The organism is Alcanivorax sp. DSM 26293 (genome assembly GCF_900107995.1).
In the GTDB taxonomy this organism is placed as follows: Bacteria; Pseudomonadota; Gammaproteobacteria; order Pseudomonadales; family Alcanivoracaceae; genus Alcanivorax.
Window position 1 is genome coordinate 1 of sequence record NZ_FNUM01000008.1, and the last position, 57,671, is coordinate 57,671.

Below are 57,671 nucleotides of genomic sequence, written 5' to 3' on the forward strand. Positions count from 1 at the left end.
ATCCCTGCGAAACGGCGCATGGACTCGATCTCATACAAGGCATCTTCCATCGCCGGATCACTCAGGTTGTAGATGATCTGCATGACATGAATGCGAAGCATGCTCGATAGCGCATACGGCGGCCGGCCAGTGCTGCCAGAGGCGTAATAAACAGCAATCGTAGACTCCAGCGCCTTCCAGGGTAGAAGCTGATCCAACTTCTCAAGGAACACTTCCCGCCGGGTCTTGCGCTTCTTGTGTTCGTATTCGGCTTCGGCAAAGGTCAGCTGGCTCATGGCATTCCCGGCAAGTGGCTGATAGAAAGTCCTGATTATGGCAAAGTCGGGGAGTTTTTCAGAGGTTCCTTAGAGGAAGAAAGCACAGCAATAAAAAAAACCAATAATCCTTGATCCCGGTTGTCATTTACCCACCTTTTGAGAAAAATATAGGTACAATATTTGAAATATCTTATACCCACGACCTTTAAGCCAGTATCGTTATTTGCTCGGCCATAATCTAGCGCCCTGAAGACTAAGAGGCCACTCGCAAAAATTTTGCCCACTCTTGCTCGACCAACTAGGATAAACCCCATTACTTTCAATTTGCGCTTGAATTTCATTTGCAACACGAATATAACAATCCAGCCTATCGAATGTTGCTTCAGCCTCTAAGCTACTCCCTGCAGATAGCACTTGCCATACCGAGCCTTTCTCTCCCGGCTGATCTATTTCAACATCCTTTATTTCATCATAACTACGACCATGAGCCAGATTATCACGCAGTAAAAAACACTCTTTTATTTTCTGGTAGACAGATGTCCCAAGAAAGCCTGGCATATTAGCCTTATCGAAAACCGTCTTATGCCGCTCCCTCTTACCACCCAATTTTCTCTCTGTATTCTTCCAATCTCGAACCAATATATCACCATAATGATTAAGCATTGCCTCAACCGCAAATGCGCAAAAAACGATTCCCACAATACAATAATGCTTACGGGAGGACTCTTCGCTTGTAGCGTCTGCCATGGCATGGCTGAATTCAGCTACCTTAAAGCAAAGATGAGAAGTCCGGCTATCGAAATACACAGGCACTTTCGACAAAATTTATACCCCTTACAAAAATTAGCGCCACAATAAACCGAATTAAAATTTTCGGTTTTTCATTGAATGCAATTTAAAAAATTCAACTCCTATTCATCTTGCCCGCCTACCTCCGATAATCAAACCGCCCTTCCGCCAAAAACACCTTCACCTGTTCAATCACGTGCCCATTACGCATCATGAACGGATGCGTCACCGGCAACACCAGATGATCCTGCATGCCTTCCACTTTCGTCCTTTCCACGGTGACCTTGCCGTCATTGGGGCCGGGTAATTGGGTGGAGAGCAGAAAGTTGATGGTGTCGCTACCGGCGATGACGCCCAGGGGGAAGTCCACCGGGCCGAGCTGGTTGGGGACGCTATCGGGGCCGGTACCCATCTGGCTGCCAGCGGGGCCGTTGAACCACTGGAACGGGGCCCAGTCGCCCAGGCGGTCCACCACTTCGCTGCCCTGGTTGGGCGGGCCGAGCATGACGGCGCGACCCAGTCGATCGATGCGGTGTTGGCTCAGGTACTGGCGCAGCAGGATGCCGCCCATGGAATGGGTGACGAAATGGATGGTGCCGGTGGCGGGGCATTTTGCCAGGGCTTTGGGCAGGGTTTCTGTGGCGAGAGTCTGGATGTCTTTTTTGGTGGAGGGATAGCCCTGGTTCACCACCGTGTAGCCAGTGTTCTCCAGGGCGTTTGCCATTTTCTTCATGGCGTGGGCAGTGCGGGCCAGACCATGGAGCAGGATGACGCATTGGGGGTCCTGAATGTTCATTGTTGCCCCCTCAGTATTCGGCAAGGCTGCTCCCCCTCTCCCCACCCCCTCGGCCCACAACGTCGAGGGGCTTGAACATATCCCAAGCATCAAGCCGATAAACAACCTCAGAATCAGATGAGACATCGCTTTACCGGCTTTCCGCTGTTAACTATTAACTGTTCACTGTTAACTGGTTCAACGCCTTTTCCAGCCGCGCCACCGCTGCATCCACATCCCCCAGCTTGTCCAGGCCGAACAGGCCCACGCGGAAGGTCTTGAAGTCTGCCGGTTCGTCGCACATGAGCGGCACGCCGCCGGCGGTCTGCAGGCCCAGCTGGACGAAGGCAGCACCGCTCTTGATGGTGTCGTTGTCGGTGTAGGACACCACCACGCCGGGGGCTTCGAAGCCGGGGGCGGCGACGCTGGCGAAGCCGTGTTTGGCCATCAGGTCGCGCACGGCGGTGCCCAGTTTCCACTGGCGTTCCTTCACGGCGGTGAGGCCTTCTTTCATGGTTTCCAGCATGGTGTCACGGAAGCCACGCAGGGCATCGGTGGGCATGGTGGCATGGTAGGCGTGGCCGCCATTTTCATAGGCGATCATGATGTCGCGCCATTTGCGCAGGTCGCAGGCGAAGCTGGTGCTGGTGGTTTCCTGCAAGCGCTGGTCGGCGGCTTCGCTGAGCATCACCAGGGCGCTGCAAGGCGAGGAGCTCCAGCCCTTCTGGGGGGCGCTGATCAGCACGTCCACACCGATGGCTTTCATGTCCACCCAGATGGTGCCGGAGGCAATGCAGTCCAGCACGAAAAGGCCGCCCACGCTGTGCACGGCGTCGGCCACCTGTTTCAGGTAGTCGTCCGGCAGGATGATGCCAGAGGCGGTTTCCACGTGGGGGGCGAAGACCATGGCCGGCTTTTCTGCCTTGATGGTTTCAACCACCTGCTCAATGGGGGCCGGGGCGAACGGTGCCTGGGGCTGGTCGCTGATGGGGGACGCTTTCAATACGGTCTCTTTGGACGGGATGCTGCCCATCTCAAAGATCTGGCTCCAGCGATAGCTGAAGAAACCATTACGGATCACCAGGCAGTGCTGGCCGGTGGCGAACTGGCGGGCCACCGCTTCCATGCCGAAACTGCCACCGCCAGGCACCACGGTAACCGAGTGAGCGTTATAGACCTGCTTCAGGTTGCTGGAAATATCGCGCATGACCTGCTGGAAACGCTGGGACATGTGGTTCAGGGAGCGGTCGGTAAAAACCACGGAATACTCAAGCAGGCCGTCTCGGTCAAAGTCACGGGGCAAATCTGTCACGGGGGGTCACCTCTGCAGCAACCGGCGCCTGGCCGGTCTCGTCGCGTTATTGTCTGTCTTGGATACTGGATTGCCGCCAGCGCCGCAACCGTCCAGGGCCAAAAGGATGGCAAAACCGGCCTCAACTGCTTAATTCGCAGTCAATGACTGTTTCTGAGGGGGCCTCTATGCTTCACCCAGTGCGCTATGCGTGGTCTGAAGTGTGCAGATGTTGTGTTTCGTCGCGACGGACAGGGCGGGTTCTCCTTTCCTAGTGACGAAACGCAGCAGATGCGTGCTTCAGGCCGCGCAGAGAGTGCTGGGTGTGGCGTAGAGTCCCCCTAGTAAGCTTATGCATTATCATTCTTGAGCCAACCGGGGCGCTGCCTCATACTATGCGCCCTTAACGCCCTGTAAACACAGCGTTTAACGTCTTTCTTTCTCGGCAAGCGAGCCACGATCACATGACAGAGTACGTCCTGATTCTGATCAGCGCTGTGCTGGTAAACAATTTTGTCCTGGTGCAGTTCCTGGGGCTGTGTCCCTTTATGGGGGTCTCCAACAAGATCGAGACCGCCATGGGCATGTCCCTGGCGACCACCTTCGTACTGACGTTGTCGTCCGTGCTCGCCTACCTGACCTGGGCCTATATCCTGGTGCCCTTCGAACTGGAGTACCTGCGCACCATCAGCTTCATTCTGGTGATCGCCGTGGCGGTGCAGTTCACCGAAATGTTCGTGAAGAAGGCCAGCCCCCTGCTCTACCGGGTGCTGGGCGTGTTCCTGCCGCTGATCACGTCCAACTGTGCGGTGCTCGGTGTGGCGCTGCTGAATGTACGCCAGGAAGATGCCACCTTTATGTCATCGCTCACCTACGGGCTGGGCGCGGCACTGGGCTTCTCCCTGGTACTGGTACTGTTTGCCGCCATGCGTGAGCGTATTGCCGTGGCCGATGTGCCCGAGGCCTTCCGGGGCCCCAGCATCGGCCTGATCACCGCCGGCCTGATGTCGCTGGCCTTCATGGGCTTTTCCGGGTTGATCAAGCTATGACCGCTGTGCTGATTGCCGTGGCCGCCCTGCTTGCCCTGGCCGCTGTGTTCGGTGCGGTGCTGGGCTTTGCCTCGGAAAAATTCAAGGTCGAGGGCGACCCCATTGTCGACCAGATCGATTCCCTGTTGCCGCAGACCCAGTGTGGCCAGTGCGGGCACCCGGGCTGTCGCCCCTACGCCGAAGCCATTGCCGAAGGCGAGGAGCATAACCGCTGCCCGCCAGGCGGCCAGGATACCGTGGACGCCCTCACTGACCTGCTCGGCCGTGACGAGCTGACCCTGGATGACGAAGGCGCCGAGGATGCGGACATCCCCAAGGTGGCCTATATCCGTGAGGACGAGTGCATCGGCTGCACCAAATGCATCCAGGCCTGCCCCGTGGATGCCATCGTCGGCGCCGCCAAGCTGATGCACACGGTAATCGTGGACGAGTGCACCGGTTGCGACCTGTGCGTCGAGCCCTGCCCGGTGGACTGCATCGACATGGTGGAAGTGCAACCCACCCTGCAGACCTGGGGCTGGAACCGGCCCGCGGGTATCGGCCAGCGCCCGGACAGCCGTATTGAGGTGGTGAACCTGTGATTCGTACCCTGTTCCGTTCACGCAGCCGCAAAATCTACGACTTCCACGGCGGTATTCATCCGCCGGAAAGGAAAGATCTTTCCAATGGCACCGCCATTGCCGCCGGCCCCCTGCCGTCGCAACTGATTCTGCCCCTGAACATGCACATCGGCGCTCCGGCCAAACCGCTGGTGGAACCGGGCGAGCGGGTGCTGAAAGGCCAGATGATTGCCGAACCCAGCGGTGCAGTGAGCGCGGCCATTCATGCCCCCACCTCCGGCACCGTCAGCGCCATAGGCCCCCGCGCCATCCAGCATCCGTCCGGCATGGATGCCATCTGTATCGTCATCGACACCGACGGCAAGGATGAATGGATTGAGCGCGCCGGGGTGGCCGACTACACCGAGCTGAGCCCCGGTGAACTGGTGGACACCATCCGCCATGCAGGCATCGCCGGCATGGGCGGCGCCGGCTTCCCCACCAGCATCAAGGTGAACCTGGGGGACCACCAGCGGGTGGAAGAACTGGTAATCAATGCGGTGGAGTGCGAGCCCTACATCACCGCCGACGACCGCCTGATGCGCGAGCGGGCCGCGGAGATTATTGCCGGCATCCATATCCTCCAGTACCTGCTCAATCCGCGCCGTACCCTGATCGGCATCGAAGACAACAAGCCGGACGCCATCTCCGCCATCAAGCGGGCCTGCAAGGGCTGCGACATCGAGGTGCGGGTGGTGCCCACCAAATACCCCTCCGGTGGCGAAAAACAGCTGATCCAGCTGCTCACCGGCAAGGAAGTAAAAAGCGGCCAGCTACCGGCCCAGGTGGGCGTAGTGTGTCAGAACGTGGGCACCGCCTACGCCATCAAGCGGGCGGTGATCGACGGCGAGCCGTTGCTGTCCCGGGTGACCACCCTCACCGGCGAAGGCGTGCGCCAGCCGGGCAACTTTGAGGTCCTGCTGGGCACCCCGATACGGGACCTGTTGGTCCATGGCGGTGTGGACCCGGACAATATCGGTCGTCTGGTCATGGGCGGCCCGATGATGGGCTTCACCCTGCACAACCCGGCGGTGCCGGTGGTCAAAACCACCAACTGCATCATCGCCGCCACCCTGGAAGAGCTTCCCGAACCGCCGCCGGAACAGCCCTGCATCCGCTGCGGTTCCTGTGCCGACGTGTGCCCGGCCAACCTACTGCCCCAGCAGCTCTACTGGCATGCCAAGAACGACGATCTGGAAAAGGCCCAGCACCACAACCTGATGGACTGCATCGAGTGCGGCGCCTGTGCCTATGTGTGCCCCAGCCATATCCCGCTGGTGCAGTACTACCGTTACGCCAAGGCGGAAGTGCGACAGCAGGCAGCCGATCAGGTCAAAGCCGACAAGGCTCGCCAGCGCTTCGAAGCCCGCCAGGCCCGGATTGATGCGGAAAAGGCGGAAAAAGAAGCCCGTCGCCAGGCGCGGCTGGAAGCCAACCGCAAAAAGAAAACCGAAACGGCCAGTGCCCCTACCGTGGATACGGCAGCGCTCAAGCAGGCCTCCCTGGAAGCGTCCAAGGCCTATAAGGCCGCCGTCAAAGCGGCCAAAGCCGCCGAGGCAGACAACGCGGACAACCTGGACGCATTGAAAGCCGACGTGGATCGCCTGAAAGCCATCGCCGACAAGGCCAAGGCAGCCGTTCGTGACGCCAAGGAAGCGGGCCCCGCCGCCGCACCGGCGGAAGATATCGTCGGCAAGCTGAAAAAACAGGTCGGTGACGCCTCGTCCGCTTACAAGACCGCGGTGAAGGCCGCCAAGGATGCGGAAGCCAATGGCGACGACAACGCCGCCGAGCTACGCGCCAAAGCCGATGAGCTAAAGGCCGCCGCCGACAAACTCAAGGCGGAACTGCGTGACGCCAAGGCCAACGCCCCCGCCACCCCGGCAACTGCGCCCCAGGTCGACCCGGTGGCAGACCTGAAAAAACAGGTGGGTGACGTGTCCTCTGCCTACAAGGCGGCCGTGAAGGCGGCCAAGGAAGCGGAAGAAAACGGCGCTGACAATGCCGCCGAGTTGCGCAGCCAGGCGGACGAACTGAAAGCCAAGGCGGACCAGCTCAAGGCCGACCTGCGCGACGCCAAGGCCAATGCACCGGCCACGCCCGCCCCGGCCCCTGCCGCTGCGCCAGCCGACCCGCTGGCCGACCTGAAGAAGAAGGTGGGCGAAGTCTCGTCTGCCTACAAGGCCGCCGTCAAAGCCGCCAAAGAGGCCGACGAGAACGGGGCGGACAACGCTGCCGAGTTGTGCGCCGAAGCGGATCGCCTGAAAGCGGAGGCCGACCACTGGAAAGCCGAACTGCGCGAGGCCAAAGCGTCCGCACCGGCCCCGGCTGCCCCCAAGACACCGCCAGCCCCCACGGATACGCCCAAGGCACCGGAGACCGAGGCCCCGCAGGCGCTCACTGCGGTAGACCCGGAGGTGGCGGCCAAGCGCCAGAAGCGTCTCAAGGCCCTGAAAACCGCCTACAACATGGCCCACAAACAGTACAAGGAAGCCCATGCCGCCCTGGAGCGCGGTGAGCGAAACGGCGATATACCCGCCGAAGAACTCAATGCCATGCAGCAGAAGGTGGACAAGCTGAAAGGCAAAGCCGATGTGGCCCGCGATGCCCTGGATGCGCTGGTGGAAGAAGCCAAGGCGGATATCCGCGCTCACACCGGCAAGGATCTGAAAACCCTGAAGCTGGAAGCTGCCCGGGCAGAAAGTGCCCTGGCCGACAAACAGCGCGAGCTTGAGCAGCAGCGGGACAGCGCCTCGGAAGATACCCTGGAAGCGCTCAGTTCCGAATTACAGGCCCTGGAGGCGGAAGCCCAGATCGCCCGCAAGGCGCTCAAGCAGGCGGTGGAAGAACAAGGACTGCAAGACTGATGGCACTGATCTCTTCAACCTCGCCCCATACCACGGTGAGCAACAACACCGGCGCCTTCATGCGTCAGGTGATTTACGCCACCCTGCCCGGCCTGGCAGTGCTGACCTGGCAGTTCGGCTGGGGCACGGTCATCAATGTGCTCTGGGCCGTGGTGGTGGCGCTGGTCAGTGAGGCGCTGATCCTGAAAGCCCGCGGTCGCCCGGTGGCCTTCTACCTGAAGGATTACAGCGCCGTGCTGACCGCCGTGCTGCTGGCCCTGGCCCTGCCTCCCACCTCCCCCTGGTGGCTGACCCTGATAGGGGTGAGCTTTGCCATTATCGTCGCCAAGCAGCTCTATGGCGGCCTGGGCATGAACCCCTTCAACCCGGCCATGGTCGGCTATGTGCTGCTGCTGATTTCCTTCCCGGTGGCCATGACCCAGTGGATCGCCCCCGGCGAGGCACCCAGCCTGGTGCAAAGCTGGCAGCTGTTCACCGGGCAACTGCCGGTGGACGGCCTGAGTGGCGCCACGCCCCTGGATACTTTCCGTACTCTCCACAGCTCTGGGGCCGGCAATGAAAGCGAACTGGCCAGCCACGGCATCCTCCATGGCCAGTTTGCCGGGCTCGGCTGGGAATGGGTGAACCTGGCCTTCTTGCTGGGCGGTCTGTATCTGATCAGCCGCAAGATCATTACCTGGCATATCCCGGTGGGTTTTCTGGCCGGCCTGGCCCTGCCTGCCCTGGTGGCCTGGCTGATCGACCCGGTCCGGTTTGCCGATCCGATGTTCCAGATCCTCTCCGGCGGGGCCATGCTCGGCGCGTTCTTTATCGCCACGGACCCAGTGAGCGCCGCCACCAGCCGCAGCGGTCGGCTGATCTATGCGGCGCTGATCGGGGTGCTGATCTGGGTAATCCGCAGCTTCGGCGGTTACCCGGATGCGGTGGCATTCTCGGTGCTACTGCTTAACCTTTGCGCGCCCTTTATCGATTACTACACCCAGCCACGGACCTATGGCCACGACAAGCCAAACAGGGGCACCCAGTCATGATGCGTTATGCCATTACCAAAAACGCCGTGATCCTCAGCCTGTTTGCCATCAGCACCGCCGCGGCCCTGGCCATCACCAATGAACTGACCATCGGCAAGGTGGAGTGCAACAAGCAGGCGGCACTGATGGCCTCGCTCAATGAAGTGATGCCCCACGACCGGCATGACAACGATCTGCTGGCCGATCGCATTACCGTCAGCGACCCGCTGCTGGGCCGCAACGGCCATCATATTTACCGGGCACGCCAGGATGGCGAGCCCAACGGCGCCGTACTGGAAGCCACTGCCCCGGACGGTTACGGTGGCAACATTGCCCTGATCGTTGGCGTGGATATGCAAGGCAAGGTTCGAGGGGTGCGCGTGGTGCCCCCGCACAATGAAACACCCGGGCTGGGCGACAAGATCGAAACCAAAAAATCCGACTGGATTTATGGTTTCAATGGCCTGTCACTGGGCAATCCTGCCGATGCCGGCTGGGCGGTGAAGAAGGACGGCGGCCAGTTCGACAGCTTTACCGGCGCCACCATCACTCCCCGCGCCGTGGTGGGAGCCGTGCACCGCGCCCTGCAATATTTCGACGCCAACCAGACGGCTGTCTTTGAGGCACCTTCCGAGGCAGCCCCGGCGGAGACCTGTGATGAGTGATGTGAATTACAAAAAGATCAGCATGGACGGGTTGTGGAATAACAACCCGGCCACCGTGCAGATTCTCGGCCTCTGCCCCCTGCTGGCGGTGACCGGCACCGTGGTCAACGCCCTGGGCCTGGGCCTTGCCACCCTGGTAGTGCTGATGGGCTCCAATATCTGTGTCTCGCTGATTCGTCAGTACGTGACCGATGCGGTCCGTCTGCCCGCTTTTGTAATGATCATCGCCGCCATGGTGACGGTGATCGAAATGCTGATGCAGGCCTTCACTTTCGAGCTTTACGAAATCCTCGGCATCTTCATTCCGCTGATCGTCACCAACTGCACCGTGCTGGGTCGGGCCGATGCCTTTGCCAGCAAGAACCCGGTACTGCCGGCGGCCCTGGACGGTTTCATGATGGGGCTGGGTTTTCTGGTAATTCTGCTGATCCTTGGCGGCATGCGTGAGCTGATCGGCCAGGGCACGCTGTTCACCAACATGCAGCTGCTGTTCGGCCCCATGGCCGCGGACTGGCAGCTACAGGTGGTAGAGAACTACGGCGGTTTCCTGTTCGCCATTCTGCCGCCGGGGGCGTTCGTGGGCCTGGGTCTGATCATTGCCGGCAAGAACGTGATCGACAAACGCTTGAAAGCAATCCAGAAAGCCAGAGCCAGCGACGAGCCCAAGGTCAGCCGCCGGGTACGCACCACCGGCAAAGTCAGTTAAATGCATCACTTCCCTGCCGTAGGAGCGTCGCTGGCGGCGCGATAACAGCCGTCGCGAGTTGCGAGAAGCGAGTATCGAAACGGGTTTATGGCGGCGCGAGCGTCTCTCCTACAGCACCAACCCTGCCACCAGTAAAGCCAACGCCACCAACCCGTGCGGCAGAAACACATGACGCCAGCGCAGAATGCGCAGTAGCTCCCTCATCCCACCGGCACGGCGGCTACGCTCCCAACTGGCAGCAGTCTGGAACGGGGCGATATCGTCCACTTCACCACGAAAATGCGCTTCGATTTTTTCGATACGCGCATAATGTGCAGCCTGAAATGCCTTCCAGTGCCCCTCCACCAGCCAAAACATCAAGCTACCGACCACACCCACCCAGAGCAGTGCCGAGCGATCGAAAAACGCGCCGGAACCAGCAAGCACTCCCGCCAGGGTAACGCTCCAGGCCTTGATGGTGAGCGACTTCTGGTCAAAGGAATCAATCAGCCCGGTCAGGTGGAAGTACTCGGCTTCCAATTGTTTATCCAGTTGTGACACACCATCCCCCCATGAATGGATCAAATTCTCCGATAAATTCGCGCTATTAAACGCGATTCAATCCACCCAGACAAAACGGCATAGTAGCGAACAAGGAGAAATGCCATGAACCATAAAACCGTGACTCCACGACGCCAACCAATGCCCGAGGACATTCAACGCCAACTGTACGGCCCCGAGCGAGACCAGTGGCGGGATCACCCCCACTACCTGATCAGCGACGCACGGGCCCTGCAACGTAACCACCGCAACCTGAAGCGACAGGCCAGGCAGTATCATGGCGCCCTCACCCATATGCTGGAAATAGCCGATGCTGAGAGAAAGACGGACAGCAGTCGCCAGCTATTCACGACTATTGGCCACCATGGTCGCAGCCTGCTGAAAAATCTGCACAGTCACCATGGCTTCGAGGACAGCAGTGTCTTCCCGATGCTACGCCAACATCACCCAAGACTGGCGGCAGGCTTCGACATACTGGAACAGGATCACCTTGCGCTGGATGCGTTACTGGCTGATATCGACCAACAACTTGACCACTTCCCTGCGCTGGCCAACGACCTGCAAAAACTGGAAAACGCTCATCAAAAAGCGTCAGAGCTGGAGGCGTTACTGCATCGTCATATGGACGACGAAGAAGACATTATTGTGCCTATCTATTTGTTGTAAATGCCATTATTTGCACTTTATTGAACGGAACAATTCACATTCTTTTGCACTTGTTGTGCGCCCGTTGGCGAACCTTGAATGGACACCGGGATCATACTAGTCACGATCAACAAACAAGGAGTGAGCCATGAAAAGTGCAGCAGTTGCCGCCCTCAGTATCGCCGGGGCCGTGGCCATCGCCGGTGTCGGCTACGGTGCCTACCAGACCATGACCCCGGCCACCTCAGGCTATGCGGAAGTGGTGAATGTGGACCCGATTGTGAAAACCTGGCAGGAGCCCCGTGAAGTCTGTCAGCAAGTGACCGTGCAACGGCAGAAGCCGGTCAAGGATGAACACCGGATTACCGGTAGCGTGGTCGGCGCGGTGGTCGGTGGCGTGATCGGCCACCAGTTCGGCGGCGGCAGTGGTAAAGATGCCGCCACCGCCGGTGGTGCCATTGCCGGTGGTGTGGCCGGCAACCAGATCCAGAAAGGGATGCAGGAAAAAAACACCTACACCACCACGGAACAGCGTTGTAACACCGTGATGGAAGACAAGCGTCGCACAGAAGGCTATGACGTGACCTATGTCTTCAATGATCAGGAAGACACCATTCGCATGGACAAGAAGCCCGGCGAACGCCTGCGCATTGAAGATGGGAAAGTGGTTACCCAGTAACCGGAAGCCGTTGCGAGGAGCGAGTTGCGAGGAGCGAAAGGCCAAACCGGTTAGCTCTTCGAAACTCGTTACTCGTCACTCGCTTGCCCCCTTTCTGCAATCGCGCACGCAGCTCTTGGCAAACGCCCGCATTACCCCCTAGCCCGATAGTACCGAGACAAAGGTCTGGATGATGGTCGCGTTGGCGATATCCACGATAAAGCCCCCCACCACCGGCACGATGATAAACGCCAGCGGCGACGGCCCATGATGCTGGGTCACCGCCTGGATATTGGCCACCGCCGTGGGCGTGGCTCCCATGGCAAAGCCGCAATGGCCAGCGCAGAGAACCGCCGAATCATAATTGCGTCCCATCAAGCGGAAGGTCACCAGAGTAATAAACGCCAGCGCCAGCCCTACCTGCACCAGCAGCATGGCAAGCATGGGCAGGGCCAGATCCACCAGCTGCAGTAATTGCAGACTCATCAGCGTGATCGCCAGGAAAATCCCCAGCGCGGTATTGCCTACCACATCGATGGTGGCATCGTTCACCTGCCACAGACGCCGCGCCGTATTGCCGAGAACAATGCAGACAAACAGCACCCACACGAAGGTGGGCAAGCGAAACACGGACGCAAATTCTTCCGCCGCCACGGTGCCAACCACCACCCCCACCGCCAGCAACATCATGATGCGGATCACACTGGCGGAAGAGATGGGCCGGGGCGTTTCCGCCTCGTCATGCCCGGCATCTTCCACCGCCGCTCCGTGGGCAGGGGCGGCGAGCCGGTAGCGGCGAATCAGAAACATGGCCAGTGGCCCACCCAGCAGGGCCCCGAATATCAGGCCAAAGGTAGCAGACGCTGCCGCCAGCTCACTGACGCCAGTGAGGCCGAAATCCCGCTCGAAAACGCCCGCCCAGGCCGCGCCGGTGCCGTGACCACCGGTCATGGTCACCGAGCCACCGATGAGGCCGTACCAGGCCTCCAGGCCCATGAGCTTGGCCATCATTACACCGACCAGATCCTGCAGGGCCACCAGCACGATCACCAGCACCGCAAACAGCAACATGGCCCAGCCGCCCCGTCGTAACAGGCGAAAGTCCGCCGCCAGGCCCACGGCGCCAAAGAAGAACAACATGGCGGGGGTTTTGATGCTCTCATCAAAGGTTAGGCTGATCCCGGACACCTGCATGACCGTCACAATAATGGTGGCCAGCAGGCCGCCCACCACCGGCTCGGGCATATTCAGCCGGGACAGCAACTCGACCTTGTGCACAATCCACTGACCCGCGCCCAGCACCAGCAATGCGACCATCAGGGTTTCCATGGCGGAAAACTGCATCCCTTTCTCCTTGTTCGCGGCTGGGGAGCCGCCAATTGATCCGCTATACTGCCCGCGACAACTGGAAGCTGTTATGAATCGCGAGAAACGAACTGAAATCTTTACCCGTCTGCGGGACCAGAATCCTCACCCCACCACCGAGCTGGAGTACAGCAACGATTTCGAATTGCTGGTGGCCGTGGTGCTGTCTGCCCAGGCCACGGACGTGGGGGTGAACAAGGCCACCGCCCGGTTGTATCCGGTCGCCAATACACCGGAAGCGATCTTCGCCCTGGGCGTCGACGGGCTTAAAGAGTACATCAAGACCATCGGCCTGTTTAATTCCAAGGCCGAAAACATCATTCAACTGTGTAAAATTCTCATCGAGCAGCACGACAGCCAGGTGCCCCGCACCCGCGAAGCGCTGGAAGCGCTACCCGGCGTGGGCCGCAAAACTGCCAATGTGGTACTCAATACCGCCTTCGGGCTGCCCACCATGGCGGTGGATACCCACATCTTCCGGGTGTCCAACCGCACCCGCATTGCCCCGGGCAAGAATGTGCTGGAAGTGGAAAAGCGGTTAGTGCGACTGGTGCCGGAGGAATTCCTGCGCGATGCCCACCACTGGCTGATTCTGCATGGCCGCTATGTGTGCACGGCACGCAAGCCCAAGTGCGGCGAATGCCTGATCGCCGATTTGTGCGAGTTCCCGGCAAGTCAGCGGCCTTCGTAAACGGCGATTGAGCCCCCCGCCGGCCGTTGCTACTCTGGGATTTCACGGTTCAACCGACGAAGGGACGCGATATGAAACATCCCCTCTTGCTGGCAGCGACGCTGGCCCTGTGCGCACCGGTTATGGCTGGCGACCTGAAGCCCGGCCTGTGGCAGATCAATACCACCATGGAAGGCGACAATCTGCCACCACAGATGCGCGCCCATACCCAGCAGGATTGCCTCAGTGCCGATCAGGCCGAGGACGTGGTGACCGCCCTGCGCAAGGACTGGAACGCTGAAGGCTGCGACCTGGGCCAGGTGGATCGCAGCGGAGACAGTCTGAGCTGGGATGCTTCCTGCAACCAGAATGGCATGCAGAGCACCATGAAAGGTTCAGTGACGTTGCACAGCGACACCCATTACACCAGCGTCATCGACATGACCATGCCGGGCAACCAGATGGTGTCGACAAGCGAAGGAAAATGGGCCAGCTCGGATTGCCCTGAATAAGAATTGGCGGTTCGCCTTGCCAGCAAGGCTCCAACGAAATCATCACCTAACACCTAACCGTTGGAGCTATGCTTGCATGGCGAAGGGGCTTAGTCAGATGGTGATACCGGTCATCCACCCTTCGCCATGCGAGCATAGCGCCAACAACGCAGCGAGGCGCTTCATAGCTTCCCGGCAAACACCTTCTCAAAAAACGCCAACACCCGCTGCCAGCTGTCTTCCGATGCACCTGCATCAAATTTTGAGCGCAGCGGCGGCAGTGGCCCCAGTTTCTTGAAGGTGAAAGTCTGGTGGTCATTCATGAAGGAATGGCCCACGTCTTCATAGGTCTTGATATCGTGGGGCACGCCCAGCGCCTCCATGTGTTTTGCCAGACGATCACCATGGTCACCATAGATCATGTCTGTGCGACCCCAGCCACCGACTGCCGGGCAAATGCCGGTCACATCTTTCACGTTTTTCGGGATACCGCCATAGAACGGTGCCACGACCTGTACCGGTGCCTGGCTGGCGTAGAGCACTGCAAAACGCCCGCCCATGCAGAAGCCCATGACACCCACCTGGGTCACCGCCTCCTCGCCCTGATTGAGCAACCATTCCCGGCAGGCTTCCAGCTGCTCGAAGGTCTGGCCCTTGCCGGTCTCATGGGCCTTCAGGGTTTTCACCACACACAGGGCCTTGCTGCCGGGCAGATCATAGAGGTCCGGCACCAACACCGGATAACCGTTATCCGCCAGCCGCTGGGCAATGCGCTCGATATCCTCGGTATAGCCGAAGATGTCATGGATAGCGATCACCGCCGCCTTATGGGGATTAGCGGTTTCGGGGCGCAGCCAACGGGCACGCATGGTATGGCCGCCGGGGATGGGAATGCCTACAGGTTGGTTGGACATGGGAAGACCAATGAATAGTTAATAGTGAATAATGAATAACGAAAACCAGAGGCTACTACTAGCCGGGGCAGACATCCCTGTCCATCGGGGCCACTCCACTTCGTTATTAACTATTAATTATTCATTATTAATTGCTTCTCACCCTTCCTGCATGGCCACCAACCGCGCCTCCTGCAGGGCGGCGGTGCGGTGTCGGGTGGCTTCCCGGTATTCCGGGTCGGCCAGCATGGAGGCAAAGGCCTGTTTGGAGGGGTAGCGGACCAGCAGCACGTCGTCCCACTTCTCTCCTTCCGGGGCAATCACGCCTGCCAGGGCCTTGCCCTTCCAGACCATCTCACCGCCGACACCGCGCACCTTGCCAAAGGCCACGTCGGAATATTTCTGGTAGGCCTCGCGCCCGCTGTAGTCTGCTTCGCCATCCTTGTAGCGCGCAGTGTCGTTAAAACGCAGCAGATTCAGCATGACGATGGGGGTATCGTCCGGCAGGGACGCCAGAATCTCGGGCAGGCGTTGCGGGTTGGGATCAATAACCGGTTTCTCTGACATGGTGACTCCGTGTGTTTTTTCAGTGAGGCCGAGTCTTCATTAGGGCTTCGCCTTGCCAGCAAGGTACCAACGGCAGGCTTTACCCGAAATGTCCCCGGCAAGACCAGAAGTCCAATCCCTACCCTGCCGCCATATCCGAAAAAGGGACAGGGCCAATCACGACACCCTGCACGCCAAAGCGGTCACTGTGTTGCCAGGGTAATGTGTTCCGCTGCACACAGGCTTTCCAGATCGGCCAGACTCTGCGTCGGGCAGCGCAACGTCATCGCCACCCGCTGGCTGTATTGCACGTCCAGGACCGCTGCTCCATTCTGCTCCGCCCAGTGTCGAAGACGTTGCTCCAGGGGAAAGTCCAACGCCAGCTGGCAGGTACACTGCGGAACGCTCTCCACCCGTTCTACTTCCGCCAACACCGTTTCCGCGGCAGCCGCGTAGGCACGAACCAGGCCGCCGGCGCCCAGTTTCACACCACCGAAATAACGGATCACCACCACCAGCACATCACTCATGCCCTTGTGCTGGATCACATTGAAAATGGGTTTGCCGGCGGTGCCGGAGGGTTCGCCATCGTCATTCATGGCCGCCTGGGCAGACGCCGGGCTGCCCAGCAGATAGGCGTAGCAATGGTGACTGGCATCCGGATAAAGGGCTCTGGCCTCGTCGATGATTGCCATGGCCTGTTCGCGGCTGCTCACCGGCCGAAGCCAGGTGATAAAGCGGCTTTTGTTGATCAGCAGCTCCCGGTCAACGGGACCGGCGGGAACGGGATAACCTTTGATGGCTGACTCCAGGTATCACTGACAGGAAACGGCTATGGTAAGGTAATTGCCGTTGTTATCCGAATACGTGACCCGCCATGACCGACCCCCTCCGCCGAGACAATCACAGCCTGCGCCGCCGCAAACAGCTGGCCGTTGGTGTCGCCCTGCCTGTCAGTGGCGTGATCTTCGCGCCGTTGCTGTGGGCCCTGTATCAGGATGGCAGCATTGTCTTTCTCACGCTGAGCGCCCTGCTCTGGCTTGGCGCCGGCCGGTTTATCTATCACTTGCTGGCACCGGATGAAAAAGGGCGGCCCATGGCCGCCCGCGATACGGATCAGTGATCCACGTAGAGGTAATGTTGCCAACTCATCATCCGCAACAGCATGCGGCGGATGATGGCCACATGGTGAAGATGCTCCGAATAAACCGCGGCCTGGGCGCTGACCCCCATCGGCAACGCATCCACACTGTCATTGGCTTCCAGCTCAATAATCGCCAGGGCTTCATTATCCATGCGCAGGAAGGCATCACCGCCGATCAGCTGCTGACCCGCAGACAGTTGGGCTTCGGCAATCGTTGGCAACACTTCCACCAGCTTGCCGGTGAACACCTCCCCCGGTAACGAGGTGAAGGTGACCTCCGCTTCACTGCCGGGCTGCAAGCGCAGCAGGGATTGCTGGCGGAACGCCGCCACGTAGCGCCGTTTCTCACTGTTGACGAAGTTGGCCAGCGGCTTGAGCGGCAACGGTACCGCCATCATGCCAGGCCGAACCGCCAACTGGGTGACAAACCCATCCATGGGCGCGCGAATGATGGTGTTTTCCAGATCAAAACGGGCCTCTTCCAGTTGCGCCTTGATGGCCGCCACCGCCGGGTCGTCACCATCCACGGCCCCGTTAAGCTGCGATTCTGCCTTGGCCAGTGCAGCAAGGGCGGCATCCAGGTCCGCATTGGCTGCCGTCACAAGTTCACGCTGGGTATCGACCTGCTGCTTGCTGAATGCCGACAGCGCGCCTTCGTAACGACGCAGGGTACGTACCGCCTGATCACGTTTGGCCGTCGCCTGGGCAACCTTGGCGCGCGCTTGCGCCACGGAGGCCACATTGCCTTCTGCCAGCTGACTGGTGTCGGCCAACTGGGCTTCCAGTTGGGCCACTCTTGCCTGATAGCGGGTGTCATCCAGAATCACCAGAGGATCGCCCTTCTTCACCGGGGTGTTCGGCGTCACCGGGACTTCCAGAACCCGGGCGCGCACCTCCGGCACTATCGGCGTTACCACATAGACCTGACGGACCTTGCGGGTGAATGGATGGTTGTAGTTCATGGCCAGCACCATGGCGCCGACCAGCACAACGCCACCGAGGATTGCGGTGGGGACCGACCATTTATTCAGCGGAATCTTGAAAAGTTTGAAGATAAAGACACAGATCGCGGTATAGGTGAGGAGGATGAGCATTTCCATCAGGCTTTCTCCTCCAGCTTGCGTTCAAGGCTGGCAATGCGCTCAGCCTGGGCATCCAGCTTTTCCTGCAAGGCAACCAGCAATGCCTCGTCCGCCCGCTGCTGCTCCTGTATCTGCTGAAAGCCCCAGCCCCGGTCAGGGCGATAAAGCGTGGCCCAGATCCACAGGAAAGGCCACAACACGTGCAGGGTAAACAGGCTCACCCAACCGGCCACATGAATCGCATCCTGATGGGGGTGATTGCGTTTTTTTGCTATTTCATAGGGAATATCGTGGATAACGATGATGCCGTAAAACAGCACCAGCGCCACGAATATCAGTAACCCCAGAGCCAGATAACTCAACATCCAATCCTTCCCCCATTGGTTTACGGCGAGTTCCCCCTCGCCGTTAGTTCATCTCAGTGCCAATGCACAGCACAAACCGAGATGGCTACAGATCCCGCCCGCAGCCACTGTAGAGCGTTTCGTTGTGGGTCACCTTCACCTGATACTCGAAGCTCTCGCCACTCATCGTATCCTCGCAGGGCGTTTCGATGATTTCCACTTTCAGCTGTGCGGTGTCAGTCTCGGCCAGGTAAATGGTTTCCGTGCCTTCGGTCTGGGCGCCCGGGTCGGGAGTGGTGACTTCGGTTTCACCGTAATCCCCGACAAACATCAATTTATCTTCCGGATAAATCGCCAGATGCCAGCCCGGCTCGTTTCCCACCGCCCAGAAAGTGGCCCCCGCTTCCCTGGCGCCTGCCATGCCGGTTTTTGGCGGCTCCGCAGCAACTTTCTGCAGCATGATGGTGGCATCCTCACCGCTGGCTCCTTCACCCAGCTCCACCGTGTGCCGTTCGGTGGTGGTCCATAACAATTGCCCTTCCGGGCCACGAATCTCTGCACGCAGCGCATAGGCCATGGGGTGCTCATGCACCACCGCATCTCTGGCATAGCGCAGGGTAAAAGGGACCGGGACCTGCCCCGGGTCATCGATGTGTTGTTCGGCAATCACGGTGGAGGGTGCGTCTGCCAGCGAGACATCTTCAAGCCTCACCGTGAGGGTGGCGCCTTCCGGCATGGCCATACGCTCGCGGTACATGATTTTGCCGCTGAGAACCTGCTGCTCGGTTTTTTCACTCTGTTGCGTCATGGCCGGTTGGTCGCTTTCGGATTCCGGTGTGTTCTGGTCACAGCCGGAGAGGCCCACCAGGGCAATTAGCCCGGCGCCACCAAGCAACACGGGAAGGAAGCGGAGAGTCGGTGTCAAAGATCGCATAATGATTCCTTTTGGTCGTCAGCGTGTTCAGAGTCTCTGCACGTGCGGCGGTTCCCTGCCGAGGTAACACTATTAAATCAAGCCACATAAAAAAGCAGCCTCGCGGGCTGCTTTTTTACCTTTCTTCAAGGTTTTCACCTATACGGTTACGACCAACTCCACATCAATATTGCCGCGGGTGGCATTGGAGTAAGGGCATACCTGATGGGCTTTTTCCACCAGCGTCTGTGCCTGCTCCTGATCCAGCCCGGGGAGATTCACATTCAGGGTGGCCTGAATGCCGAACCCGCCACCCAGCGGACCAATGCCCACCTGACCGGTAATGGCGGTTTCTTCCGGCAGGGACACCTTGGCCTTGCCGGCCACCAGTTTCAGGGCGCCCAGGAAACAGGCCGAGTAACCGGCGGCGAACAGTTGCTCCGGATTGGTTCCCTCGCCGCCCGGGCCGCCCAGGGCCTTGGGGGTGGTGAGTTTGACGGACAGCTGGCCGTCATCGCTGGCGGCGCGGCCATCACGACCGCCGGTGGCTGTGGCTGTGGCTTCGTACAACACTTTTTCCAGACTCATCATGCTCTCCTTTTATGTGCCTTCATGTGATTTGCTACGCCATTCAATACACACGATTTGATCGTGCACTATTTAGTGGAGCGAAAACGTGCAATTCTGCTTCCTGGCCGGGCCCCGGTAACGGCACCGGGCAACCCAACCCATTCGCTACGGAATCAATCTTCCGCGGCCAGCCGTGAACGCAGCGCATGTAACTCATCACGCAGCTGGACCAGTTCTTCCGGACGGCACTGGCTGGCGCACAATACCGCTTCGGGCACTTTCTCCGCCTGGTCGCGCAAGGCCTTGCCGGACTGGGTGAGCGTCACCTCCACATGGCGTTCGTCCGGCCGACTACGCTGGCGCAGCACCAGTCCCAAGCCTTCCAGTCGCTTGAGCAAGGGAGTGAGCGTCGCCGAATCGAGAAACAGGCGTTCGCCGATTTCCGATACGGACAGCCTGTCCTGCTCCCACAGCACCATCATCACCAGATACTGCGGATAGGTGAGTCCCAGCTCCTTCAACAGCTTGCGGTACACCTTGCTCATGGCAAGCTGCGCGGAATACAGGGCAAAACAGACCTGCAGGTCCAGCTTCAGCCAGGAGGTATTGTCAGGAGCGTCATCGTTCATGGGCCCACTTTAAATAGCGCGCTATTTAATAGCAAGCACCTTTTATTGGAGCCTTGCTCGCAAGGCGAATGGCGGGACGAAAAGCCCCGGCTTGCCGGGGCTTCAGAGTCTTCAGCGTCGCGCTATCAACCGAAGGCCGGAATCCCGGTCTGGGCACGGCCCAGAATCAGGGCATGCACATCATGGGTGCCCTCGTAGGTGTTCACCGCCTCCAGGTTCATCACATGACGGATCACATGGTATTCATCACTGATCCCGTTGCCGCCGTGCATGTCGCGGGCCTGACGGGCGATGTCGATGGCCTTGCCGCAGTTGTTGCGTTTCATCAGCGAGACCATTTCCGGCGCCCAGTGGCCGCTATCCATCAACCGGCCCAGCTGCAAAGCGCCCTGCAGGCCCAGGGTGATTTCCGTCTGCATGTCCGCCAGCTTTTTCTGGATCAGCTGGGTAGCGGCCAGGGGCCGACCGAACTGCTTGCGGTCCAGGGTGTATTGCCGGGCCGCCTGCCAGCAGAATTCCGCCGCGCCCATGGCGCCCCAGCTGATCCCGTAGCGGGCCTTGTTCAGGCAGCTGAACGGCCCTTTCAGTCCTTCCACGTCCAGGCGGTTTTCGTCCGGCACAAAACAGTCGTCCAGCATGATCTGCCCGGTGATGGAAGCGCGCAGGGAGAACTTGCCTTCTATTTTCGGTGTGGTGAAACCGTCAAAGCTGCGCTCCACCACAAAGCCGGTGATCTTGCCATCCAGGTTGGCCCACACCACCGCCACATCGGCAATGGGAGAATTGGTAATCCAAGTCTTGGCACCGTTGAGCAGGTAGCCGCCGTCCACCTTCTTGGCGCGGGTGCTCATGGAGCCCGGGTCGGAACCGTGATCCGGCTCGGTAAGCCCGAAGCAGCCCACCCACTCGCCGGTAGCCAGTTTCGGCAAGTATTTCTCGCGCACCGCTTCACTGCCAAAGGCATGAATGGGAAACATCACCAGCGACGACTGCACGCTCATGGCCGAGCGATAACCCGAATCCACCCGCTCCACTTCCCGGGCCACCAGGCCGTAGCTCACATGGTTCACCCCGGCGCCGCCATACTGCTCGGGAATGGTGGGACCGAGAAAACCGAGCTCCCCCATTTCCGTCATGATTTCCCGATGGAACACCTCGTGCCGGTTCGCTTCCAGCACCCGGGTCATCAGTTTGCTCTGACAGTAATCATGGGCCGCATCACGGATCATGCGCTCGTCTTCGGTGAGCTGGGTTTCCAGCAACAACGGATCTTTCCAGTCGAATCTCTGCATGTCTTTTCCCAAATTCTTTCGCTGTTAACTATTCACTATTAACTGTTCACTGCCTTTCAATCACCATGGCCACACCCTGACCAATGCCAATACACAGGCTGACCAGCGCATAGCGGCCTCCACTGGCCTCCAGCTGGCGCATGGCGGTGAGGGCCAGGCGCGCACCGGATGCCCCCAGTGGGTGCCCCACGGCAATGGCCCCACCGTTGGGGTTGAGGCGTTCATCATCGCCAGCTAAACCCAGCTGTTTGCAACAGCCCAGTACCTGGGTGGCGAACGCCTCGTTGATCTCGATTACATCCATCTGCGCCAGGGTGAGACCGGCCCGGGCCAGAGCCTTGCGGCAGGCCTCCACCGGGCCCAGACCCATGACCCGTGGGGCCACACCAGCCACCGCACCCGCCAGAATCCGGGCACGCGGGGCAATGCCCGCCGCGTCACCAGCAGCACGGGAACCGATAATCAGCGCCGCCGCGCCGTCATTCACGCCGGAGGCATTCCCTGCGGTGATGATGCCACCCTCAACGATAGCAGGCAGTTTTGCCAACTTTTCAGCGGTGGTGCCGGCGCGGGGATGCTCATCCTCTGTCACCGTCAGCGGCTCTTTCTTGCGGCCCTGGGGAACGGTCACCGGCAGAATCTCTTCCCGGTAGAAACCCTGTTCCCGGGCCACCTGGTAGCGTTGCTGGGAACGAGCGGCAAAAGCATCCGATGCCTCACGGCTGATGCCCAGGTCGTCGGCCACGTTCTGGGCGGTTTCCGGCATGGTGTCGGCACCGAACTGGCTGAGGATGGCCGGGTTGGGGAAGCGGGCGCCGATGGTGCTGTCGAAGATGGTCATATCGCGGCTGAAGGCTTTCTCGGCCTTGGCCATCACGAACGGCGCCCGGCTCATGGACTCGGTGCCGCCGGAGACAATCAGCTCGCCCTCGGCCACCGTCACCATGCGCGCCGCATCCAGCGTCGCCGCCAGGCCACTGCCACACAGGCGGTTAACGGTAATCCCGGCCACGGATTCCGGCAGCCCCGCCAACAGGCCGGCGTGACGCGCCACGTTGCGGGCATCTTCACCGGCCTGATTGGTATTGCCGATCACCACGTCTTCATAGCGGGACAGCTCGAACCCGTTGCGCTGTACCAGCTCACGGATCACCCCGGCCAACAGGTCATCCGGACGCACCGGCGCCAGGGCGCCACCATGGCGACCAAAAGGGGTTCGCAGACCATCGTAGATATAGGCATCCAGCATTTGCACTCTCCCGTTCAGGGAGTTGAAGAGTTTAAAGTTCAAAGTTGAAACGCGACTGAGTCAGGCGCCACCCGTTACACTCATTCCCCGCGCTGACGGGCTTGAGAGCCAGCATTGGGGCGCGGCGATACTACTATCGAATGGCAGACTCCCATCCCGCGTTTCAACTTTAAACTTTGAACTTTCAACCGCCTTTGTCCGCTATGCGGAATGTTGTTTTGAAAACTTGACGGGCAGAATAGGCCGTGACAGAGTGCGATGCAAGTGATTCGCCTCGCGGTCACGCCCCCAAAAGACCCAATGTTACCGCCGGACCCGACCATGATTCGTGATGCCGAAATCCTCAGCCAGTTGACCGATACCATTGCCCGCTTTGTCCGTGAACGACTGGTGCCTGCTGAACAGCACGTGGCTGAGACGGACACCATTCCCGATGACATTGTCGCCGACATGAAGGCCATGGGGCTATTCGGTCTGTCGATCCCCGAGCAATACGGCGGCCTGGGGTTGACCATGGAAGAGGAAGTGCTGGTGGCCTTTGAACTCGGCCGCACCTCTCCGGCTTTCCGCTCCCTGATGGGCACCAATAATGGCATCGGCGCCCAAGGCATCCTCATTGATGGTACCGAAGAACAGAAACAGAAATACGTCCCGGCGCTGGCCACGGGCGAAGTGATTGGCGCCTTCTGCCTGACCGAACCGGATGTGGGCTCTGATTCCGGTGCGGTGAAAACCCGCGCCCAGCGGGAGGGCGACCACTACATTCTCAATGGCACCAAACGCTACATCACCAATGGTCCCCATGCGGGCCTGTTTACCGTGATGGCCCGCACCGACCCAGAGATCCAGGGTGGCGGTGGCGTTACCGCCTTTATCGTGGAAGGCGATACCCCCGGCATTTCCCGCGGCAAGGCCGATGTAAAAATGGGCCAGAAAGGCGCGCACACCTGCGACATCATTTTCGACAATTGCCGGGTGCCCGCCGAGAACATCATCGGTGGCAAGGAAGGCGTGGGTTTCAAGACCGCCATGAAAGTGCTGGACCGGGGCCGCCTGCATATCTCTGCGATCTGTGTAGGGGTGGCCACGCGACTGATTGAAGACGCAGTGAATTTTGCCGCCGAGCGCAAACAGTTCGGCAAGCCCATCATCGAACACCAGTTGATTCAGGCCATGCTGGCGGATTCCCGGGCGGAAATGTTTGCCGGCCGCTCCATGGTGCTGGAAGCCGCCCGCAGCAAGGACCGGGGTGAAAAGGTCAGTCTGGATGCGTCCTGCTGCAAGCTGTTCTGCTCTGAAATGGTAGGCCGCGTGGCGGACCGTGCCGTGCAGATTCACGGCGGTGCCGGCTATATGGCGGACTATGCGGTGGAACGCTTCTACCGCGACGTGCGCCTGTTCCGGATCTACGAAGGTACCACCCAGATCCAGCAGATCGTCATTGCCCGGGAGCTGGCGCGGCAGGCAGGGAATAGTTGAAAGTTTAAAGTGGAAAGTTCAAAAGCGCGTTCCAGGCCAAAGGTAATTGATGGAATCAGTGCCCGCGGTCAAATGCTCTATTCGCTATGCAAGCATAGCTTATTTGCTGCGCTCACCCTTCGGGCCGCCCTGCGGGCGTTACTCCGCTATGCTCCGTTCCCACAAAAAGACCTATCGTTCTTTGGGGCCCTGTGGGAAACGATGCTCGCATCGCGAATAAGACCTACCGGCGCGGGTCCGGCTTTGTTCGATTGGCAGCAACAGCGATTCACGTTTCAACTTTGAACTTTCAACTCGCAACTCACCCATGTCCCTGACCCGCCTACTCCATTACACCCTCCCCCTGTGCATGCTGGGCACCCTGCTGTTTCTGGTGTTCGACCTGCAAGCCGGGGGCTGGCTGGCGCGCATCGCACTGCTGCTTTATCTACTGGTGCAATGGCCCCGCCAGACCCGGATGGCAAAGGGGATTCTGCTGGGGGTGATCGCCATGGCCGCTGTGGTTGTCTGGCGTGACGCCCAGCCCGTTCCCATTCTGTTAGGGGCGCTGGATCGGCTCTGTTTCTTTGCCACCTTTGTGTCGTCCCTGGGGCTGCTGCGAGTCTCCGCCATGCGCTCGCGGCTGGTGCGCGAGGCCGGCACTACCCTGATCCGCCAGAAACCGGCCCTGCGTTATCCCACCCTGTCACTGGGCACCGCCCTGTTCGGGGTGATCATCAATATCGGCGTGCTAAATCTGTTCGGCGCCATGGCACTGCGCAGCAATACCCTGAAAGCCGCCGGCGGCCATGAGGAGATTCAGACGGCGCGGGAGCGACGCATGATGCTGTCGATTCTGCGCGGGTTTGCCCTGGCACCACTGGTCTCGCCTCTGGGTATCACCATGGCAGTGATCCTGGCCAATATGCCGAGTCTCACCTGGGCCACACTGGCGCCGGTGGCACTGCCCACCGCCGGCCTGTTCTTCCTGCTGGGATGGTGGCTGGACTGGCAATTACGCCCCGGCCATCTGGCCAGCCGGGTACCACACACCGCGCCACCCTCCCTGAAACCACTGTGGCAATTCACCCTGCTGGCGCTGGGGATCACCCTGAGCGTTTTCGCCTTGTCGGTGACAGCGGACCTGCGTTTGCCCGTGGCCGTGCTGGTAGCCTGCCCGCTGTCAGCAATACTGTGGATGGCCCTGCAACGGCGGCGGCTGGGCGGCGGCACCGGCTTGCCCCGGGCCCTGACGTTACTGGGGAGACACTCACGGCTGATCTTTGGCGCCAATCGCGGAGAAATTGCCGTGCTGGGCGGCTCCGCCTGCCTGGGCGCCCTACTGACGCCTCTGATTGACCAACACCAGTTACACGAGCTGCTGCAAGCCACCCACCTTCAGGGCGCCGCCATGGCCGTGGCTGCCATGTTGCTGGTGGTGGCGCTGGCACAGGTAGGGCTCAACCCGATCGTTTCAGTCACCTTACTGGCATCCTTGCTGGGTGATGGGGTCGGCGCCGACCCACGCCTGCTGGCCGTAGGTCTGATGTGCGCCTGGAGCCTGTCGATGATTTCCTCGCCGTTCACTGCCTCCATGCTCGTGCTCAGCCAATTGATTGGCCGCTCGCCCTACCGGATCGCCTGGCGCTGGAACGGATTGTTCTTTGTGCTGGTGGTGCCAATGCTGGCGTTATGGATGATGCTGGTTGCGGCAATATTGTAGGTATCACCCCTTGATAAACCCGTTTCGAATTGCCACGCGTATGGCCTCAGCGGTTGTCGCCACCCCCAGGCGTTGCCGCGCCTTGCGCAAGTGATTCTCAACGGTTCGGTTGGACAAACCCAGGGTTGCCGCAATATCCGCCTGGCGCCAGCCTGCCGCTGTCCATGCCAATATCTCGCTTTCCCGGCCGGATAAAACTCTGGGTGTCTCCCGGTCCGGCATTTCGATAAGCCGGCGAGCGGCAAGAAAAGCCGAGGTAGCCATCAGCCCTGCCGATAGCCGGGCCGCCGGTGACGCATCGATTTTTTCGCCGCCCAGGCTCATCGCCCCCTCCAGTCCGAGTGGTCCGAATATCGGAACCTGCAGTCCATGGATGCCAGGCCCCTGTGGCTTGCGAACAATGCGATAATGCTCGCCTTCCTGATCCAGTGTCTTGGTCCAGAAAAATGCCTCGCCGATATCCAGAATATGTCGGGTTACCGGGCAACGCCTGACGTAGGTTTTCGCATCCACCGCTTTTCCGTCTCCGAACCAGTCCCCTTCTACCCAGTAAATGCGGTCGACCAGTTCGTCCAGTGACGCGGATGCCGAAAACAGGACGAAGCGATCGTAACCAAAGCCGCTGGCGTAGCGACGAACCGCATCCTGGATACTTGTCAGGCTCTCGCTTCTTTCCAGCAAGAGAGCCACGCGCACGGCGTCATCGGTTGGCACAGGGGTTACTCATTACCCACAGCGTCAAGCAAGGCCTTCGCTGCCAGTTTCCCCAGCGCATTGCCGGCAAGAGGGCTGTCACCGGTCAACATTTTTCGATCCTGGCAGGTCTCTCCGGAGATGTTGTCATTCACAATTTCAAATCCCATGGACGTCAATTGTTCCCCGAATTTCCAGGTCAGATGGCCCGGCATATACCCCATGTCCGGGGTCTGGGCATCCAGTGCATCCGGGAAGGCACAGATTTTATATCCGGAAAAAGAAGGCCCGCCTTTCGCCGCCAGGAAGGCCGCGGGGCCATGACACAGGGAAATGATGAATTTGTCATTTGCCAGCGCCCACTCCAGAACCGCTTTCATATCGTCGCTCTCTGGCAGGCCGATCAGGGCACCATGGCCGCCGGGAATAAACACGCCGATATAATCCGAGTCTTCGCCCAGTGCGTCTTTCACCACATCTGCCAGCTTCAGGGGCTGCTTGAACTGATCCCGGTACTTGGAGAACAAGCCTTTCACTTCTTCGTCCTCGGACGGCATGGCCCAGAACTCGAACTTGACCGGGTTGCCGGACAGGGTCGCGATGTCGAATGCAAAACCGGCTTTGTCCAGGTGATACATGGGCAGCAAGGTTTCCACCGGATGGTTACCGGTAGAGAACATGGTGCCATTGTCGGTCATCAAATAGCGCTCATCCGCACCAACGACCAGCACTTTCCAGCGACCACCGGTATAGGGGGACGGGTAGTCTGCGCCACTCAAGTCTGATTTCGGAGCAGTGAACTGGCTGAGGGAATATGAGGACGGAAAGAATGCATTGTCTTCCGCCGGGTCCGGAGTGGGACGCTTGTCATCAGATTGCGCTGTTGCCATGAAAACTCTCCATCACTGTATGGGACATTAATCGCTTCAGTGTAGAACGAGTTTCATGACAGGCAATGAGGGATTTCCCCCAATGGCCACGCCGATCTATTTCATCATGTGTCATTCGGGCCGCTTCGGTTGCCTTGCCCTTTTCGCAACGTTATTTTGACTCCGGTTCACGCAGCGCTTCTGAACACCCAGATTCCTCCACGGTTCTGCCGCTGCACCCTCCCCTGCTCCACCAGACAATTGAGGTGAGCAATGCTTTCGCCCATGGCAAACATGAGCTGTTGCACATCCAGCTCCCGACGGAACATGACCGGAAGCATGTCGTGGGCATTGTGGGGGTGCTGACGGCAGGCGGCCTGCACCTGATCCAGTTGCTGATCATGGTGGTCCACCAGTGCATTGATGCGCTGGTGCAACCCTCGAAACGGCAGACCATGGGCGGGCAACACCAGGGTGTCCCGGGGCAAGGCATCGCGTATGGCCTTGAGGCTGCCCACGAAGGCGGCCACCGGGTTCGCTTCCGGTTCCGTGGGCCGCACCATCAGATTGCTGGAAATGGTCGGCAATACCTGGTCGCCACTGATCAGCAGACGATCGCTTTCTCGGTAAAGGCACAGGTGCTCTGGGGCGTGCCCGCGACCGATATGAATCTGCCAGCGCTGGCCATTGATGGTCAGGCTGTCACCGGCGCCGACAAATTGCGGGTCCACCGGCATGGGCATCACCACGCGACGAAAGCCGTTACCCTTGCCGGCCACCTTGTCCAGGTTGTCGCCCTGCAGGCCATGGCTGCCGAGAAAATGTTTGAAGCGTTCGATGGTCTGTTCGTCGCTGGCGTCGCAGATATGGCTGGCCAGTTGCCATTCGCCCCGACTCATGATGACCGGCGCCTGGCAGTGTTGCTGCAGCCAGCCGGCCATGCCCAGATGATCCGGGTGGTAATGGGTGACGATGATGCGGGTAACCGGTTTGCCGTCCAGTTGTTCGCTGAGCAACTGTTGCCAGATTTCCCGGCTGCGGCGGACTCCCAGCCCGGTATCCACGATCACCCAGCCATGGTTATCTTCCAGCAACCAGAGATTGATATGGTCGAGGGCAAAGGGCAGCGGGAACCGCAGCCAGTAAACCCCGTCGGCCACCTTGAAACGCTTGCCTGCCGGCGGCAGATCAGTGAACGGATAGTGTAAGGACATAACGAACCTTTTCTTCACCACAGAGCCCTATCGTAGGAGCGTCTATTTTTCCGGCACGCTGTGCCGACTCATGTTTTAAAGGAGCACAACCATGCGTGCCTGGTGTATTGAGGATCAGCAACTGCAACTGGATACCCTGCCGGACCTGCAACCGGGGCCGGAGGAAATTTGCGTGCAGGTGAAAGCCATCGGCGTAAACCGGGCGGATCTGTTGCAGGTGCTGGGCCGCTACCCGGCACCGCCGGGCACCGACAGTCGCATTCCCGGGCTGGAATACGCCGGGGTGGTCAGTGCCGTGGGGGCGCGGGTGCAGCAACGGAAAGTGGGTGATGCGGTGATGGGCCTGGTGCCCGGCTGTGCCTATGCGGAGCAGGTTGTCACCCACGAACGGGAAGCGCTGACCGTTCCCGATGGCATGGACTTCGCCCGCGCCGTCACCCTGCCCGAAGCGTTTCTGACCGCTTACCGGGCTCTGTTCCTGGAAGGCGGTTTGCAGCCTGGCCAGTGGTGCCTGATTCGTCCGGCCACCGCCGGCGTCGGCCTGGCCGCCACGCAACTGGCCGCAACGCTGGGCGCCCGCTCCATCGGCAGCAGCCGGGACCTGAGCAAGCTGGACACGGCCACCGACATGGGGCTGGCGGCCCAGGTTTGCGAGGACGACACCTTGAAAGCGCAGCTGGATGCGTTGACCGAGGGTCAGGGAGTGGCGGTGATTCTGGATATGGTTGGCCCGGACTGGAATGCCCTGCTCGGCGGGCTGCGTGCCGAGGGCACCCTGGTGAATATCGGCGTCCTTGGCGGCCTGAGCACGGAGCTGAATCTGGGCGCCCTGCTGATGAAACGCCAGACGCTGAAAAGCATGACCATGCGCAGCCAGCCCCTGGAGAACCGCATCCGTATGGCGCAGCTGTTCAATGACCGTCTTGCGCCCCTGTTTGCCAGCGGTCGCCTGCTGCCCCTGCCACTGGAAACCTTCCCCTTTACCGACGCCAAAGCCGCCCACGAGCATATGGCCGGGAACGACTTCAGTGGCAAGCGAGTGATTGTGGTTGGCGACTGACATGCACAAGGCCCAGCGTGAAACAGTATTTGAAATACTATTTCACGCTTTCTGCCCGCGCCTCAATGACCAAAAACATCAGGTTGACCGAATCTCGGAACCTGCCAGAAGGGCTGGCCAGAATAACCCTTTTAGACCACGTCACCGACCAGAGCCTTGCTCCCCACGCGACGGTTTGAAGACGCAGGAGCAGATTCGACGCTTCGCCTTGCGAGCAACGCTCCAACGGTTTTGCCGGGTATCAGAACGTGAAGCCCACCCCCAGGTGGAAGGCGTACACATTCATGTCCGCCACAAATTCCGCATCACCCACTTCCGCGAATTGATACTGGGGAAGCCCCGGGGCGCGAATAAAGGTGCGCTCCACCTTGGCTTTCACTTCCTTGACGCTGATGTACTTGGCGTCCGCCGTCAGCCACCAGTGGTCGCTCAGCCGCCAATCGGCACCTATCTGCCCCACCCAGCCAAATTTATCCTGAATCTCCAGTTCCGGTTCTCCCACTTCCGTGAGAATCGGGTTGGTGACATGGCTGTCGTAGGTAAACAGATACACGGCTCCCAGACCCACATAAGGCCGGAAGTTGTGGTCCAGGCGGAATCGCTTCACCAGGGTCACCATGGGCGGCGCCACCTTGGTTTCGCCCACCTTTTCCCCAATGCAGGCACCCCGGTGGGAATACCGTTGGCCTCGGTGACCAGTGGCTCATCCGCCAACTTGCCCTTGGCCTTCAGTTCCAGAGTGGGCGGCAGGGCCGCCATGGTTTCGATGGACCAGCCACCATCCCCCCAGCGCAGCTTGTAGCCGATGATGGCAGCCGGAATGGTGAGCGGATCACTGAACGCCTCCCCTTCCTGCTCACCCGGCTCCACCGCCACTTCAGCAATCTCTGACAGGTTGCTGAGCGTGATCGATCGGGTCTTTACGTCCGGGGACATATGGATGGCTCCGAAGCGAAAGTAGAGCCGGTCTTCGCCAAAAATTTTCTGGGTGAATTTCACCCCGGGGTAATCCGGGCCGTACATGTCCTGACTGGCAACATGGGCAGAAAGAAACCCCAGCACGACAAACAGGAAAATTCGTTTTTTCGCATCCATTGTTTTTCTCATTTTCAACGCTCCCCCGCATTTTCCTGACCCGCCGTGGTGAGGCGGGCGTGGGTGGGGTTGTTAACCACACGGATACGGAAGTCGTCCTTGGCAATGCCCAACTCCAGTGAACCCACGCCCTCTTCCGGGAGAATGCCGCCGATGATCAGGTCAAGCAGGTCTCCCAGTACCGGGATCAGAGCACCAAGGTCCACTGACAGGTTCAGCGTCGCGGCAATAGCGGACGCATTGCGCGACTCCAGGGTGATCTGTCCGTTACGCAGGAATTTCACCGGCCCGGTCAGGTAGGCCGATACCGGCAGGCTTCTCACGTTGGCATCCGCCACATTGGGTATGGCTTGCCCACCGGGGATCAATGCGGAGAGCAGGCGCAGGTCCGGCGCATCCAGCCAGGCATCCAGGCGGGTGATAAAAATCGGATCGTCGATTTCTTCCCCGGTATCCGGATCAATCTGGTTCACCACGAAGCCGCGCAGGGGCTGAGGAGGCTTGTCGTCATAGGGGCGGAAGCGGAGCACCAATGCGCCGGTTTCCAGGGGCAAGGGAATCAGATCGCCCAGAATCGGAATGGCCAGCGTCGCGTTGGCAGTCAGAGATGTGCCCATCACATGCTGGGCATTGATCTCCACCGGAATCGCCGACTCTCCTACGGTCTGGATACAGAAGATTTCGCCATCGGCATCTTCCTGGGTGGCGCACCAGCGGCCATTGCCTTCATCGACCAGACCGATATAACTCAGGTCCAGCGGTTGCTTTGGCAGAAACGCCATGGGCAACGCCGCATGGGTAAAGATCTGGTCACCTTGATCCAGGTTGGCGCCGCCAATCAGCCCACCGGTGCTTTTCACATGACCGCGGGCATGGTTGTTGACCGCTTCCACTTCATCGTTGTCCCAGTTGCCATTGCCATTGACGTCGGTGTACTCCCGGGTCAGAACAGTGGCATAGGCAGCCCCTTCATCCGGGGTGGCGGTGAAATCGAGCAGAATCGGCGGCCCCCCTACACAGGGCTGATTGGAAAGCGGGCCACAGGTGCCCATGCCGTTGAGTGGGTCCGTGTTGATGCCCAGGTTGCCGAAGCGATCATGACTGCGGAACACCGCTTCGCCACTGTCGCCGCCATTGATCACCAGACGATAGGCATTGCCGGGCATAATGGTATCCGGTGCCGGCTGAGCCCGCAGACGCAGACTGTTGCGTCGTGCTGACATGGGGATGTTCTGCCACTGGCCATTCACCTGCTCACCCAGACACATGGCCCCGCCTTCACAGGATTGGCCATCGGCGGCAATGGTGCCGAACGTCATGGAGGCCATTTCCATGGGCATATTGAAACTGATCTCGATGGGGCGACTGACGTCATAGAAGAAGGGGTAGTAAAGCGAATCCGACGCCAGACCGCCCACACACCGGCCAGCCATTTGCACCGTGTTGCCATCTGCATCCTGGCGTTCGACACCACGGTCTTCCAACGCACACCCGATGCCCGGGTAGGCCCCCAACACCACCGGCGGCAATACCGGCGCACCATTGTCCGCCGCGTAGCTGGCCGTATCGAAAACAATCTGACCCGTGCCATCGGTGGCATCCCCGGGCACAAACTGCAGATGCGAAGGATCAAACAGGTCCTGATCTTTCAAGCCATCGCCAAGATCCAGGTAATAACGCTGCCCGGCCGCCAACGCATTGAGCGGCGTAATCACCAGGTTGGAGCCACTGCTACGGACCTGCACCGGCACCGGTTCGCTGCTGTCCTGACGGAACAGTTTCACCTGCTCCATTCCTTCGTCATGCACTGGCTCGTTGAACACCACAACGATGTTGTTGCTCGGCTCCACCTGGGTCTGATTATGCTCCGGGAACGACCCGGTTGCCTGAAGCGGATCGCGGTTGAACTGATCGAACTCGAAGTCCACGTCTGCACGGACGCCAAGTGCAAAGTCCGCGCTGACTTTGGCAGCTCCGCTGAGAATATCCAGTTCCAGGGTTCGGAATACCTCGAAGGTCAGCGCGCCATCCTTCACATCCACCACGCCAACCGCCTGGATGTGCATCAGGTTCTGGTTCACTGAAGCATTGCCCCGTGGTTCGACTGCATGCATGGCCAGATCAAAATTCATGTACACAAACATCGGCGCATAATCATCATCGGGCTGGAACCCCTTGGGGCGATAGGGGTTGGTCACCAGATAACCGGTCACGTCGGTCACAAAAGTGCCGATGATGTCGCCGGTAAACATGGGAGTGCGCACCTCGCCACCCAGCTTGATCGGATCAATACCGGTAATGCGCAGCTGCTGGCCGGCTCGGGCGACCACGGGCACCGCATCCACATGCACGTCCGGACGGCCCATCCAGCCCTCCAGTACCAGCGGCATGGCATTCACCTGGGTCACACCCAGTGCCTCGGTAACCAGGTTGAACTGATTAAGCGGCAACCCGTGCAGCCGTGAGGCTTGCGGGTAGCCCGGGTCCCCCAGGGCCGGCTGGGCTTTCATCAGCTGCTTGATGGGCGGGTTGAGATCGACCACGTCATCCTTGGACAGGGTGGGCGTCAGCTCATAGGTCACTGTCTCCAGAACGTCTTCATCAAAATCTTCCAGACCCTGCAGGGTGAGTGTGTAGGTGTCGCCGCCGATCAGGTCCTCTTTGGGGTCCAGGGTGATGTAGTGGCGCTCATTGAGAATCCTCACATCCACCAGTTCCCCGGACTGCTGATGCTCCAGCTTGACCGTGTCACCGTAACGGACGGTGGTCTCCACCAGCGGCTCGGTGAAGGTGATGCGCACCGGCGAGAAATCCATGAACGGGAAGCGCTCTTCTGCAACAGGCTCCGGCAGATAGGCCCCGGGATTTTCCTGGTTGATGGCCAGCACCTCGGGAACCTGATCAGGCAGCGGGTGGTACTGGCGGGTGCGAAACGTAATCAGCGGGCCGTCCTGATCATCCAGGTTGACGATGCCGGAGGCGATCTGCGGCGACACCCACAACCGGTACTCTTCACCAGGGCGCAGACCCGACATGGAAAAGGTAAAAGTATGGTTGCGGTTGGAGACCTGGGCGCTGGACAGATCCACCAGGTTCCCTTCACTGTCGGCCAGACACAGGGCGCCGGCAAAATTTTCACCGTCAGGCTGACATTCTGCCTTGGCGGCAGCCTCATCAATGGCACTGGAAAAAGTCAGCAGCAACTTGCTGCCGAGAGGCAGATCCACCATGCCGTCAGACGGATATGCGTAGATCAGCGCCTCACCCGGCTCCGGAGGGATAAACACATCCGGGTCGTCTTCACAGGCATTGAGCAGGGGATAAAGCAGACATAAAACAGCCAGACGCTGTATCGATATTGTGCGCATCCTTTCACCCGTTTCTTGTTTTTGGAGGCAGATTTTTCTATTGATTCCGGGGACAGGATTCAGTGGCGCGGGGACGGGGACAAGTTATCGTTTGTAAGCAAAAATCCACATAATGGTGCGTTTTATCTACCTGATAAATAGACACTTTCTGCATTCACGTATACTTCACGAAGCAAATTCCCAAGTAATTCAATGGCTTTTGAAAAGGGGATTTTTGCTCAGGGATTCCGCACTAAAACTTTGTTCGTAATCCCTGGTTGACAAGAAAAACCGCAACATGACGTTTTGTATCATGCTGCGAACAGAACGCCGCCTTATTGGTAACGAATACGCAGTGCGGTCAGCACCGTTTTCAAGTGAGGGGCAGCCACTCCATGGCGTTCGGCAATCGCCACCACATTACCCAGGATGGCATCCAGTTCGATGGGCCGGTCGTTCAGGTAGTCCAGTGCCATGGAATTTTTGTAGGCGCCCATCTTGCGGGTACCGGCCAGATTTTTTTCCACCAGATCGTCCGGGAGCGGATAGCCATCGGCAGCGGCGACGGCTATCACCTCTTTCATCATGGTACGGACCAGGTCTTCGCCACCGGGGGCATCAAGAATCGATAACGTATCGGCCCCATTGCTCAGCACGCTGAGAGGATTGAACGGCGCATTCCAGACACACTTGCGCCAGCGCTCCCCCACAACCGCTTCGCTATCGTTAACCTCAATACCCCCTTCCCTGAACAGGCCGCTCAAGCGGCGACAGTGCTCATCAAACCCCGCGGGAAAATTGCCCATTACCAGTTGGCCGTAGGCCTGATGATGAACCTCGCCGGGGCCCGTGCGGCTGACAGCGATAAATGCCAGGCAGCTCACCAGAGGATGCTGCGGATAGGCATCGGCCAGCTCCCGTTCGATATCCAGGCCATTTTCAATCAGCACCAGGCCGGTGTGGTCGCCCATCCAGGGACGCACCAGCGCGGCACGATCCACGCCGGGCAACACCTTGACGCAGAGCAGAAGATAATCGGGAAACGCGTCCGGGGTGTCATCCGGGCGATACACCCGCTCCGGCAGCCAGGACAGCTCCCCCAGTGGGCTGGTAAAACGAAAGCCGCCCTCCTTAACCGCGTCATAATCCGAGCGCAGCACCACACTCACCTCACAGCCAGCCCGTTTAAGAATGGCCCCATAAAAGCTGCCGATGGCACCGGCACCGACGATCAGAATGCGAGGTTTATCCGTCATAACAGTGTCTCTTTATCAAGCCCTGCCGCATGGCATGCAAGGGCCACAACGACAGCAGGAAAACGATTAACAACAACCAGAAAGCCCGATCAAAACCAAATTCAAAGGCCTCTGCCAGCGACAACGCAGGATCAGTCTGCCCATAGCGATCACTGAAAAATTGTATGCAAAGGGCGCACAGATTCACGCCCAGAGCACCGCCGATCTGCCGGGCGAAATTGAAAATGCCCGAGCCCTGTGGAATCAATGCCGGTGGCAGCAAGCCCAGTGCCCCGGTGGACGATGGCGGCATCATCAACCCCAGCCCCACCCTGCCCAGCAGGGTCCACCACACCAGCCATACCGCCGATGTCGCCAAGGTGGCACCCGCCATCAGCGCCATGTTGAGGACAAACAACAGCAGACCGATGATCATGATGCGGGTCTCGGAAAATCGGTCGGTCAGGTGTCCGGCCACCGGAAAGGTGAACGCCATGGCCAGTCCCGCCGGCATCAACATCAGGCCGGCACTGGCGGCGCTTTCGCCCAGTACCTGCTGAAAATACAGCGGCGTCACATAGGTGGAGGCGAACACCCCGGCACCAATCACCATGGACATGAGAAAGCTGCCCGTGAAGCCCGGATACGCAAAGACCCTCAGATCCATGAGAGGGTGGGCATGGCGCCGCTGCCACACCACAAACCATGCCAACGAGACAGTGCCAACAAGCAACGTGGTCAGCAACCAGGGGTCGCTCCAACCACGGCGATGGCCATTGGCCAGACCCCACAGCACTGCCGTGATACCCAGGGCCAGCAACAGCACGCCAGCACGGTCGAGGCGAACCGGTGCCAGCTGGCGATCCTTGCCGGGCAGGTACCGCCAGGCCATCACCATGCCCACCACACAGGCCGGCAGCACCACCAGGAACACCGCCCGCCAGGACAGGGTATCCACCAGCACCCCTCCGATGGCAGGGGCAATCGCCGGCCCCAACACCACGCCAAGCCCATAGATTCCCATGGCCTGGCCGCGCCGGTTAAGCGGGAAGACCTGAAAGATGGTAATCATGGCCAACGGTTGTACCAGCCCGGCCAACAGACCTTGTCCGATACGGGCCGCCACCAGCAGAGGAAACTGCTCACTGACAGCACCGATAATGGACACGACGATAAACAGCCCCATGGCCAGCAGATAGGCACCACGGGCACCGAATCGCTGGGCACACCAGGCATTGAGCAGCATGCCCACGGTCATGGCAGCAAGAAAGCCGGTGGCCAGCCAGTGCACCTGATCCTGGGCCAGCCGAAACTCCACCATGATGGTGGGAATGGCCACATTGATAATGGTGGACGCCAGCACCACGGACATGGTGCCGAGCATCACGGTTATGGTGGCCAGCCAGCGGTAGCGTGGCCCATAACGGTCGAACAACCGTTCGACCTGGGCCTCTACCGACGCCATTACCGGGTGGGGTCCTCGCTGACCTGCACCAGCAGCTTGCCGCGATTACGTCCGGTCAACAGGCCCTGGAAGGCATCCACGGTGTTTTCCAGACCCTGGACGATATCTTCCTGGTACTGAATTTTTCCAGCCTGCATCCAGGTACTCATGTCACTGACAAAGTCCTTCATCAGGTGGGCGTAATCGAACTGGATAAAGCCTTTGATCAGGATCCGCTTGACCAACAGCTTGGTCAGGAACGCCGGCAACTGATCCGGTCCCTGAGGCGCTTCGGTATCGTTGTAGTGGGCGATGCGACCACACAGGGGAATCCGGGCGAAATCGTTGACCTGCTTCATCACCGCATCGAACACCTTGCCGCCCACGTTTTCGAAATAGATATCGATGCCGTCCGGGCAGGCTGCCTTGAGCTGCGCGTCAAAATCCTCGTCCTTGTAGTTGACGCAGGCATCGAAGCCATAAGCCTCAACCACATGCTCGCACTTGTCCGGCGCCCCGGCCACGCCCACCACACGGCAGCCTTTCAGCTTGGCGATCTGACCGACCACCTGCCCCACGGCCCCGCTGGCGGCGGACACGACCACGGTTTCGCCTTCTTTCGGCTGACCGATTTCCAGCAGCCCGGCATAGGCGGTAAAGCCCGGCATGCCCAGCACACCCACGGCGGTGCTGATGGGCGCCTGCTTCGGATCCAGCTTGCGCAGCATGGCCTTGCCCTGCACGGAGTATTCCTGCCAGCCCCCGAAGCCGAGCACGTAATCACCGGCTTCATAGCCTTCCAGCCGCGACTCCACCACCTGCCCCACGGTGGCCCCCTGCATCACATCACCCAGCTCCACACTGGCGGCATAGGACTTGGCCGGGCTCATGCGACCGCGCATGTAGGGGTCCAGGGACAGGTAGATCGTCTTGATCAGAACCTGCCCGTCTTTCGGCGACGGCATCTCACCTTCGCGCAGGGGCAAATGCTCAGCCTGCGGCATGCCTTTGGGATACTCGGACAGAATAATCTGGCGGTTGATCGTCATGGTGCTCTCCCGGATTTCAAACCTACCTGTAGGAGCGCCACTTGCGGCGCGATCACCCAAAACCTGAAAAGCGGTATTTACCACAGAGGACACAGAGATCACTGAGGAAAAAACGGGTTCTTCTCTGTATACTCTGTGCCCTCTGTGGTGAGAGTGCTTTTGATCCTGGTCTTTTATCGCGCCGCAATCGACGCTCCTACGGCTAGGAAATATTTTTTATCATCAAAAAAGGCGGCCGAAGCCGCCTTGGTGTGTTGCGTTACGCGGCGTCTTCGTCCACATCCAGCAGGTTTTCCAGCTGCTGCATGTGATAGCCCAGATCACCAAGCTGGTGGTCAATCATCACGATACGCTTGGCGTAATGAGACACGGCGGTTTCTTCCATCATGCCCATGCCGCCATGGAGCTGGATGGCTTCTTCCGCCACCTTGCGCCCGGACTTGCCGATGATCGCCTTGGCCGCCGCCAGGCGCTTGGCACACACCGGTGCCGACAACTCCAGGGAGCAGGCTGCCAGAATGGTCATGGAACGGGCTTTTTCCAGCTCCATGCGCATTTCCACCATGCGGTGCTGCAAGGCCTGGAACTTGCCGATGGGCACGCCGAACTGCTGACGTTCCTTGATGTAGTTCAAGGTGTGGTCACAGGCCACTTCCATGGCGCCGGTGGCTTCCGCACAAAGGGCAACGATACCCAGCGCCAGGGATTTCTCCAGGGCGTCAATGGCATTGCCTTCTTCACCCAGCAGCTCCGCCGGCGCCTTGTTGAGACTAATTTCCGCCGCATGCAGACCATCAATGGTTTCATAACCGCGACGGCTGACGCCCTCGGCGGCAGCATCCACCACAAAGGCGGACAGGCCATTGCGGTCATTGGCATTACCAGCGGTACGGGCAATCACGACCAGCTTGTCGGCGCTATCCCCGTGCAGGACCACCGCCTTGCTACCGCTGATCACATAGCCATCGCCGCTCTTTTCCGCCGTTGTCGCCACATGGGTATGGTCATAACGACCTTCCGGTTCATAGGCGGCCAGGGCCAGACGCAATTCACCACCAACGATGGCGCTGATCAATGCCTCTTTCTGGCTGTCGCTACCCAGGGCATTGATCAGGGTGCCACTGAGCACCACGGTGGCAAGATAGGGTTCCAGCACCAGGCCGCGACCAAAACCCTCCGCCACCACCATCAGTTCCGGACCGCCACCATTGAAGCCGCCGAAGTCTTCGGAAAACGGTACGCCCAGCAGGCCCAGTTCGGCGAACTGCTGCCACATTTCTTTGGAGAAGCCCAGCTCGCTGGTGCGGGCTTTTTCGCGTACGTCGAAGGGGTAACCATCGCGAACCAGACGGCCCACGGTTTCCTCGAGCATGCGTTGTTCGTCGCTCAGTTTGAAGTCCATGGTCGTCTCCTTACAGTCCCAGAATCATCTTGGCGATGATGTTCTTCTGAATTTCATTGGAGCCGCCGAAGATCGACAGCTTGCGCATGTTGAAGTACTTGGTGGAAACACTGTTGGCAAAGTCGGGGCCCACCATTTCACCGTCGTAATCTGCGTCAAAGGTTTCCGGCAGGAACGGCTGGGCGTAGGGACCCGCCGCACGACGGAACAGGTCGGTAATTTCCTGACGCAGTTCGGTGCCCATGATTTTCAGGAAAGAACTTTCCGCCCCGGGGACACCGCCCGCCTGGGCTGCGGCCACGGTACGCAGGTTGGTCATTTCCAGTGCCATCAGCTCCATTTCCACATCCGCCAGACGGTTGCGGAACAGCGGGTCTTCAATCAACGGTTTTCCGTTCTGCTGGACCTTGCGAGCCACCTCTTTCAAGTGCTTGAGCGCCGCCTTGGACTGGCCTACACCGGCAATACCGGTACGCTCGAAAGTCAGCAAGTACTTGGCGCAGGTCCAACCCTTGTTCTCTTCACCGACCAGGTTTTCCACCGGCACTTTTACGTCGTCGAAGAACACTTCGTTCACTTCGTGCTCGCCGTCCAGGGTAATCAGCGGACGCACGGTGATGCCCGGGGTTTCCATGTCGATCAACAGGAAGGAAATCCCTTCCTGTTTCTTGGCGTTGGGATCGGTGCGTACCAGACAGAAGATCCAGTCTGCATGCTGCCCCAGGGTAGTCCAGGTTTTCTGGCCATTGACCACATAGTGGTCGCCTTCGCGAACCGCCTTGGTTTTCAGGCCGGCCAGATCAGAGCCGGCACCCGGCTCCGAGTAGCCCTGACACCACCACACATCACTGTTGAGGATGGGCGGCAGGTATTTCTGTTTCTGCTCGTCGGTGCCGAACTTGATGAGCACCGGCGCCACCATGTTCACGCCGAAAGGCAGCACGGTAGGAGCGCCATACTCGGCGCACTCTTCCTCGAAGATGTGCTTCTGGATGGGAGACCAGCCAGTACCGCCGTGCTCTGTGGGCCAATGCATGGCCATCCAGCCCTTTTCGTTAAGGATTTTCTGCCAGCGGATGGTGTCTTCCTTGCCCAGGTGCTGGCTGTTCTTGACCTTGCTGGCGATGTCCTTGGGCAGCTTTTCATCCAGAAAGGCGCGCACTTCATCGCGAAACGCCAGTTCTTCCGGGGTGTAGTTGATATCCATCTTTGAACCTCTTGAAAGGTTGTTCTTTGCTTCGCAACCACTGTTGGAGCCTTGCAAGCAAGGCTCAAACGACGGGTTACAACATTCGTTTCTCAGCGGTAAAAGCCTTTGCCCTGCTCTGCCAGGTCGCTGAGCAGTTTGGCCGGCTTCCAGGCATCCGAGCCGGTTTGCTGATAGATCTCGTTGATCTTGTCGTGGATGGTTTTCACACCCACCTGGTCCGCCCAGAACAGCACACCGCCGCGGTACACCGGGAAGCCGTAGCCGTAGATCCAGATCACATCCACATCCAGCGGGCGAGCGGCGATGCCCTCTTCCAGGATCTTCGCCCCCTCATTGACCATCACGTACATGCAGCGCTCCAGGATTTCCTGGTCGCTGATTTCACGGGGGTTAATCCCGTTATCACTACGATATGTAGCAATAATGCTCTCAACAGCCGGTGAAGGAACAGGGGTGCGGTCGCCGCCTTTATAGTCAAAAACGCCAGCCTGGGTTTTCTGACCGAGACGACCGGCTTCCACCAGTTCGTCAGTCCAGTTGCGCGGCGGTGCGTTATCCGGGTCTTCCTTGCGCAGTTCCTCGCGGATGCGATAGCCCACATCCATACCGGCCAGATCAGACATGGCAAACGGCCCCATGGGGAAGCCCAGATCGAACAGTACCTTGTCCACCTGCTCCGGGCTGGCCCCTTCGTTGACCAGCTCGATGGCTTCCGCCTGGCGCTTGTGCAGCATGCGGTTGCCGACGAAACCATGGCACACGCCCACCAGTACACCGACCTTGCCGATGCGACGGCTCAGGTCCATGACAGTGGCAATGACTTCATCGGATGTCTTATCACCACGCACGTTTTCCAGCAGCTTCATCACGTTGGCGGGGCTGAAGAAGTGCATGCCCATCACGTCTTCGGGACGGCGGGTGAAGCTGGCAATGCGATTCACGTCCAGGGTGGAGGTGTTGGTGGCGAGAATGGCGCCGGGTTTGCAGACCCGATCCAGCTCACTGAACACGGCCTTTTTTACGTCCATGTTCTCGAACACCGCTTCGATCACCAGGTCCACATCGCTCAGGTCGTCGTAGCTGAGGGTGGGCTGAATCAGCGCCATGCGCTGCTCCACCTGCTGTTGGGTAATGCGGCCTTTCTTCGCGGTGTTTTCGTAGTTCTTGCGGATGATGGCGATGCCCTTTTCCAGGGCCTCTTCTTTCACCTCGAGAATCTTCACCGGAATACCCGCATTGGCGAAGTTCATGGCGATACCGCCACCCATGGTGCCGGCGCCGATCACCGCCGCCTGCTTGATGTCACGCTTGGGGGTGTCCTTGTCGAGCCCTGGCACCTTGGCCACTTCCCGTTCGGCAAAGAACACATGACGCTGGGCCGCGGATTCGCTGGAAACCAGCAGCTTGAAGAACAGCTCCCGTTCCCGTTCCACGCCCTTGTCGTAGGGCAGCTCCACCGCCACCTTGACCGCCTTGATACAGGAAAACGGCGCCTTGAAGCCGCGCTGCTTTTTTGCAATGGATTGCTCGAAGTGGTCGAACAGCTCGGCACTGGTATCCCCGGGCACGTCCAGTTCGGAGATCTTGCGCAGCGGCGCGCCATCAGCAACCAGCTTGCGGGCAAAGGCCAATGCCCCTTCCAGCAGATCGCCGCTGACCACCTCGTCCACCAGACCCAGTTCCCGGGCCTCGGCTGCCTTGATCGGGTTGCCTCCCACGATCATTTCCAGGGCTTTCTGCGCCCCCACCAGACGCGGCAGGCGCTGGGTGCCGCCAGCCCCGGGCAGCAGGCCCAGCTTCACTTCCGGCAGGCCCAGGCGGGCGCTGTCCAGAGCCACGCGATAATCGCAGCCCAGCGCCACTTCCAGCCCGCCACCCAGGGCGGTGCCATGGATGGCAGCGATCACCGGCTTGTCGCTGGCTTCGTATTCATCAATCACCGCGGGCAGTACCGGCTGCTGGGGTGGCTTGCCGAATTCACGGATATCGGCGCCGGCCGGGAAGGTCTTGCCCTCGCCGATCACCACCACCGCCTTGATGCCATCGTCCGCCAGGGCCTCGCGCAGACAGTTCTGCAGTCCTTCCCGGACCCCATGGCCCAGCGCATTGACGGGGGGATAGTTGATTCGGATTACGCCAATATCGCTATCGCGACTGAGGCTGACCGGATGACTCATAGTACTCTCCTCATTGAACTGCCATGCTCCGGTGAAGCCAGGCAGTACCTGCCCGGTCTGAGGCCGGGTCAGGAAGATGAAATCTCGACGTGCTATCAACCTTGCAGGTTGCAGGAGCCTCGCTGGCGGCGCGAAAACCGTTGCGAGTTGCGAGAAACGAGTTTCGAAAGGCAAAACCTCAAAGCGCGGAGGTTTCCGGTTTTCGCGACTCGAAACTCGTGCCTCGAAACTGTTATCGCGCCGCCAGCGACGTTATTCGCTCCGCTCACCCTTCGGGCCGACCCGCGGTCGTTGCTCCACTGCGCTACGCTCCTGCGGCAGAGGGCCACTGCTATTGCACAGCTATTTCATTGCCGCTTGATAACACTGATCTGCGATGCCTAATGGCGACGCACATAACTGTTAACTGCCCCCAGTATAAGCAAAGGCGGACCGCTTTCAATTATTTTGGAATAATATTTCATTATCTGAAGAAGACGAAAAAACAGGGCGCCAGGCGCCCTGCTTCCCCTCCTCGCCAGGTTACTCGCCCAGCACCTCGGAAATACGCTGCAGCTCAACGGTGCCACCTTTCTTGACGGTAGCGATGTTGGGATCGGCCATCATGCCACCCTTGGCATCGATTTCGGTCACGCCGTAGGGGTTATGCTCCTCCGCCAGGTTTTTCAGCGCATCGCCCATGGCCGCCCGGATTACCTTGGCGTCCTCCACGGTACCGGCTTCCTTCATGGCCTGAACCACGGTATGCATGGCGAAATAGTTGTAGGCCACTTCGGTGGTGGGATCCTTGCCGTCATTCTGCGTGTGGTACTTGGCAACAAAATCCTTGGCGCCCTGCTCCTCGTACATGGTCAGCGGGACCACACCCACGGAGCCTTCCAGCATCTTGTAGCCGCCAATGATCTTGGACATTTCGCCCATCTTGGCCTGGTCCATGATCACGAAGCCGCCTTTGAAGCCCAGCTGGCGGGCCTGCTTGGCCACCAGCGCTGTGGGTTCGGACGCCCCGCCAATGAACAGCACATCCGGCTTCTCTGCCAGCACCTTGCTGACGCCGGTATAGAAGTCCGCCGACTTGTTGTAGTCCATGGGGTTATCCGCCACCACGGTGCCGCCCATGGCTTCCCAGGTGGGCACGAATGCCTTGGTCCAGTACTTGGCGTAGTCATGGGTGGCATTGGCGATGGCCACTTTCTTGCCATTCTGTTCCATGGCGATCTTGGTGAACGGCTTCATGTAGCCGGTAAAGGTGGGCGGGATACGCACGGTCAGTTCATTGCCCTTCTCGGTCACAGTGGGCACCGAGGTATAGGACATCACCAGGAAATCATCCCGCTCATTAAACGCTTGCAGGGCAAAGGTGCCACCAGAGTGCGGCGTAAAGATCACCGGTGCATTGTACTGCTGCACCAGGCGCTTGCCGTTCACCGCCGCCTGACTGGGGGCGTACTTGTCATCCAGGGATACCAGGTTGATCTCGTAGGTGTCATCACCCACCTTGAAACCACCCTTGTCGTTGATTTCCCGGGCAGCCATTTGCAGGCCTTCCAGGGTGTTCTGCCCGTACAAGGCGGCACCGCCACTCAGCGGCCCGGTGAAACCGATGGTCACGGTTTCGGCCGCCTGTGCGCCGCTGGCAGCCAGTGCGATGGCACTGGCGCAGGCCAGGCGGCAGAAACGCTTAACCAGTGTATTTTTTCCGTTGCTCATGAAACTCTCCCGTTATTATTTCAATCTTGTTGTGTAGCGCACACGTTGCGGGTGATCGCCTCAGGCCCCGATGTAGGCCTTGCGAATTTCTTCATTACCCAGCATCGCGTCCTTATCACCCTCCATCACCAGGCGACCGTTTTCGATCACGTAGGCGCGGTGAGCAATTTTCAGTGCGGCGAAGGCATTCTGCTCCGCCAGCAACACCGTGGTGCCCTGTTCGTTGATGCCCTTGATGGTTTCAAACATCTGCTTCACCACCAACGGGGCCAGGCCCAGGGACGGCTCGTCCAGCAGCAGTAGTTTTGGTCGCCCCATCATGGCGCGACCAATGGCCACCATCTGTTGCTGGCCGCCACTGAGGGATCCGGCGGGATGATCCTTCTTCTCATCCAGGATCGGGAACAACGCCAGCACCTGGTCCAGCGTCTTCTTCATGGCGACCTTGTCCCGGCGATGCACATAGGCACCCAGCATCAGGTTTTTCAGCACCGACATTTCCGGGAACAGCTTGCGTCCCTCCGGACACTGCACCACGCCACTCTGTACCAGGCCAGAGGGCTTCAGGCCGGTGACATCCTTGCCATTCAGGGAGATCCTGCCGGCAGTAGGTTTGAGCAAGCCGCTGATGGTATTGAACAGGGTGCTCTTGCCGGCGCCATTGGCGCCCAGCAATACCACCAGTTCACCCTCGCCCACCGTCATGGAGACTTTTTCCAGGGCCTTGAAGCTGCCGTAGCGGGCTTCCACATCGTTAAGCTGCAGCATCGTCATCACTCCCCAGATAGGCTTCGATTACCACCGGATTGTTGCGGATCTGTTCCGGGGTGCCTTCGGCAATTTTTTCACCGTGGTCCAGCACCATGATCTTGTCCGCCAGGCTCATGATCATGTCCATCTTGTGCTCAATCAGGCAGACGGTGACGCCGTGCTCCACCATCTTGCGGATCAGTGCTGCCAGGTTCTCGGTCTCCTCCGGGTTGATGCCACCGGCGGGTTCATCCAGCAGCACCAGCTCCGGATCGGTAGCCAGGGCCAGCGCAAAGGCCACGCGCTTTTTTTCTTCCTGGCTGATGTCCGCAGTAATGCGGTGACCGATATGGGACAGGCCGACGAAATCCAGCACTTCCTGGGCCCGGGAACGACATTTTTTCTCTTCATCACGCAGACGCTTGGAGTTGATGATCACGTCCCACAGGCGCGACTGGGTGCGCAGGCGATGACCCACGATCAGGTTGTCCAGCACCGTGGACTCATCGAACAGCGAAGTGGTCTGGAAGGTCCGCGCGATACCCAGGCGGGCAATGCGATCACAGGCCATACCGGTGATATCCATACCCTGGTATTCGATGGAGCCTTCCGTGGGCGCCATGGCCCCGGCCACCAGATTGAAGAAAGTGCTTTTACCCGCACCGTTGGGTCCGATGATGGCGTTGATCTTGTTGGCGTCGAATTCGATGCTGACGTTGTTCACCGCCGCTAGACCCCCGAACCGTTTGGTCAGGTTATTGATCTTAAGCATGGTTACCGGCCTCCTGATTGCGAGGTGTTACCGCCTTTTTCGTCTGCGACTTTTTTTCGCTGGCAGATTCCTTTTGGGCGGTTTCATGGGCTGCGGCCAGACGGCGACCCCGCCAGGTCAGGAAGGTGCCCACCACTCCGCGCGGGAAGAAGATCACCAGCACCACCAGCAGCGGGCCGAACACGATCATCCGGTACTCTTCCAGGAACTGCAGGGACTGGGTCAGCCAGGTAATCGCCAGGGTGCCGAACAGCGGCCCCATCAGGGTGCCGATGCCACCCACCAGCAGGAAGGTAATCATGTCGAAGGTATGCACCACGTCGGCTTCTGCCGGGCCGATAAAGCGCACCATCCCGGCATACAGCGCACCGGCCACACTGGCGTAGGTGGTGGACAGCACGAATGCCAGTACCTTGTTGCGCATCAGGTTGATACCCAGGGACGCGGCCAGCTCGTCACTGATACGAATGGCACGGAAACTGCGGCCCAACAGGGAGTTGGCAATCCGCGCCGCCAGCCAGATGGACAGCACCATGAACACCAGAGCCAGGTAATAGAACGGCGTGGTTTCGGTGAAATCCACCAGGCCGAATCCGCTCGGCGCCGGAATATTGATAATGCCCAGGGCACCGTGGGTCAGCTCCTCCCATTTATCGATCAACAGATAAATGATGAAGCCCACACAGAGGGTAAAGATGGCGAAGTAGTGCTCTTTCAGGCGCAACGACACCACCCCGGCCAGGAAGCCCAACAAGGCGCCGGCAATACCCGCTGCCACGAAGGCCCACCAGAACGCCCAACCATGATCCACGGTGAGAATCGCCAGGGTATAGGCGCCGATGGCAAAGAAGCCGCCATGGGCCAGATTCAACTGGCCACAAAGCCCGGTGATGATATTCATGCCGTAGACCGCAATGGCCCAGACAAATGCCAGTGCCATCACGTAGATCTGGTATTCATTGCTCGCCACGAAGGGGAACAGCAGTGCCGCAAGGATCATCACGATCTTCATCGCCGGCGTCATGAAAAAATCGGAAATCTTGTGCAGGGCGTTCATTAGCGCACCCCCTTGGTGAACAGACCGGTGGGCTTGATGGAGAGAATCACCACCAGCAAGGCGAAGGCGATGATGTCCTTGTAGTCGGTGGAGATGTAGAAGCCACCAAAGGCTTCCGCAAAACCGATGATCAAGCCGCCGACAATGGCACCGGGAATGGAGCCCATGCCGCCGAGAATGATGATCACAAAGGCTTTCATGATCAGCAGGTGCCCCATGGCCGGATACACCAGGTTAATCGGCGCGAACAGGGTGGCCCCCACCGCCGCCAGCACCCCGGAGATGGCAAAGGTCATCATCGCCACCCGGTTGGCATCGATCCCTACCAGGAAGGCCCCTTCCCGGTTCTGGGCCATGGCCACAATGGTGGAGCCGGTCAGGGTCTTCTTCAGGAATAGATGCAACACCGCCATCAGCGAGAAGGCGCCGACAATGATCAGTATCCGTTGGGCCGGCAGGGTCAGGCCGGCAAATTCCACAATGCCGGTGTAAGGCGTGGGCATGCGGCGGAATTCCGCGCCCCAGTGCATCTGCACCAGCGCTTCCAGAAACAGCATGATGCCGATGGCGGCAATCTTGTCGTGGATTGGCGGCGCATCACGCAAGGGGTTGAACACCAGTCGCTCGCACAACACCGCCAGCAACGCCACCGCACCGGCGGCGCCAAGCATGGCCAGCCAATAGTTGGCGCCAAAATCGACCATGATCACGTAGGACACATAGGCGCCCACCATATAGAGCGCCCCGTGGGCAAAGTTCGGTACGTGCAAAATGCCGTACACCAGGGTCAGCCCCAGGGCCACCAGCCCGTAGATGCTGCCCAGCGTCAGGCCGTTAAGCACTTGCTGCATGAATAAGTCCAAGGCAAAGCCTCCTGTATGGGGGACCCGCCGCTCAGTGGCATTGGCGTTTCCCGTTTTTCCTTTGTTATGTCAGCCCCTGCGACGTAGCGCTGCCGCGTAGGTTTTATTGTGGTGCTGACCGGGTGTTGTCCTGCTAGCAAGCCTGCTGTTTCTGCTCACTGGCCCATTCCTGCTCCTGCAGGGCTCGCCACATCACCTTGCCGGTGGGCGAACGGGGCAGCTCATCGCGAAACTCCACCACCTCTGGCACCTTGTAGGCGGCCATTTCTTCCTTGCACCAGTCGATGATGGCCTGCTCGGTGAGCGTGCCTTTCATCTCGTTGCGCAGAACCACACAGGCTTTCACGGTTTCACCGCGACGGGGGTGGGGAGTGGAAATCACGCAGCTTTCCTGGATGGCCGGGTGGCGGTACATGAGGCTTTCCACCTCGGCGGGCCAGACCTTGAAGCCGGACGCGTTGATCATCCGTTTGACCCGATCGACGATGAAGAAATAGCCCTCTTCGTCGTGGTAACCCAGATCACCGGTGCGGAAGAAACGCTTGCCATCCAGCTCGACAAACACCTTTTGCGTTTCCTGGGGACGCTTCCAGTAGCCCTGGAATACCTGCGGGCCATGGATGAGGATTTCCCCCACTTCACCCGGCCCCAGTTCCCTGCCGGTCTGGCCGTCGTCTTCCACTGCCACAATGCGTGAATCGATATCGAATACCGGAATCCCCAGACACTGGGACTTGGGGTTGTCGGTGGGATTGATGTGGGTGCCGGCAATGGTTTCGGACAGGCCATAGCCTTCCATGTAACGCAGTCCGGTGAGCTGGAAGAGTTTGTCGGAGACTGCCGCGGGCATGGCTGCCCCGCCACCGCCAATATTTTCCAGTGAAGACAGGTCATATTTCTCCACGTCGGGATCGGAGAGCAGATCGATGGCCATGGTGACGATATTCACCCAGCGGCTGACCTTGTAACGCTCAATCAGCGTGGCCGCCACGCGACGATCCCAGCGGGTCATCAAGACGATCAATGAGCCGCCATAGATTGGCGTGTTCATGGAGCCCTGCATGCCGGTCACATGAAAGTACGGCAGCGTGGCCAGAGTCACCGACTCGGTGGTGCCATGACTCCAGATCGCCCCCTGGACACAGGTGGCCATTACCGAACCATGGGTGTGCATGCATCCCTTTGGCGCCCCGGTGGTCCCGGAGCTATAGGGAAACACCGCCAGATCGTCCGGGCCGACCAACAGTTCGCCGGGGAATTCACCGGCGCCAATGGCGTCTTTCCAGGCAATGTGCGCGGGATGATTCAGCGCCACCGCCGGCGCTTCCACCTCGGCGGGCAGCGGCAGGTCCGTGTCACGGGTGAGGTAATCGCTGTAGGCCGCCACGATCACATGGCGCAGGTTCACCATGCCCACCACCGGGGCCACCGCCGGCAACAATTCCTGGCCACAGATGGCCACGGCGGCATCGGTATCCTCCAGGTAATGCTCCAGTTCGGCGGCCCGGTTCATGGGGTTCACCGGCACGACAATGGCATTGGCACGGAGGATGGCGTAGTAACTGATGATGAACTGGGGGGCGTTCTGCATGAACAGCAGCACCCGGTCGCCCTTCTCCACGCCCAGCGATTGCAGATAGCCCGCCAGGGCATCCACCTGCTGCTTGAGCTCCGCGAACGTGATGGGGCTGTCGTAATAGTTGATTGCATCCCGGTGGGGATAACGCAGGGCCGAAACCTCCAGATTGGTATAGAGGCTGGTCTGCGGCAGGCTGAGGTGGCGCGGCATATTCTCCGGCCAGACCGCATAGTGCCGATCAAACATGTTGTGCTCTCCCGCGACGCTTTTATAAGCGCCTTTTATTTGTGTTGCTGCTGTAGCGAATGCTGAAGGGAATCGGCGGTCCCACCGCCCTTCAGCGGAAACAAGATGTTGACTCGCCAGTCAATCTGACATGGCTCGGGAGGGTCGTCAATACTATTTTGGAATGATGTTTCGTTTTTTGAAACGAAATCTGAAATTGGCTGGAAAGGCGCTTTTATCTCGGCAGGCCCAAAAACATACCACTGGGTATGTGCTCTGCCCAGACCGACCATCGGAAATGCGGACCGGTATTTCAGTGGGATCTTCAGGGGCCGGGATCAATCTCCGGGACGCTGACGCAGGGAGGGAGCATGCTGCAGGGCGAACAGGCAGGTATCGACAAAATCCGTGGCTGCCCGCTCCAGGTCCAGCACCTCTGGATCGAGTAGCCAGGTCATGATCACGCCGGTGAGCTGGCTGTGTAACCAGCTAACGGCCTTTCCCGTATCCAGACTTTCCGGGAGCTGGCCGCGGGCAATGGCGTTGGCAAAGGTCCGTGCCAACCGCGCGGAGGAGTCCCGACAGGCCTCACGCTGGCGATCCAGCAAATCGGCATTCTCACCGCTGAACTCGCATTTCTGGAACATGATCTCGAAAAGCCGTCGCTGGCCGGGATCACAGACCGCTTGCTGTAACAGAAAGACCATAAACTCGCGCAGGCGCCCCAGTGGATCCGGCTCGCTGGCGTCCTCTGCCCGCTCCGCCAGGCTGTCGAACGGCAGACGACTGCGATCCACCATGGCCATGAACACATCATGCTTGTTTTTGAAGTGCCAGTAGATCGCCCCTCGCGTCACCCCGGCCTCGCTGGCAATATCCTTTAAAGAGGCGGACAGTACCCCTTTACGGTGAAAAACCTGCTCGGCGGCATCCAGGATCTGAGCCCGGGTTTGCAGCGCTTCTGCCTTCGTTCGCCTGACCATGGGAGACTCTTATGGACGTGAAAAAATCAAATGGATTCCGCGTTCGGGTCTATACATACATCACTGAATGTATATACTGAACCTGATTCATATTTCCTGCAAGCAGCGCCCGCTCACCGAGCCGGTGCCTGACGGCGTGTATTAAAACTAGAGGTGATTATGCGCAGCGGTTTGATTCTCTCCTTCCTGGCAGGCGCCCTTGCCCTGCAGCTCGGCGGTTGCAGTGACGGCGACCAGGCCGGACAGCAACAGCAGCAACAGGCGCCGCAGGTTGGCTTCATTACGGTAAAGGCTCAATCCACCACCCTCAGCCGGGAGCTGCCCGGGCGCACCACCGCTCACCAGATTGCCGAAGTGCGCCCGCAGGTCAGCGGCGTGATCGAACAGCGCCTGTTCGAGGAAGGCCAGAAGGTGGAAGCCGGGCAACCTCTCTACAAGATCGACTCCCGGACCTACCAGGCTGCCGTGGACTCTGCACGGGCGGAGCTGGCCCGGGCCCAGGCCACCCTGAACTCCAACACCCTGCGCGTGGATCGCTTCAAGACCCTGCTGGAACGCCGTTCCGTGAGCCAACAGGAATATGACGAAGCCAAAGCTGCCCTGGACGAGAACAAGGCCGCGGTGGCCGCCGCTCGCGCCAACCTGAAAAGCGCGCAGATCAACCTGGACTACGCCACCATTGAGGCACCGATCAGCGGCCGCATCGGGCGCTCCACCGTCACTGCCGGCGCCCTGGTCACCGCCAACCAGGCCAACGCCCTGGCCACCATCCGCCAGCTGGACCCCATTTACGTTGACCTGACCCAGTCCAGCATTGAGCTGCGCCGTCTGCGCCAGGCCATGGAAGCCGGCGAACTGCAGCAGGTAAGCGATGATGAAGCACGCATTACCCTGATCCTGGAAGACGGCAGCGAGTACAGCAAGGCCGGTGCCCTGCAATTCTCCGAATACGCAGTGGACGAAAGCACCGGCTCAGTGACCCTGCGCGCCCTCTTCCCCAACCCGGATGGTGATCTGTTGCCTGGCATGTTTGTGCGCGGCCGGCTTCCGGAGGGCCAGCGCGACGATGCCATTCTGGTGCCCCAGAAAGGCATTACCCGTGACCCTACTGGTCAGGCCAGCGCCATGCTGATTGACGAGAACAATACGGTGAAAAAAGTGAACGTGGTCACCGAACGGGCCGTGGGCAGTGAGTGGCTGATTGCCAGTGGCCTGAAAGACGGGGATCGCCTGATCGTGGATGGGCTGCAGAAAATTCAGCCGGGTATTCCGGTCAGCCCGGTAGATACCGAACAGCAGTCACAACCCTCCAAGGCACCCGCTGCGCAAGGCGGGGCTCAAGGCACGGGACAATAACCGCACGCGGCTCACTGGGCGCACACTAACTCGACGTAACGAGAAACGGGAATACCATGGCCAGATTCTTTATTGACCGCCCGATTTTTGCCTGGGTTATCGCCATCATCATGATGATGGCCGGTGCCCTGGCTATTTACACCCTGCCGGTGGAACAGTACCCGGCAGTGGCCCCGCCAGCGGTGACCATTGCCGGTAACTATCCGGGGGCCTCAGCAAAAACCGTGGAAGACTCGGTCACCCAGGTGATTGAGCAGCAGATGAGCGGTATCGATAATCTGCTCTATATCGGTTCCAGCAGCGATTCCTTCGGCAACGCCCAGATCACACTCACCTTCGCACCGGGTACCGACGCGGATATTGCCCAGGTTCAGGTGCAGAACAAGCTGCAACTGGCCACACCGCTACTGCCACAGGAAGTGCAACAGCAGGGTCTGCAGGTTAGCAAATCCTCGGATTCATTCCTGATGGTGGTGTCGTTTTCCTCCGAGGACGGCAGCCTTACCCGGGCCGATCTGGCCGATTATGTGGCCTCCAATGTGCAGGACCCGATCAGCCGGGTACCGGGTGTGGGCAAGATCCAGCTGTTCGGCTCTCCCTATGCCATGCGCATCTGGCTCGATCCGAACCAGCTCAACAAATACGACCTGACGCCCCAGGACATTACCCAGACCATTCAGGTACAAAACAACCAGGTGGCCAGCGGTCAGCTTGGGGGTGCCCCGGCGGTGGAAGGCCAGCAACTGAACGCCAACATCATTGCCCAGACCCGCCTGCAAAGTACCGAGCAGTTCGAGAATATCCTGCTCAAGGTCAATCCGGATGGTTCCCAGGTGTTTCTGCGTGATGTGGCGCGGGTGGAATTGGCGGCCCAGAACTATGATGTGGTGGGCCGCTATAACGGCCAGCCTGCCGCCGGTCTGGCCATCAGCCTGGCCTCCGGGGCCAACGCGCTGGATACCGCTGATGCGGTGCGCGCCCGCCTGGAAGAGTTGAAACCCTTCTTCCCGGAAAAGATGGAAATGGACTATCCCTACGATACGACCCCGTTCGTGGAGATCTCCATTGAGGAAGTGGTCCACACCCTGTTCGAAGCCATCATCCTGGTCTTCCTGGTGATGTATCTGTTCCTGCAGAATTTCCGCGCCACCCTGATCCCGACCATTGCGGTGCCGGTGGTGCTGCTGGGTACCTTCGGTGTGCTGGCGGCTTTCGGTTTCTCCATCAATACCCTGACCATGTTCGGCATGGTGCTGGCCATTGGCCTGCTGGTGGATGACGCCATCGTGGTGGTGGAAAACGTGGAACGGGTCATGCACGAGGAAGGGCTGCCACCCAAGGAAGCCACCCGCAAATCCATGGGGCAGATTACCGGCGCCCTGGTGGGTATCGCACTGGTACTGTCCGCGGTCTTTATCCCCATGGCGTTCTTCCCCGGATCGACCGGGGCGATTTACCGCCAGTTCTCGATCACCATTGTGTCCGCCATGGTGCTGTCCGTGCTGGTTGCCCTGATCCTCACCCCGGCGTTGTGCGCCACCATGCTCAAGGCCAAGGACGCGGAGCACCAGACCGATTCAGGTTTCTTCGGCTGGTTTAACCGCACCTTTGATCGCAGCAGCAAGGCGTATCAGGGGCGGGTGGAAAAGATTCTCGGCCGCCGGGGTCGTTATCTGGCCATTTACGTGGTGATCGTGGGTGTGCTGGGTTATTCCTTCATGCGCCTGCCTTCCAGCTTCTTGCCGGAAGAAGACCAGGGCATCATGTTCACCCTGGTCACCCTGCCCGCCGGGTCCACCCAGGAGCAGACCGTGGACGTGCTGAAGAAGATGGAGAATTACTACCTCAACGAGGAAACCTCCGCCGTGGATGGCCTGTTCACCGTTGCCGGTTTCAGTTTCACCGGCCAGGGCCAGAACGCCGGCCTGGCATTTGTGAACCTGAAAGACTGGAGCGAGCGGGACTTGTCCGTGGATGGGGTCGACCAGGTAGTGGGCCGCTCCATGGGCTTCTTCGCCAGCATCCGCGAAGCCATGATCTTTGCCCTGAACCCTCCCTCGATTCCGGAGCTGGGTAACGCCAGCGGCTTTGACTTTCAGCTTCTCGATCAGGCCGGTCGGGGTCACGAGGCCCTGATCCAGGCACGCAACCAGTTACTGGGGATGGCCAGCCAGGACCCGCGCCTGGCCGGGGTACGTCCCAATGGTCTGGAAGACAGCCCCCAGTACCAGCTCGACATTGACCAGCAGAAAGCCAAGGCCCTGGGGCTCAACATCAGCGACATCAACAGCACCCTGCAGATTGCCTGGGGCTCCAGCTACGTGAACAACTTTGTGGACCGGGGCCGGGTGAAGCGGGTCTATGTGCAGGCCGACGCGCCCTATCGCATGCTGCCGGAAAACATTGATGACTGGTATGTGCGCAATAATCAGGGCGAAATGGTGCCTTTCTCCGCCTTTGCCACCGGCCACTGGACCTACGGGTCGCCCAAGCTGGAACGCTACAACGGTGTCTCCTCAGTGAACATCCAGGGTAACGCCGCCCCCGGCTACAGTACCGGTGATGCCATGGATGCCATGGAAGAGCTCACCGCCAAGCTGCCGGCCGGTTTCGGCTTCGAATGGACCGGCCTGTCCTATCAGGAGCGCCAGTCCGGCGATCAGGCTCCGGCACTGTATGCCCTGTCGCTTCTGGTGGTATTCCTCTGTCTGGCCGCCCTCTATGAGAGCTGGTCGATTCCCTTTGCGGTGATGCTGGTAGTGCCCCTGGGGGTTATCGGTGCCGTACTGGCTGCCACCTTCCGGGGGCTGGAAAACGATGTGTTCTTCCAGGTAGGCCTGCTGACCACTATCGGGCTATCGGCGAAGAACGCCATTCTGATAGCGGAATTCGCCCTGGAGCTGGAGCAGAAAGGCGAGCACCTGGTCAAGGCCACTCTGGAAGCGGTACGCATGCGACTGCGGCCCATCCTGATGACCTCCCTGGCCTTCATGCTCGGGGTGACTCCGCTGATGATCAGCACCGGCGCCGGTGCTGGCGCCCGAAACGCCATCGGTACCGGGGTGTTCGGCGGCATGCTCACTGCCACGGTGCTGGCGATTTTCTTTATTCCGCTGTTTTATGTGGTGGTCCGCAAGCTCGCCGGCGTTCCCTTGAACGGCAAGCCGAAAGAAAACGCACCGCACTGATTCAGTCTGAACCTGTCAGGCGCCACCCGGAGTGGCGTCTGGCAGCCCCTTTTCCCTCCTGACAGCCCCCAACCGACGTCCGTTCATCGCCATTCGATTTTCGCCTGTCCCCTGCGCGACGCCAGCGTGAAGGAAAACATGGTACTTCTGTTCCTATCGATGGCGCATGGCAATTTTTGTGAATCAGATTTGGAAAAACGGCTGCAGATCGGTTAACGCGAACATCCATAAAACCGCACCGTTTATCCTTTTCGTCTGTTAATTCCATATTTTGCATCTATAAAAATCATAGCGCCTGTTCTGAATGGGGAAGCAGTTCAACCTGCTTCAGAGGTCTCACAACGAGATCCGGGGGAACAGAATGGAAGTAGCCGCTCCACAGGGAAGAGTCATGGACAGACTCCGTATCCTGGTGGTGGACGACAGCACCACCATCCGCAGCCTTATCACTGCCAAGTTGCACGAACTGGCAGCCGGCTCCTATGACCTGGACATTACCCAGGCCGCAGACGGCAGTGAGGCTCTGGCCTGTGCCCGGAAGCACCCTTTCGATCTGATCTTCCTGGATGTGGAAATGCCGGTAATGGGTGGCCTCGAGGCCTGCAGCGCCCTGCGACAGCAAGGTAACCCGGCACGCATCGCCATGCTCTCCAGCATGACCTCCGCGGAGGCGCATCTGGCCGGTCGCCAGGCCGGCTGCGACAACTATCTGGTCAAACCCCCGCATGACGCCGATCTGCGTTCCATATTACGCCTGGCTTCGTTGCGAAAACTCGCCGCTGGCTGAACAACAACCTCGATACGCATAACAAACCTACGACAGGTTCCAGGGGAGAAGGCCCGATGCAGGAAAACGACAAGGCACTGCAAAGCTTTCTGATCGAAAGTGACGAGAACCTGGGGCAACTGGAACAGGATATCGTGGCACTGGAGCGCTCCCCCCGGGACAATGACCGTATCGCCAGCGCCTTCCGGGCAATCCACACCATCAAGGGCACCTGTGGCTTCTTTGGGTTCAGTCATCTGGAGACCCTTAGCCATGCCCTGGAAGATCTCCTTGGCGCCATGCGCGACGGCGATGTGCAGATGGACTTGCCCCATGCCACCGTGCTGCTGGATGGAGTGGATGAAATTCGTGTTTTCCTCAAACGTATCCATGATGACGGCAACGATGGGGACCCCGCTCCACAGGCGCTGATGCTCCGGTTGCATCGGTTGATACCGGACCGCGCGCAAACCGGTGCCGCAACCCACCCGCCACCATCGGCCTCACTGAATTCTGAACCGGAATCCCTGGAACAACCGGAACCTCCGCTTTCGCCCCTCCATGACGAAGAGCCGGAAAACAATGGCGGCGCACACACCACCATGGCCGAAACCACCGTACGTGTGGACGTGGTGCTGCTGGATAAACTGATGAACGTGGTGGGCGAACTGGTGCTTACCCGTAACCAGCTGCTGCAACACACCGCCAGTCAGAACGACGCCCAGCTGGTCAATCTGTCCCAGCGTCTCAACATGGTCACCAGCGAGCTGCAGGAAGGATTGATGCAAACCCGCATGCAGCCCATCCGGAATGCCTGGTCCACCTACCCTCGCCTGTTACTGGATCTGGAGAGGAAAACCGGTAAACGGGTGACGCCGGTACTCAAGGGCGGCGACACCGAGCTGGACCGTAGTCTTCTGGAGGCCATTCGCGACCCCCTTATTCACCTGGTGCGCAATGCCGTGGACCATGGCATCGAAAGTCCGGAAAAACGTCGCGCACAGGGCAAGCCGGAAACCGGCACGCTGACCCTGAGCGCTTACCACGAAAGCGGCAATGTCACGGTGGAAATCAGCGATGACGGAGCCGGGCTCGACAGTGAAAAAATCATCCGTCGGGCCCTGGAGATCGGATTGGTTCGGCCGGAACAGGTGGAGCAGCTCAGCGAACAGGAAAAGATCCGCTATATTTTTGAACCCGGGTTTTCTACCGCAGAAACGGTCAGTGACCTGTCCGGGCGCGGCGTGGGCCTGGATGTGGTGCGCACCAATGTGGAACGCATCGGGGGATCCATCGATATCAAGAGCCTCACCGGCCGTGGCACCACCCTGAAACTGAAAATTCCGCTCACCCTCGCCATTGTCCCGGCGCTGATCGTGCGTTGTCTTCATCAACGCTTTGCCATTC

Annotated in this window: 53 protein-coding genes (1 of these 53 running past the window's edge); 18 read left to right on the top strand and 35 right to left on the bottom strand. The window is 59.5% G+C overall.

Annotated features, from left to right (window positions below; translation table 11 throughout):
- The 4 genes from C4S63_RS13705 to C4S63_RS13715 all read right to left on the bottom strand — a co-directional run.
- Window positions 1–275: transposase (locus C4S63_RS13705; protein WP_146063387.1), on the bottom strand; the 275-nt coding region annotated here is incomplete at its 3' end.
- A 201-nt stretch (window positions 276–476) separates the two neighbouring features.
- Entirely contained in the window at window positions 477–1,079 is a 603-nt protein-coding gene (locus C4S63_RS17305; RefSeq protein WP_146063388.1) for a hypothetical protein, read from the bottom strand.
- 106 nt (window positions 1,080–1,185) lie between these two features.
- Window positions 1,186–1,842, bottom strand: a complete 657-nt coding sequence (locus C4S63_RS13710) for a triacylglycerol lipase (protein WP_103917912.1) — start codon at window positions 1,840–1,842, stop codon at window positions 1,186–1,188.
- Between the two features lie 154 nt (window positions 1,843–1,996).
- A complete protein-coding gene (locus tag C4S63_RS13715) occupies window positions 1,997–3,133 on the bottom strand; it encodes an aminotransferase class V-fold PLP-dependent enzyme (protein ID WP_103917913.1) in 1,137 nt (378 codons plus the stop codon).
- 443 nt (window positions 3,134–3,576) lie between these two features.
- Between C4S63_RS13715 and rsxA the strand changes: the two genes are divergently transcribed.
- From rsxA to C4S63_RS13745, 6 genes are read left to right on the top strand one after another with little or no spacing between them, the layout of a single operon-like run.
- A complete protein-coding gene (gene rsxA, locus C4S63_RS13720) occupies window positions 3,577–4,161 on the top strand; it encodes an electron transport complex subunit RsxA (protein WP_035250378.1) in 585 nt (194 codons plus the stop codon).
- On the top strand, window positions 4,158–4,742 hold the full coding sequence (rsxB, locus tag C4S63_RS13725; RefSeq protein WP_062816297.1) for an electron transport complex subunit RsxB: 585 nt from the start codon (window positions 4,158–4,160) through the stop codon (window positions 4,740–4,742). The genes rsxA and rsxB overlap by 4 nt, the downstream gene beginning before the upstream one ends.
- Entirely contained in the window at window positions 4,739–7,627 is a 2,889-nt protein-coding gene (rsxC, locus tag C4S63_RS13730; protein ID WP_103917914.1) for an electron transport complex subunit RsxC, read from the top strand. Before rsxB ends, rsxC begins: the two co-directional genes overlap by 4 nt.
- Window positions 7,627–8,658, top strand: coding sequence for an electron transport complex subunit RsxD (rsxD, locus tag C4S63_RS13735; RefSeq protein WP_103917915.1), 1,032 nt, complete (start codon window positions 7,627–7,629; stop codon window positions 8,656–8,658). Before rsxC ends, rsxD begins: the two co-directional genes overlap by 1 nt.
- A complete protein-coding gene (gene rsxG, locus C4S63_RS13740) occupies window positions 8,655–9,302 on the top strand; it encodes an electron transport complex subunit RsxG (protein ID WP_103917916.1) in 648 nt (215 codons plus the stop codon). The genes rsxD and rsxG overlap by 4 nt, the downstream gene beginning before the upstream one ends.
- Window positions 9,295–10,008 carry an electron transport complex subunit E gene (locus C4S63_RS13745; protein WP_062816301.1) on the top strand — a complete coding sequence of 238 codons (714 nt, stop codon included), beginning with the start codon at window positions 9,295–9,297 and terminating at the stop codon, window positions 10,006–10,008. Before rsxG ends, C4S63_RS13745 begins: the two co-directional genes overlap by 8 nt.
- Window positions 10,009–10,116: 108 nt before the next feature.
- Here the strand turns inward: C4S63_RS13745 and C4S63_RS13750 are convergent, their stop codons facing one another.
- Entirely contained in the window at window positions 10,117–10,548 is a 432-nt protein-coding gene (locus C4S63_RS13750) for a hypothetical protein (protein ID WP_103917917.1), read from the bottom strand.
- A gap of 105 nt (window positions 10,549–10,653) precedes the next feature.
- Here C4S63_RS13750 and C4S63_RS13755 point away from each other — a divergent pair, with 105 nt between their 5' ends.
- A complete protein-coding gene (locus C4S63_RS13755; RefSeq protein WP_062816303.1) occupies window positions 10,654–11,214 on the top strand; it encodes a hemerythrin domain-containing protein in 561 nt (186 codons plus the stop codon).
- Between the two features lie 127 nt (window positions 11,215–11,341).
- On the top strand, window positions 11,342–11,872 hold the full coding sequence (locus C4S63_RS13760; RefSeq protein ID WP_103917918.1) for a glycine zipper 2TM domain-containing protein: 531 nt from the start codon (window positions 11,342–11,344) through the stop codon (window positions 11,870–11,872).
- Between the two features lie 138 nt (window positions 11,873–12,010).
- On the opposite strand, the gene gltS is transcribed toward C4S63_RS13760, so the two are convergent.
- Entirely contained in the window at window positions 12,011–13,195 is a 1,185-nt protein-coding gene (gene gltS, locus C4S63_RS13765) for a sodium/glutamate symporter (RefSeq protein ID WP_063508069.1), read from the bottom strand.
- 73 nt (window positions 13,196–13,268) lie between these two features.
- Between gltS and nth the strand changes: the two genes are divergently transcribed.
- Together nth and C4S63_RS13775 are read left to right on the top strand one after the other, a co-directional pair.
- Window positions 13,269–13,907 (top strand): endonuclease III, encoded by a 639-nt coding sequence (gene nth, locus C4S63_RS13770; RefSeq protein WP_062816306.1) that lies wholly within the window; start codon window positions 13,269–13,271, stop codon window positions 13,905–13,907.
- Between the two features lie 71 nt (window positions 13,908–13,978).
- Window positions 13,979–14,398: a DUF3617 domain-containing protein gene (locus C4S63_RS13775; protein WP_103917919.1), complete on the top strand. Its 420-nt coding sequence runs from the start codon at window positions 13,979–13,981 to the stop codon at window positions 14,396–14,398.
- Window positions 14,399–14,559: 161 nt separating this feature from the next.
- Here C4S63_RS13775 and C4S63_RS13780 read toward each other — a convergent pair whose 3' ends face one another.
- The 3 genes from C4S63_RS13780 to C4S63_RS13790 all read right to left on the bottom strand — a co-directional run bounded on the left by C4S63_RS13780 (window position 14,560) and on the right by C4S63_RS13790 (window position 16,628).
- Window positions 14,560–15,291 (bottom strand): dienelactone hydrolase family protein, encoded by a 732-nt coding sequence (locus C4S63_RS13780; protein ID WP_062816308.1) that lies wholly within the window; start codon window positions 15,289–15,291, stop codon window positions 14,560–14,562.
- A 138-nt stretch (window positions 15,292–15,429) separates the two neighbouring features.
- On the bottom strand, window positions 15,430–15,837 hold the full coding sequence (locus C4S63_RS13785) for a DUF1330 domain-containing protein (RefSeq protein WP_062816309.1): 408 nt from the start codon (window positions 15,835–15,837) through the stop codon (window positions 15,430–15,432).
- A 182-nt stretch (window positions 15,838–16,019) separates the two neighbouring features.
- Complete coding sequence (locus tag C4S63_RS13790) at window positions 16,020–16,628, bottom strand: YigZ family protein (RefSeq protein WP_369826449.1); 609 nt, start codon at window positions 16,626–16,628, stop codon at window positions 16,020–16,022.
- 65 nt (window positions 16,629–16,693) lie between these two features.
- On the opposite strand from C4S63_RS13790, the gene C4S63_RS13795 reads away from it, so the two are divergent.
- Window positions 16,694–16,939: a hypothetical protein gene (locus tag C4S63_RS13795; protein WP_062816311.1), complete on the top strand. Its 246-nt coding sequence runs from the start codon at window positions 16,694–16,696 to the stop codon at window positions 16,937–16,939.
- Here the strand turns inward: C4S63_RS13795 and C4S63_RS13800 are convergent.
- The 7 genes from C4S63_RS13800 to C4S63_RS13830 form a co-directional block, all read right to left on the bottom strand.
- Window positions 16,933–18,060, bottom strand: coding sequence for an HlyD family secretion protein (locus C4S63_RS13800; protein WP_103917921.1), 1,128 nt, complete (start codon window positions 18,058–18,060; stop codon window positions 16,933–16,935). The two genes, C4S63_RS13795 and C4S63_RS13800, sit on opposite strands and share 7 nt — an antisense overlap.
- Window positions 18,060–18,407, bottom strand: coding sequence for a DUF3302 domain-containing protein (locus tag C4S63_RS17660; RefSeq protein ID WP_062816313.1), 348 nt, complete (start codon window positions 18,405–18,407; stop codon window positions 18,060–18,062). The genes C4S63_RS13800 and C4S63_RS17660 overlap by 1 nt, the downstream gene beginning before the upstream one ends.
- Window positions 18,408–18,492: 85 nt before the next feature.
- Window positions 18,493–19,320, bottom strand: a complete 828-nt coding sequence (locus tag C4S63_RS13810; protein WP_146063389.1) for a YbaY family lipoprotein — start codon at window positions 19,318–19,320, stop codon at window positions 18,493–18,495.
- Window positions 19,321–19,458: 138 nt separating this feature from the next.
- Window positions 19,459–19,887: an organic hydroperoxide resistance protein gene (locus C4S63_RS13815; protein WP_063508073.1), complete on the bottom strand. Its 429-nt coding sequence runs from the start codon at window positions 19,885–19,887 to the stop codon at window positions 19,459–19,461.
- Window positions 19,888–20,042: 155 nt separating this feature from the next.
- Window positions 20,043–20,498, bottom strand: a complete 456-nt coding sequence (locus tag C4S63_RS13820) for a MarR family winged helix-turn-helix transcriptional regulator (protein ID WP_062816316.1) — start codon at window positions 20,496–20,498, stop codon at window positions 20,043–20,045.
- A 125-nt stretch (window positions 20,499–20,623) separates the two neighbouring features.
- Window positions 20,624–21,790, bottom strand: coding sequence for an acyl-CoA dehydrogenase (locus C4S63_RS13825; RefSeq protein WP_103917922.1), 1,167 nt, complete (start codon window positions 21,788–21,790; stop codon window positions 20,624–20,626).
- A 46-nt stretch (window positions 21,791–21,836) separates the two neighbouring features.
- Window positions 21,837–23,039, bottom strand: a complete 1,203-nt coding sequence (locus C4S63_RS13830; RefSeq protein ID WP_103917923.1) for a 3-oxoadipyl-CoA thiolase — start codon at window positions 23,037–23,039, stop codon at window positions 21,837–21,839.
- A 321-nt stretch (window positions 23,040–23,360) separates the two neighbouring features.
- Between C4S63_RS13830 and C4S63_RS13835 the strand changes: the two genes are divergently transcribed.
- Entirely contained in the window at window positions 23,361–24,518 is a 1,158-nt protein-coding gene (locus tag C4S63_RS13835; RefSeq protein WP_103917924.1) for an acyl-CoA dehydrogenase family protein, read from the top strand.
- 307 nt (window positions 24,519–24,825) lie between these two features.
- Entirely contained in the window at window positions 24,826–26,220 is a 1,395-nt protein-coding gene (locus C4S63_RS13840; RefSeq protein WP_235000027.1) for a hypothetical protein, read from the top strand.
- 3 nt (window positions 26,221–26,223) lie between these two features.
- On the opposite strand, the gene C4S63_RS13845 is transcribed toward C4S63_RS13840, so the two are convergent.
- The 3 genes from C4S63_RS13845 to C4S63_RS13855 all read right to left on the bottom strand — a co-directional run bounded on the left by C4S63_RS13845 (window position 26,224) and on the right by C4S63_RS13855 (window position 28,996).
- Window positions 26,224–26,934, bottom strand: coding sequence for a PA1136 family autoinducer-binding transcriptional regulator (locus tag C4S63_RS13845; protein ID WP_103917925.1), 711 nt, complete (start codon window positions 26,932–26,934; stop codon window positions 26,224–26,226).
- Window positions 26,935–26,939: 5 nt separating this feature from the next.
- The gene (gene hchA, locus C4S63_RS13850) at window positions 26,940–27,803 is read right to left on the bottom strand and encodes a glyoxalase III HchA (protein ID WP_103917926.1); all 864 of its coding nucleotides are present in this window, start codon (window positions 27,801–27,803) and stop codon (window positions 26,940–26,942) included.
- Between the two features lie 167 nt (window positions 27,804–27,970).
- Window positions 27,971–28,996 carry an MBL fold metallo-hydrolase gene (locus tag C4S63_RS13855; protein ID WP_103917927.1) on the bottom strand — a complete coding sequence of 342 codons (1,026 nt, stop codon included), beginning with the start codon at window positions 28,994–28,996 and terminating at the stop codon, window positions 27,971–27,973.
- A gap of 91 nt (window positions 28,997–29,087) precedes the next feature.
- Between C4S63_RS13855 and C4S63_RS13860 the strand changes: the two genes are divergently transcribed.
- Window positions 29,088–30,056, top strand: coding sequence for an NAD(P)H-quinone oxidoreductase (locus tag C4S63_RS13860; protein WP_103917928.1), 969 nt, complete (start codon window positions 29,088–29,090; stop codon window positions 30,054–30,056).
- 241 nt (window positions 30,057–30,297) lie between these two features.
- Here C4S63_RS13860 and C4S63_RS17535 read toward each other — a convergent pair whose 3' ends face one another.
- The 16 genes from C4S63_RS17535 to C4S63_RS13935 all read right to left on the bottom strand — a co-directional run bounded on the left by C4S63_RS17535 (window position 30,298) and on the right by C4S63_RS13935 (window position 50,954).
- A complete protein-coding gene (locus C4S63_RS17535; RefSeq protein WP_235000028.1) occupies window positions 30,298–30,702 on the bottom strand; it encodes an OmpW family protein in 405 nt (134 codons plus the stop codon).
- Window positions 30,669–31,151 (bottom strand): hypothetical protein, encoded by a 483-nt coding sequence (locus C4S63_RS17540; protein ID WP_235000029.1) that lies wholly within the window; start codon window positions 31,149–31,151, stop codon window positions 30,669–30,671. Before C4S63_RS17540 ends, C4S63_RS17535 begins: the two co-directional genes overlap by 34 nt.
- Before the next feature lie 14 nt (window positions 31,152–31,165).
- Window positions 31,166–34,519: an Ig-like domain-containing protein gene (locus C4S63_RS13870; RefSeq protein ID WP_103917929.1), complete on the bottom strand. Its 3,354-nt coding sequence runs from the start codon at window positions 34,517–34,519 to the stop codon at window positions 31,166–31,168.
- A 314-nt stretch (window positions 34,520–34,833) separates the two neighbouring features.
- Window positions 34,834–35,754: a ketopantoate reductase family protein gene (locus tag C4S63_RS13875; RefSeq protein ID WP_103917930.1), complete on the bottom strand. Its 921-nt coding sequence runs from the start codon at window positions 35,752–35,754 to the stop codon at window positions 34,834–34,836.
- Complete coding sequence (locus tag C4S63_RS13880) at window positions 35,744–37,198, bottom strand: DHA2 family efflux MFS transporter permease subunit (protein ID WP_103917931.1); 1,455 nt, start codon at window positions 37,196–37,198, stop codon at window positions 35,744–35,746. Before C4S63_RS13880 ends, C4S63_RS13875 begins: the two co-directional genes overlap by 11 nt.
- A complete protein-coding gene (locus C4S63_RS13885; RefSeq protein WP_103917932.1) occupies window positions 37,198–38,226 on the bottom strand; it encodes an NADP-dependent oxidoreductase in 1,029 nt (342 codons plus the stop codon). Before C4S63_RS13885 ends, C4S63_RS13880 begins: the two co-directional genes overlap by 1 nt.
- A 259-nt stretch (window positions 38,227–38,485) precedes the next feature.
- Window positions 38,486–39,628 carry an acyl-CoA dehydrogenase family protein gene (locus tag C4S63_RS13890; protein ID WP_103917933.1) on the bottom strand — a complete coding sequence of 381 codons (1,143 nt, stop codon included), beginning with the start codon at window positions 39,626–39,628 and terminating at the stop codon, window positions 38,486–38,488.
- Window positions 39,629–39,638: 10 nt separating this feature from the next.
- The gene (locus tag C4S63_RS13895) at window positions 39,639–40,835 is read right to left on the bottom strand and encodes an acyl-CoA dehydrogenase family protein (RefSeq protein WP_062817927.1); all 1,197 of its coding nucleotides are present in this window, start codon (window positions 40,833–40,835) and stop codon (window positions 39,639–39,641) included.
- Between the two features lie 92 nt (window positions 40,836–40,927).
- Window positions 40,928–43,015 carry a 3-hydroxyacyl-CoA dehydrogenase NAD-binding domain-containing protein gene (locus C4S63_RS13900; RefSeq protein WP_103917934.1) on the bottom strand — a complete coding sequence of 696 codons (2,088 nt, stop codon included), beginning with the start codon at window positions 43,013–43,015 and terminating at the stop codon, window positions 40,928–40,930.
- Window positions 43,016–43,537: 522 nt separating this feature from the next.
- On the bottom strand, window positions 43,538–44,725 hold the full coding sequence (locus C4S63_RS13905) for an ABC transporter substrate-binding protein (RefSeq protein WP_103917935.1): 1,188 nt from the start codon (window positions 44,723–44,725) through the stop codon (window positions 43,538–43,540).
- Between the two features lie 60 nt (window positions 44,726–44,785).
- Window positions 44,786–45,493, bottom strand: coding sequence for an ABC transporter ATP-binding protein (locus tag C4S63_RS13910; RefSeq protein ID WP_103917936.1), 708 nt, complete (start codon window positions 45,491–45,493; stop codon window positions 44,786–44,788).
- The gene (locus tag C4S63_RS13915; protein WP_062817931.1) at window positions 45,480–46,247 is read right to left on the bottom strand and encodes an ABC transporter ATP-binding protein; all 768 of its coding nucleotides are present in this window, start codon (window positions 46,245–46,247) and stop codon (window positions 45,480–45,482) included. The genes C4S63_RS13910 and C4S63_RS13915 overlap by 14 nt, the downstream gene beginning before the upstream one ends.
- A complete protein-coding gene (locus tag C4S63_RS13920; protein WP_062817932.1) occupies window positions 46,240–47,304 on the bottom strand; it encodes a branched-chain amino acid ABC transporter permease in 1,065 nt (354 codons plus the stop codon). The genes C4S63_RS13915 and C4S63_RS13920 overlap by 8 nt, the downstream gene beginning before the upstream one ends.
- Window positions 47,304–48,155 (bottom strand): branched-chain amino acid ABC transporter permease, encoded by an 852-nt coding sequence (locus tag C4S63_RS13925; RefSeq protein ID WP_231866108.1) that lies wholly within the window; start codon window positions 48,153–48,155, stop codon window positions 47,304–47,306. The genes C4S63_RS13920 and C4S63_RS13925 overlap by 1 nt, the downstream gene beginning before the upstream one ends.
- Before the next feature lie 145 nt (window positions 48,156–48,300).
- The gene (locus tag C4S63_RS13930) at window positions 48,301–49,992 is read right to left on the bottom strand and encodes a long-chain fatty acid--CoA ligase (protein WP_103917937.1); all 1,692 of its coding nucleotides are present in this window, start codon (window positions 49,990–49,992) and stop codon (window positions 48,301–48,303) included.
- A 317-nt stretch (window positions 49,993–50,309) separates the two neighbouring features.
- Complete coding sequence (locus C4S63_RS13935; RefSeq protein WP_103917938.1) at window positions 50,310–50,954, bottom strand: TetR family transcriptional regulator; 645 nt, start codon at window positions 50,952–50,954, stop codon at window positions 50,310–50,312.
- 159 nt (window positions 50,955–51,113) lie between these two features.
- Here C4S63_RS13935 and C4S63_RS13940 point away from each other — a divergent pair, with 159 nt between their 5' ends.
- The 4 genes from C4S63_RS13940 to C4S63_RS13955 all read left to right on the top strand — a co-directional run.
- Window positions 51,114–52,310, top strand: coding sequence for an efflux RND transporter periplasmic adaptor subunit (locus tag C4S63_RS13940; protein ID WP_103917939.1), 1,197 nt, complete (start codon window positions 51,114–51,116; stop codon window positions 52,308–52,310).
- A 56-nt stretch (window positions 52,311–52,366) separates the two neighbouring features.
- Window positions 52,367–55,498 carry an efflux RND transporter permease subunit gene (locus tag C4S63_RS13945; protein ID WP_103917940.1) on the top strand — a complete coding sequence of 1,044 codons (3,132 nt, stop codon included), beginning with the start codon at window positions 52,367–52,369 and terminating at the stop codon, window positions 55,496–55,498.
- Between the two features lie 391 nt (window positions 55,499–55,889).
- Window positions 55,890–56,285 (top strand): response regulator, encoded by a 396-nt coding sequence (locus tag C4S63_RS13950; protein WP_063508095.1) that lies wholly within the window; start codon window positions 55,890–55,892, stop codon window positions 56,283–56,285.
- 56 nt (window positions 56,286–56,341) lie between these two features.
- Window positions 56,342–57,671 carry the 5' portion of a chemotaxis protein CheA gene (locus C4S63_RS13955; RefSeq protein WP_103917941.1) on the top strand. 866 nt of this gene lie beyond the right edge of the window, so 1,330 of the gene's 2,196 nt are visible here — the first part of the coding sequence; its start codon is at window positions 56,342–56,344; the stop codon falls past the right edge of the window.

Excerpts from the sequence above, each read along its gene's own strand:
- C4S63_RS13900 (WP_103917934.1), bottom strand. The coding sequence starts at position 43,015 with ATGAGTCATCCGGTCAGCCTCAGTCGCGATAGCGATATTGGCGTAATC.
- C4S63_RS13835 (WP_103917924.1), top strand. The coding sequence starts at position 23,361 with ATGATTCGTGATGCCGAAATCCTCAGCCAGTTGACCGATACCATTGCC.
- C4S63_RS13890 (WP_103917933.1), bottom strand. The coding sequence starts at position 39,628 with ATGGACTTCAAACTGAGCGACGAACAACGCATGCTCGAGGAAACCGTG.
- C4S63_RS13950 (WP_063508095.1), top strand. The coding sequence starts at position 55,890 with ATGGACAGACTCCGTATCCTGGTGGTGGACGACAGCACCACCATCCGC.
- nth (WP_062816306.1), top strand. The coding sequence starts at position 13,269 with ATGAATCGCGAGAAACGAACTGAAATCTTTACCCGTCTGCGGGACCAG.
- C4S63_RS13920 (WP_062817932.1), bottom strand. The coding sequence starts at position 47,304 with ATGAACGCCCTGCACAAGATTTCCGATTTTTTCATGACGCCGGCGATG.
- C4S63_RS13795 (WP_062816311.1), top strand. The coding sequence starts at position 16,694 with ATGACCGACCCCCTCCGCCGAGACAATCACAGCCTGCGCCGCCGCAAA.
- C4S63_RS13885 (WP_103917932.1), bottom strand. The coding sequence starts at position 38,226 with ATGACGATCAACCGCCAGATTATTCTGTCCGAGTATCCCAAAGGCATG.
- C4S63_RS13785 (WP_062816309.1), bottom strand. The coding sequence starts at position 15,837 with ATGTCAGAGAAACCGGTTATTGATCCCAACCCGCAACGCCTGCCCGAG.
- C4S63_RS13855 (WP_103917927.1), bottom strand. The coding sequence starts at position 28,996 with ATGTCCTTACACTATCCGTTCACTGATCTGCCGCCGGCAGGCAAGCGT.
- C4S63_RS13915 (WP_062817931.1), bottom strand. The coding sequence starts at position 46,247 with ATGCTTAAGATCAATAACCTGACCAAACGGTTCGGGGGTCTAGCGGCG.
- C4S63_RS13815 (WP_063508073.1), bottom strand. The coding sequence starts at position 19,887 with ATGAGTCTGGAAAAAGTGTTGTACGAAGCCACAGCCACAGCCACCGGC.
- C4S63_RS13945 (WP_103917940.1), top strand. The coding sequence starts at position 52,367 with ATGGCCAGATTCTTTATTGACCGCCCGATTTTTGCCTGGGTTATCGCC.
- C4S63_RS13930 (WP_103917937.1), bottom strand. The coding sequence starts at position 49,992 with ATGTTTGATCGGCACTATGCGGTCTGGCCGGAGAATATGCCGCGCCAC.
- C4S63_RS13810 (WP_146063389.1), bottom strand. The coding sequence starts at position 19,320 with ATGCGATCTTTGACACCGACTCTCCGCTTCCTTCCCGTGTTGCTTGGT.
- C4S63_RS13875 (WP_103917930.1), bottom strand. The coding sequence starts at position 35,754 with ATGACGGATAAACCTCGCATTCTGATCGTCGGTGCCGGTGCCATCGGC.
- C4S63_RS13760 (WP_103917918.1), top strand. The coding sequence starts at position 11,342 with ATGAAAAGTGCAGCAGTTGCCGCCCTCAGTATCGCCGGGGCCGTGGCC.
- C4S63_RS13905 (WP_103917935.1), bottom strand. The coding sequence starts at position 44,725 with ATGAGCAACGGAAAAAATACACTGGTTAAGCGTTTCTGCCGCCTGGCC.
- C4S63_RS13710 (WP_103917912.1), bottom strand. The coding sequence starts at position 1,842 with ATGAACATTCAGGACCCCCAATGCGTCATCCTGCTCCATGGTCTGGCC.
- C4S63_RS13780 (WP_062816308.1), bottom strand. The coding sequence starts at position 15,291 with ATGTCCAACCAACCTGTAGGCATTCCCATCCCCGGCGGCCATACCATG.
- C4S63_RS13925 (WP_231866108.1), bottom strand. The coding sequence starts at position 48,155 with ATGCAGCAAGTGCTTAACGGCCTGACGCTGGGCAGCATCTACGGGCTG.
- C4S63_RS13940 (WP_103917939.1), top strand. The coding sequence starts at position 51,114 with ATGCGCAGCGGTTTGATTCTCTCCTTCCTGGCAGGCGCCCTTGCCCTG.
- C4S63_RS13895 (WP_062817927.1), bottom strand. The coding sequence starts at position 40,835 with ATGGATATCAACTACACCCCGGAAGAACTGGCGTTTCGCGATGAAGTG.
- C4S63_RS13800 (WP_103917921.1), bottom strand. The coding sequence starts at position 18,060 with ATGGAAATGCTCATCCTCCTCACCTATACCGCGATCTGTGTCTTTATC.
- C4S63_RS13775 (WP_103917919.1), top strand. The coding sequence starts at position 13,979 with ATGAAACATCCCCTCTTGCTGGCAGCGACGCTGGCCCTGTGCGCACCG.
- hchA (WP_103917926.1), bottom strand. The coding sequence starts at position 27,803 with ATGGCAACAGCGCAATCTGATGACAAGCGTCCCACTCCGGACCCGGCG.
- rsxB (WP_062816297.1), top strand. The coding sequence starts at position 4,158 with ATGACCGCTGTGCTGATTGCCGTGGCCGCCCTGCTTGCCCTGGCCGCT.
- C4S63_RS13860 (WP_103917928.1), top strand. The coding sequence starts at position 29,088 with ATGCGTGCCTGGTGTATTGAGGATCAGCAACTGCAACTGGATACCCTG.
- C4S63_RS13935 (WP_103917938.1), bottom strand. The coding sequence starts at position 50,954 with ATGGTCAGGCGAACGAAGGCAGAAGCGCTGCAAACCCGGGCTCAGATC.
- C4S63_RS13830 (WP_103917923.1), bottom strand. The coding sequence starts at position 23,039 with ATGCTGGATGCCTATATCTACGATGGTCTGCGAACCCCTTTTGGTCGC.
- C4S63_RS13880 (WP_103917931.1), bottom strand. The coding sequence starts at position 37,198 with ATGGCGTCGGTAGAGGCCCAGGTCGAACGGTTGTTCGACCGTTATGGG.
- gltS (WP_063508069.1), bottom strand. The coding sequence starts at position 13,195 with ATGCAGTTTTCCGCCATGGAAACCCTGATGGTCGCATTGCTGGTGCTG.
- C4S63_RS13910 (WP_103917936.1), bottom strand. The coding sequence starts at position 45,493 with ATGCTGCAGCTTAACGATGTGGAAGCCCGCTACGGCAGCTTCAAGGCC.
- C4S63_RS13820 (WP_062816316.1), bottom strand. The coding sequence starts at position 20,498 with ATGAACGATGACGCTCCTGACAATACCTCCTGGCTGAAGCTGGACCTG.
- rsxD (WP_103917915.1), top strand. The coding sequence starts at position 7,627 with ATGGCACTGATCTCTTCAACCTCGCCCCATACCACGGTGAGCAACAAC.
- C4S63_RS17540 (WP_235000029.1), bottom strand. The coding sequence starts at position 31,151 with ATGGATGCGAAAAAACGAATTTTCCTGTTTGTCGTGCTGGGGTTTCTT.
- C4S63_RS13745 (WP_062816301.1), top strand. The coding sequence starts at position 9,295 with ATGAGTGATGTGAATTACAAAAAGATCAGCATGGACGGGTTGTGGAAT.
- rsxG (WP_103917916.1), top strand. The coding sequence starts at position 8,655 with ATGATGCGTTATGCCATTACCAAAAACGCCGTGATCCTCAGCCTGTTT.
- C4S63_RS13840 (WP_235000027.1), top strand. The coding sequence starts at position 24,826 with ATGTCCCTGACCCGCCTACTCCATTACACCCTCCCCCTGTGCATGCTG.
- rsxA (WP_035250378.1), top strand. The coding sequence starts at position 3,577 with ATGACAGAGTACGTCCTGATTCTGATCAGCGCTGTGCTGGTAAACAAT.
- C4S63_RS13825 (WP_103917922.1), bottom strand. The coding sequence starts at position 21,790 with ATGCAGAGATTCGACTGGAAAGATCCGTTGTTGCTGGAAACCCAGCTC.
- C4S63_RS17660 (WP_062816313.1), bottom strand. The coding sequence starts at position 18,407 with ATGTTGAGTTATCTGGCTCTGGGGTTACTGATATTCGTGGCGCTGGTG.
- C4S63_RS13870 (WP_103917929.1), bottom strand. The coding sequence starts at position 34,519 with ATGCGCACAATATCGATACAGCGTCTGGCTGTTTTATGTCTGCTTTAT.
- C4S63_RS13755 (WP_062816303.1), top strand. The coding sequence starts at position 10,654 with ATGAACCATAAAACCGTGACTCCACGACGCCAACCAATGCCCGAGGAC.